The organism is Frankia alni ACN14a (assembly GCF_000058485.1).
GTDB classification, from domain to species: Bacteria; Actinomycetota; Actinomycetes; order Frankiales; family Frankiaceae; genus Frankia; species Frankia alni.
Window position 1 is genome coordinate 57672 of the sequence record NC_008278.1, and the last position, 57050, is coordinate 114721.

The 57050-nt window shown below is 72.4% G+C and carries 50 protein-coding genes (2 of these 50 cut by a window edge); 17 read left to right on the plus strand and 33 right to left on the minus strand.

Going from position 1 to position 57050, the window contains the following annotated elements:
• From FRAAL_RS00280 to FRAAL_RS00295, 4 genes are all read right to left on the minus strand, one after another.
• Positions 1-1263 carry the 5' portion of an ATP-binding protein gene (locus tag FRAAL_RS00280; RefSeq protein WP_041938600.1) on the minus strand. Its footprint begins 1944 nt before the window's first position, so the window shows 1263 of its 3207 coding nt (coding positions 1-1263); the start codon lies at positions 1261-1263; its stop codon lies off the left edge, out of view.
• Between the two features lie 179 nt (positions 1264-1442).
• Positions 1443-2156 carry an ABC transporter permease gene (locus FRAAL_RS00285; protein ID WP_041938601.1) on the minus strand — a complete coding sequence of 238 codons (714 nt, stop codon included), beginning with the start codon at positions 2154-2156 and terminating at the stop codon, positions 1443-1445.
• A 1-nt stretch (position 2157) separates the two neighbouring features.
• Positions 2158-3033: an ATP-binding cassette domain-containing protein gene (locus FRAAL_RS00290; RefSeq protein WP_011601328.1), complete on the minus strand. Its 876-nt coding sequence runs from the start codon at positions 3031-3033 to the stop codon at positions 2158-2160.
• A 121-nt stretch (positions 3034-3154) separates the two neighbouring features.
• The gene (locus FRAAL_RS00295) at positions 3155-3625 is read right to left on the minus strand and encodes a MarR family winged helix-turn-helix transcriptional regulator (protein WP_011601329.1); all 471 of its coding nucleotides are present in this window, start codon (positions 3623-3625) and stop codon (positions 3155-3157) included.
• A 90-nt stretch (positions 3626-3715) separates the two neighbouring features.
• Here FRAAL_RS00295 and FRAAL_RS00300 point away from each other — a divergent pair, with 90 nt between their 5' ends.
• The 3 genes from FRAAL_RS00300 to FRAAL_RS00310 all read left to right on the plus strand — a co-directional run bounded on the left by FRAAL_RS00300 (position 3716) and on the right by FRAAL_RS00310 (position 6798).
• Entirely contained in the window at positions 3716-4378 is a 663-nt protein-coding gene (locus FRAAL_RS00300; RefSeq protein ID WP_011601330.1) for a nitroreductase family protein, read from the plus strand.
• A complete protein-coding gene (locus tag FRAAL_RS00305) occupies positions 4379-5866 on the plus strand; it encodes a DHA2 family efflux MFS transporter permease subunit (RefSeq protein ID WP_011601331.1) in 1488 nt (495 codons plus the stop codon).
• Positions 5867-5943: 77 nt separating this feature from the next.
• Positions 5944-6798, plus strand: a complete 855-nt coding sequence (locus FRAAL_RS00310) for a hypothetical protein (RefSeq protein WP_157891935.1) — start codon at positions 5944-5946, stop codon at positions 6796-6798.
• 127 nt (positions 6799-6925) lie between these two features.
• Here the strand turns inward: FRAAL_RS00310 and FRAAL_RS00315 are convergent, their stop codons facing one another.
• On the minus strand, positions 6926-10834 hold the full coding sequence (locus tag FRAAL_RS00315; RefSeq protein ID WP_011601334.1) for a patatin-like protein: 3909 nt from the start codon (positions 10832-10834) through the stop codon (positions 6926-6928).
• A gap of 167 nt (positions 10835-11001) precedes the next feature.
• On the opposite strand from FRAAL_RS00315, the gene FRAAL_RS00320 reads away from it, so the two are divergent.
• Entirely contained in the window at positions 11002-12852 is a 1851-nt protein-coding gene (locus FRAAL_RS00320) for an acyl-CoA dehydrogenase (protein WP_041938602.1), read from the plus strand.
• Positions 12853-12979: 127 nt separating this feature from the next.
• Entirely contained in the window at positions 12980-13372 is a 393-nt protein-coding gene (locus tag FRAAL_RS00325) for a DUF6458 family protein (RefSeq protein ID WP_041938603.1), read from the plus strand.
• A 126-nt stretch (positions 13373-13498) separates the two neighbouring features.
• Here the strand turns inward: FRAAL_RS00325 and FRAAL_RS00330 are convergent, their stop codons facing one another.
• The 4 genes from FRAAL_RS00330 to pdhA all read right to left on the minus strand — a co-directional run bounded on the left by FRAAL_RS00330 (position 13499) and on the right by pdhA (position 17967).
• Positions 13499-13735, minus strand: a complete 237-nt coding sequence (locus tag FRAAL_RS00330; RefSeq protein ID WP_009741405.1) for a hypothetical protein — start codon at positions 13733-13735, stop codon at positions 13499-13501.
• A 120-nt stretch (positions 13736-13855) separates the two neighbouring features.
• Positions 13856-15469 (minus strand): dihydrolipoamide acetyltransferase family protein, encoded by a 1614-nt coding sequence (locus FRAAL_RS00335; RefSeq protein ID WP_011601337.1) that lies wholly within the window; start codon positions 15467-15469, stop codon positions 13856-13858.
• A 31-nt stretch (positions 15470-15500) separates the two neighbouring features.
• Entirely contained in the window at positions 15501-16574 is a 1074-nt protein-coding gene (locus tag FRAAL_RS00340; RefSeq protein WP_011601338.1) for an alpha-ketoacid dehydrogenase subunit beta, read from the minus strand.
• A gap of 118 nt (positions 16575-16692) precedes the next feature.
• A complete protein-coding gene (gene pdhA / locus FRAAL_RS00345) occupies positions 16693-17967 on the minus strand; it encodes a pyruvate dehydrogenase (acetyl-transferring) E1 component subunit alpha (protein WP_041940013.1) in 1275 nt (424 codons plus the stop codon).
• A 126-nt stretch (positions 17968-18093) separates the two neighbouring features.
• Here pdhA and FRAAL_RS00350 point away from each other — a divergent pair, with 126 nt between their 5' ends.
• Both FRAAL_RS00350 and FRAAL_RS00355 read left to right on the plus strand, forming a co-directional pair.
• Positions 18094-19023, plus strand: a complete 930-nt coding sequence (locus FRAAL_RS00350; RefSeq protein ID WP_011601340.1) for an LLM class F420-dependent oxidoreductase — start codon at positions 18094-18096, stop codon at positions 19021-19023.
• Positions 19024-19201: 178 nt separating this feature from the next.
• Positions 19202-20419: a CapA family protein gene (locus FRAAL_RS00355; protein ID WP_011601341.1), complete on the plus strand. Its 1218-nt coding sequence runs from the start codon at positions 19202-19204 to the stop codon at positions 20417-20419.
• A 109-nt stretch (positions 20420-20528) separates the two neighbouring features.
• On the opposite strand, the gene FRAAL_RS00360 is transcribed toward FRAAL_RS00355, so the two are convergent.
• Positions 20529-21050 (minus strand): Fur family transcriptional regulator, encoded by a 522-nt coding sequence (locus FRAAL_RS00360; RefSeq protein ID WP_505474300.1) that lies wholly within the window; start codon positions 21048-21050, stop codon positions 20529-20531.
• 353 nt (positions 21051-21403) lie between these two features.
• Between FRAAL_RS00360 and FRAAL_RS00365 the strand changes: the two genes are divergently transcribed.
• Complete coding sequence (locus tag FRAAL_RS00365; RefSeq protein ID WP_041938605.1) at positions 21404-21805, plus strand: SCO5389 family protein; 402 nt, start codon at positions 21404-21406, stop codon at positions 21803-21805.
• An 89-nt stretch (positions 21806-21894) separates the two neighbouring features.
• Positions 21895-22551 (plus strand): hypothetical protein, encoded by a 657-nt coding sequence (locus tag FRAAL_RS00370; RefSeq protein ID WP_041938606.1) that lies wholly within the window; start codon positions 21895-21897, stop codon positions 22549-22551.
• On the opposite strand, the gene FRAAL_RS00375 is transcribed toward FRAAL_RS00370, so the two are convergent.
• The 8 genes from FRAAL_RS00375 to FRAAL_RS00410 all read right to left on the minus strand — a co-directional run bounded on the left by FRAAL_RS00375 (position 22508) and on the right by FRAAL_RS00410 (position 29877).
• Positions 22508-24127 carry a hypothetical protein gene (locus tag FRAAL_RS00375; RefSeq protein ID WP_231861769.1) on the minus strand — a complete coding sequence of 540 codons (1620 nt, stop codon included), beginning with the start codon at positions 24125-24127 and terminating at the stop codon, positions 22508-22510. The two genes, FRAAL_RS00370 and FRAAL_RS00375, sit on opposite strands and share 44 nt — an antisense overlap.
• A gap of 67 nt (positions 24128-24194) precedes the next feature.
• Entirely contained in the window at positions 24195-25409 is a 1215-nt protein-coding gene (locus FRAAL_RS00380; RefSeq protein ID WP_011601346.1) for a pyridoxal phosphate-dependent aminotransferase, read from the minus strand.
• Entirely contained in the window at positions 25410-26294 is an 885-nt protein-coding gene (locus tag FRAAL_RS00385) for a metal ABC transporter permease (RefSeq protein ID WP_011601347.1), read from the minus strand.
• Positions 26291-27142: a metal ABC transporter permease gene (locus FRAAL_RS00390; protein WP_041938607.1), complete on the minus strand. Its 852-nt coding sequence runs from the start codon at positions 27140-27142 to the stop codon at positions 26291-26293. The genes FRAAL_RS00385 and FRAAL_RS00390 overlap by 4 nt, the downstream gene beginning before the upstream one ends.
• On the minus strand, positions 27139-27897 hold the full coding sequence (locus tag FRAAL_RS00395; protein ID WP_011601349.1) for a metal ABC transporter ATP-binding protein: 759 nt from the start codon (positions 27895-27897) through the stop codon (positions 27139-27141). Before FRAAL_RS00395 ends, FRAAL_RS00390 begins: the two co-directional genes overlap by 4 nt.
• Positions 27898-27940: 43 nt before the next feature.
• Positions 27941-28486, minus strand: a complete 546-nt coding sequence (locus tag FRAAL_RS00400) for an OmpA family protein (protein ID WP_157734314.1) — start codon at positions 28484-28486, stop codon at positions 27941-27943.
• A gap of 32 nt (positions 28487-28518) precedes the next feature.
• A complete protein-coding gene (locus FRAAL_RS00405; RefSeq protein ID WP_231861439.1) occupies positions 28519-29046 on the minus strand; it encodes a hypothetical protein in 528 nt (175 codons plus the stop codon).
• Between the two features lie 84 nt (positions 29047-29130).
• Positions 29131-29877, minus strand: a complete 747-nt coding sequence (locus FRAAL_RS00410) for a DUF2470 domain-containing protein (RefSeq protein ID WP_173402670.1) — start codon at positions 29875-29877, stop codon at positions 29131-29133.
• Positions 29878-30115: 238 nt separating this feature from the next.
• Between FRAAL_RS00410 and FRAAL_RS00415 the strand changes: the two genes are divergently transcribed.
• Positions 30116-30451: a type II toxin-antitoxin system VapB family antitoxin gene (locus FRAAL_RS00415; RefSeq protein WP_009741388.1), complete on the plus strand. Its 336-nt coding sequence runs from the start codon at positions 30116-30118 to the stop codon at positions 30449-30451.
• Here FRAAL_RS00415 and FRAAL_RS00420 read toward each other — a convergent pair.
• The 3 genes from FRAAL_RS00420 to FRAAL_RS00430 form a co-directional block, all read right to left on the minus strand.
• Positions 30430-30786 carry a hypothetical protein gene (locus tag FRAAL_RS00420; protein ID WP_041938609.1) on the minus strand — a complete coding sequence of 119 codons (357 nt, stop codon included), beginning with the start codon at positions 30784-30786 and terminating at the stop codon, positions 30430-30432. The genes FRAAL_RS00415 and FRAAL_RS00420 overlap by 22 nt on opposite strands.
• A gap of 138 nt (positions 30787-30924) precedes the next feature.
• Positions 30925-32250 (minus strand): HNH endonuclease, encoded by a 1326-nt coding sequence (locus FRAAL_RS00425; RefSeq protein WP_063822583.1) that lies wholly within the window; start codon positions 32248-32250, stop codon positions 30925-30927.
• A 314-nt stretch (positions 32251-32564) separates the two neighbouring features.
• Positions 32565-33209, minus strand: a complete 645-nt coding sequence (locus FRAAL_RS00430; protein ID WP_011601356.1) for a response regulator — start codon at positions 33207-33209, stop codon at positions 32565-32567.
• A 956-nt stretch (positions 33210-34165) separates the two neighbouring features.
• Here FRAAL_RS00430 and FRAAL_RS00435 point away from each other — a divergent pair.
• Positions 34166-34822: a YcnI family copper-binding membrane protein gene (locus FRAAL_RS00435; RefSeq protein WP_011601358.1), complete on the plus strand. Its 657-nt coding sequence runs from the start codon at positions 34166-34168 to the stop codon at positions 34820-34822.
• Between the two features lie 28 nt (positions 34823-34850).
• A complete protein-coding gene (locus tag FRAAL_RS00440; protein ID WP_083866966.1) occupies positions 34851-36536 on the plus strand; it encodes a copper resistance CopC/CopD family protein in 1686 nt (561 codons plus the stop codon).
• Positions 36537-36546: 10 nt separating this feature from the next.
• On the opposite strand, the gene FRAAL_RS00445 is transcribed toward FRAAL_RS00440, so the two are convergent.
• The 3 genes from FRAAL_RS00445 to mscL form a co-directional block, all read right to left on the minus strand.
• Positions 36547-38004, minus strand: coding sequence for a hypothetical protein (locus FRAAL_RS00445; protein ID WP_011601360.1), 1458 nt, complete (start codon positions 38002-38004; stop codon positions 36547-36549).
• Between the two features lie 480 nt (positions 38005-38484).
• Complete coding sequence (locus FRAAL_RS30085; protein ID WP_050996951.1) at positions 38485-40239, minus strand: S1C family serine protease; 1755 nt, start codon at positions 40237-40239, stop codon at positions 38485-38487.
• A 107-nt stretch (positions 40240-40346) separates the two neighbouring features.
• Positions 40347-40742 carry a large conductance mechanosensitive channel protein MscL gene (mscL, locus tag FRAAL_RS00460; protein ID WP_011601362.1) on the minus strand — a complete coding sequence of 132 codons (396 nt, stop codon included), beginning with the start codon at positions 40740-40742 and terminating at the stop codon, positions 40347-40349.
• Positions 40743-42181: 1439 nt separating this feature from the next.
• Here mscL and FRAAL_RS32280 point away from each other — a divergent pair.
• Entirely contained in the window at positions 42182-42961 is a 780-nt protein-coding gene (locus tag FRAAL_RS32280; RefSeq protein WP_231861440.1) for an LpqN/LpqT family lipoprotein, read from the plus strand.
• Positions 42962-42974: 13 nt separating this feature from the next.
• Here the strand turns inward: FRAAL_RS32280 and FRAAL_RS00475 are convergent, their stop codons facing one another.
• The 3 genes from FRAAL_RS00475 to FRAAL_RS00485 all read right to left on the minus strand — a co-directional run bounded on the left by FRAAL_RS00475 (position 42975) and on the right by FRAAL_RS00485 (position 46007).
• Positions 42975-44120 (minus strand): CE1 family esterase, encoded by a 1146-nt coding sequence (locus tag FRAAL_RS00475; RefSeq protein ID WP_041938612.1) that lies wholly within the window; start codon positions 44118-44120, stop codon positions 42975-42977.
• A 27-nt stretch (positions 44121-44147) separates the two neighbouring features.
• Positions 44148-44477 carry a hypothetical protein gene (locus tag FRAAL_RS00480; protein ID WP_231861441.1) on the minus strand — a complete coding sequence of 110 codons (330 nt, stop codon included), beginning with the start codon at positions 44475-44477 and terminating at the stop codon, positions 44148-44150.
• Between the two features lie 303 nt (positions 44478-44780).
• Positions 44781-46007, minus strand: a complete 1227-nt coding sequence (locus FRAAL_RS00485) for a mechanosensitive ion channel family protein (RefSeq protein WP_157891936.1) — start codon at positions 46005-46007, stop codon at positions 44781-44783.
• Positions 46008-46127: 120 nt separating this feature from the next.
• Here FRAAL_RS00485 and FRAAL_RS00490 point away from each other — a divergent pair, with 120 nt between their 5' ends.
• Both FRAAL_RS00490 and FRAAL_RS00495 read left to right on the plus strand, forming a co-directional pair.
• A complete protein-coding gene (locus tag FRAAL_RS00490) occupies positions 46128-47483 on the plus strand; it encodes a cryptochrome/photolyase family protein (protein ID WP_011601367.1) in 1356 nt (451 codons plus the stop codon).
• 389 nt (positions 47484-47872) lie between these two features.
• Positions 47873-48529, plus strand: coding sequence for a UdgX family uracil-DNA binding protein (locus FRAAL_RS00495; RefSeq protein WP_041940016.1), 657 nt, complete (start codon positions 47873-47875; stop codon positions 48527-48529).
• 60 nt (positions 48530-48589) lie between these two features.
• Here FRAAL_RS00495 and FRAAL_RS00500 read toward each other — a convergent pair whose 3' ends face one another.
• The 4 genes from FRAAL_RS00500 to FRAAL_RS00515 form a co-directional block, all read right to left on the minus strand.
• On the minus strand, positions 48590-49357 hold the full coding sequence (locus FRAAL_RS00500) for a L,D-transpeptidase (protein ID WP_011601369.1): 768 nt from the start codon (positions 49355-49357) through the stop codon (positions 48590-48592).
• Positions 49354-50151 carry a hypothetical protein gene (locus tag FRAAL_RS00505; RefSeq protein WP_041938613.1) on the minus strand — a complete coding sequence of 266 codons (798 nt, stop codon included), beginning with the start codon at positions 50149-50151 and terminating at the stop codon, positions 49354-49356. The genes FRAAL_RS00500 and FRAAL_RS00505 overlap by 4 nt, the downstream gene beginning before the upstream one ends.
• An 869-nt stretch (positions 50152-51020) precedes the next feature.
• Entirely contained in the window at positions 51021-51746 is a 726-nt protein-coding gene (pdxH, locus tag FRAAL_RS00510; RefSeq protein ID WP_011601372.1) for a pyridoxamine 5'-phosphate oxidase, read from the minus strand.
• 30 nt (positions 51747-51776) lie between these two features.
• A complete protein-coding gene (locus FRAAL_RS00515) occupies positions 51777-52163 on the minus strand; it encodes a toll/interleukin-1 receptor domain-containing protein (RefSeq protein WP_011601373.1) in 387 nt (128 codons plus the stop codon).
• Positions 52164-52605: 442 nt separating this feature from the next.
• Here FRAAL_RS00515 and FRAAL_RS00520 point away from each other — a divergent pair, with 442 nt between their 5' ends.
• Positions 52606-53715: a citrate synthase 2 gene (locus FRAAL_RS00520; RefSeq protein ID WP_011601374.1), complete on the plus strand. Its 1110-nt coding sequence runs from the start codon at positions 52606-52608 to the stop codon at positions 53713-53715.
• Positions 53708-54832 carry a phosphoserine transaminase gene (serC, locus tag FRAAL_RS00525; protein WP_011601375.1) on the plus strand — a complete coding sequence of 375 codons (1125 nt, stop codon included), beginning with the start codon at positions 53708-53710 and terminating at the stop codon, positions 54830-54832. The genes FRAAL_RS00520 and serC overlap by 8 nt, the downstream gene beginning before the upstream one ends.
• 119 nt (positions 54833-54951) lie before the next feature.
• Here the strand turns inward: serC and FRAAL_RS00530 are convergent, their stop codons facing one another.
• A complete protein-coding gene (locus tag FRAAL_RS00530; RefSeq protein ID WP_011601376.1) occupies positions 54952-56319 on the minus strand; it encodes a citrate synthase in 1368 nt (455 codons plus the stop codon).
• 271 nt (positions 56320-56590) lie between these two features.
• Positions 56591-57050, minus strand: the 3' portion of a protein-coding gene (locus FRAAL_RS00535) for a response regulator transcription factor (protein WP_011601378.1). The gene runs 311 nt beyond the window's last position; 460 of the gene's 771 nt are visible here — the last part of the coding sequence; the start codon falls outside the window, past its right edge; the stop codon is at positions 56591-56593.

The following is a 57050-nucleotide window of genomic DNA, read 5'->3' on the forward strand; positions in this document are numbered from 1 at the left end:
GCCGCCGCCCCAGTCGCGGCGGTCCTCCAGCAGCTCCTGGCGGGCCAGGCAGAGCAGCATGATCGGTGCGTCGCGGGACCAGTCGGCGATGTTCTCGATCAGGTCGAGCAGCGTCGGCTCGGCCCAGTGGACGTCGTCGAACCACAGGATCAGCGGCCGGCGCGCCGCCAGGGCCTGGAAGAACGAGCGGACCGCCCAGAAGCTCTCCTGCGGGCCCAGCTCGGCGCCGCCGAGCCCCACCAGCGGGGCGAGCGCCTCGACGATCTCGGCGGCCTGCCCGACGCCGTCGAGCAGCTCGCGCAGCCGGCGGCGGCCGTCCGGGGCGGACTCGTCGGCGGTCAGCCCGGTGGCCTGGCGCACCATCTCCATCAGGGGCCAGTAGGCGATGCCCTCGCCGTAGGACAGGCAGCGGCCGGTGAGGACGGTGGCCCGGGTGGCCATGGACGTGCAGAACTCGCCGACCATCCGGGACTTGCCGATGCCCGCCGAGCCGAGCACGGTGAACAGGTGGCAGGCGCGTTCCTCGACGACCGCCTCGAACGCGTCCTGCAGGCGGCGGCGCTCCCGGTTGCGGCCGATCACCGGCGCGGTGAAGCCGTGGATCTGCGCCCGGCTGCCGGGGCCCGCCGTCGGGTCGACCAGGCCGGTGAGCCGGTGCACCCGCAGGGGGTCCCGCTTGCCCTGCACGACCAGCGGTCCGAGCGGGGTCACCGTGACGCTGTGGCGGATGAACCGGTGGGTGGTGTCGCCGATGAGGATCTCGTCCGGTGGCGCGGCGCTCTCCAGCCGGGCGGCGACGTTGACCGCGTCCCCGGTGACGCCGCCACCGGCGACGGTGACCTCGCCGGTGTTGATCCCGATCCGCACCCGCAGCCGCAGGCCCCACTTCTCCTGCAGATCGGCGTTGAGCGCCTCCATGGCGGCCCGGATGTCCAGCGCCGAGCGCACGGCGCGCAGCGCGTCGTCCTCGTGCAGCACCGGGATGCCGAAGACGGCGAAGACGGCGTCGCCGATGAACTTCTCGACCGAGCCGCCGTGGTTGTAGATCACCTCGCGCACGGTGGTGAAGAACCGCCACATCACCTGCTGCAGCGGTTCCGAGTCGATCTTCTCGCCGATGTCCGTCGACCGGGCGATGTCCACGAACATGATCGTTACAGTCTTGCGCGCCCCGCTTCCGGCGGTGGGCAGGGGGTTCCCACACCCGGAACAGAAGCGCGCCCGCTCGGGGTTGTCCTCCGCGCATGTCGGGCACGGCACCATGTGCCGGATGGTAGGCCGATCTCGGGCCGGCGCGGTGGGGGATGCGCCTACCCGACGCGTCGGAGGTGATCCGTCCCACACCGGTGCCACACTTCCGTCCCGTCCGTGCGGTGGGACCGTGGGGCGCGGCGACCGGTCCGGACCGCGGGGGCCGCCGGCCGCCGGGCGCGATGCCTCGATCATGAGGACAGGTCCCGTCCCACCGCGAACAGCCCCGCGGCCAGGGCAAGGATCCCCCAGCCGACGGCACTCACCAGGGCGGCGGTCTCGAGTTCGGAGGTCGGCCAGGCCAGCACGCCCAGCGGGGCGGTGACCGGCCCGCGGAAGCGGGTGGCGTCCAGCAGCGGTTCGAACGCGCCGCAGCCGCCCAGGGCGAGCAGCGCGCCCGTCGACCCGCGCAGCAGGGTGCCGACGCCCACGCCGACGGCGCCCGCCGCGCACACGGTGACGGCGACGACCCCGTAGGCCGCGGCGACGTCGGCCGGCCGGTCGAGATGCATGCCGGGCCCGCCGTGGCGGACGGCGCCGACGACGAGCCAGCCGGCGAACAGCGCCGCGCTCAGGACCAGGCCGACCGCGGCGACGGTGAGGTACTGGGCGATCGTGATCCGGCGGCGCCCCGGAACGGCGAGGAACGCCAGGGCCGCCGTCCGGTGGCGGTACTCCTGCGCGACGATGAGGACACCGAACGCCATCACCGTGTAGGCGGTGAACAGCCCCGAGCGCGACCGCAGCCCGTTCCAGGCCGCCTGCGCGTTCTGGCCGGCCCACAGCATCGGCGGCACGTGCAGGATCACCATCGCCGTCAGGGCGACCGGCTGCCAGCGGCTGCTCGCGACCTTGAACAGCTCGGTACGCACCAGCAGGCCCACCCCGGCCTGTCGTCCGGGCATCTCAGCGGGCACCCTGCGGTGACACCGCCGGGCCGGGTCCCGCCGACCCGGCGGCGTCGCCGGGGTGGGTCAGCGCGAAGTAGATCTCCTCCAGGTCTTGGCCGTGCGTGTGCAGTTCGACGAGCGCGATCCCGTGCCGGGCGGCGATCCGGCCGACCTGCTCGGCCGTCCCGGCAGGCAGCCGCAGCTCGTCGCGCTCGACGCCGCTGGGGACCAGACCCTGCTCCGCGAGCAGGCCGGCCAGGCGCGCCGCCTCGGGGGTGCGCACCTCGACGTGCCCGCCGCCCAGCCGGTCCACGGGCGCGTCGAGCACGACGCGACCCCGGCTGATGATCACGATGTGGTCGACGGTCTGGCTGACCTCGGCGAGGACGTGGCTGGACAGCAGCGCGGTGCGCCCCTGCGCCGCCCACGACCGCAGGAACCCCCGTAACCACCGGACGCCCTGCGGGTCCAGGCCGCCGGTCGGCTCGTCGAGGATGAGCAGCGCGGGATCGCCGAGCAGGGCCGCGGCGAGCGCCAGGCGGCCCCGCATACCGAGGGAGAACCCGCCGGTCGGACGGTCCGCGGCGGCGTCCAGGCCGACCGTCGCCAGGACCTCGTCCACCCGGCGCCGGCCGACGCGCAGCGGCATCGCCAGGGCGCGCAGGTGGTCACGGGCGCTGCGGCCGGGATGCGACGCGTTGTCCAGCACCGCGCCGACCCTGCGAGCGGGATGATCGAGGTCACGGTAGGCGCGACCGAACACCAGGGCCGCACCGGAGGTCGGGGCCACCAGGCCCAGCAGGGCGCGCAGCGTCGTCGTCTTCCCGGAGCCGTTCGGGCCGAGGAAGCCGGTGACGTCGCCCTCGCGAACCGCGAAGCTGATCGTCCGCACGGCGTGGTGCGACCCGTATCGCTTGGTCAGGCGGTCTACCTGGACGACGGCGGTGACGGGAGCCTCCCGGCGGATCGTCCGATCGCGGCGGTCTCTACGGTAACCGCTCGCTGCCCCTGCCCTACCGTTGGGCTGCCCCGGAACGGGTGGATCCGGGCGGGGCGGGTACGTGCCGCGGGATGGACGCCAGCAGCTCGACGAGCTGGTTCCGCTGCGCCGCGGTGAGATGCCGGGTGAAGCCGGCCACCGTCTCCGCCCGCCGCCGGCGGCCGACGGCGAGCGCCTCCCGGCCCGCCGGGGTGAGCGCCAGCAGCACCGCCCGCCGGTCGGTGGGATGCGAGCGGCGCGCCACCAGACCGTCCGACTCCAGACCGTCCACCGTCTCGGTCATCGTCCGGGGCGCCACCGCGACCGCGTCCGCGAGGTCGCGCAGCCGGCACGGACCGGTGTCCGCAAGCAGCTGCAGGACCTTGAACCGGCGCAGGGTCAGCCCGACGCTCGCCCGCAACGCCTCGTCGACCGCGTGCCGCACCTGGTGGCCGGCGGCCAGCAACAGGTTCACGACCTCGTCGCCGGTGTCCGGTGGCGGCATCCGGGCGTCCTCCTCGTCTACGGTGGCGGTGGCGTTATCTTAGGCTGGTACTCCTCATAGTGAGGGTACCTCGTCAATGAAGGAGTCCCCGTGGATGCCCTCGCCTGCCTCATGACGCGTCGCACCGCGACCCGACTCGTCGAACCCGGGCCGACGACCGAGCAGCTCGCCGTCCTGCTCAGCGCCGCCACCACGGCGCCCGACCACAAGATGCTGCGGCCGTGGCGGTTCGTCGTCGTGCGCGGCGACGCGCGCTCCACCCTCGCCGGCGCCATCGCCGCGGCGGCGCAGGCCGTCGGCACCCTGCCCGAACCGGTCGTGCGCAAGGCCGCCGGCAAGGCCACCCGCTCCCCGGCGCTCATCGCCGTCGTCGCGGCCCGCGTCGAGTCGAAGGTGCCCGTCGCCGAGCAGGACGCCTCCGCCGCCGCCGCGGCGCAGAACATCTGCCTGGCCGCCCACGCCCTGGGCCTCGCCTCGGCCTGGAAGTCGGTCCCGCTGCCGGACAGTGCGCAGGTCCGGGCGGCCTTCGGGCTGGCCGAGGGCGAGGAGCTGGTCGGCTGGGTCGAGCTCGGCACGCAGGCCGAGGCCGTGCCGCTGCCTCCCCGGCCCGCGGTCCCGCTCGACCAGGTCGCCGCCGAGCTGGCCGTGGACGGGGCCCTGCGGCCCGTCGTCGCGGCCGTCCCCGACCAGGCCGCGGCGACTGCCGGGGCGGCGCGGCCGATCGGTTCGGCGAGCCCTGGCCCGGTCGGGTAGATGGCCGCGATCCGCGTGCCGCGCCCCGCCGACCAGCGGACGGTCGTCGCCGTCGTCTTCGTGGCGACGATGTTTCTCGCGATCATGGACGCGACGATCGTCAACGTGGCGCTGCCGTCGATCGCCACCGATCTGGGAACCGGCACCGACTCCATCGACACGGTCGTGACCAGCTACCTGGTCAGCCTCGCGGTGGTCATCCCAGCGTCGGGCTGGCTCGCGGACCGTTTCGGCGCCCGGCGGGTCTTCCTCGCCGCCCTGACCGTGTTCACCGTTGCGTCCGCGCTGTGCGCCACCGCGGGCGACGTCGGGCAGCTCGTCGGCTGGCGGATCCTGCAGGGCGTCGGCGGCGGCCTGCTCACCCCGGTGGGCACGACGATGCTCTACCGGGTCTACCCGCCGCAGCAGCGCGCCCGCGCGGCCCGCGTCATGATGATCCCGACCGCGGTCGCCCCGGCGCTCGGCCCGGTGCTCGGCGGCCTGCTCACCGACGGCCTGTCGTGGCACTGGGTGTTCCTCGTCAACGTGCCGCTCGGGCTGGCCACGCTGCTGTACGGGCTGGTGTTCCTCGCCGACGTCCCCGCGACGGCGGCGCGCGGGTTCGACCTCGTCGGCTTCCTGCTCGCCGCGGGTGGGCTGGCCGGCATCCTGTACGCCGTGTCGACCGGCCCGTCCCACGGATGGGGATCGCCCGCGGTGCTCCTCACCGGCGCCGCCGGCCTGGTGGCGACCGCCGCGATGATCTACTGGGAGACGCGGGTGCCGCACCCCGTCCTCGCCCTGGAGATCATGAAGAACCGGATCTTCCGGATGAGCAACCTCGTCATGACCTTCGGCGTGATGGCCTTCATGGCCCTGCTCTACCTGGTGCCGCTGCTCGCCCAGGCGATCGAGGGCGCCAGCTCCACCAGGGCCGGGCTCCTGGTCTTTCCCGAGGCCGTCGGCGTCATGATCGGTTCGCAGGTCGCCGGCTCGCTCTACCCTCGGATCGGGCCACGGCGACTGCTCGCCGGCGGTCTGGCCGCGGCCGCCGTGACCATCGGGCTGTTCGCCGCGGTGACCATCTCGGCGTCGCCGTGGACGCTGCGCACGCTGATGTTCCTCGCCGGTTTCGCCATGTCGTTCGTCTTCCTGTCGACCCAGACGGCAGCCTTCGCGACCATCACCCCGATGCGCACCGGCGACGCCTCGGCGCTGTTCAACGCCCAGCGGCAGCTCGCCTCCGCGTTCGGCGTCGCGCTCGTGGCCACCGTTCTGGCGCTGCCCGACGCGGGCTCCGCCGCAGCCGGCGCGTTCGCGCGACGTTGGGTCTTCCTCGTCCCCGCGACGCTCGCGTTGGTGGGTGCGGTGCTTGCGTTGTTCATCCGTGACGCGGATGCCTCCGCGACGATGCGCAGCGTTGCCCAACGGGTTCCCACCTCGCCGGGAACGGGCCCGGACGGCCCAGTTCCCGCCAAGTTGCCCCGGCGGGAGCGGGAGGCTACCTAAGCTGGACCGGGGGCCTTGGTCGGCCGGGCCCGAAACCGGGTATGACTCGGCTCCCGACCTGCGACGGGAGGTTCGCCGTGAGTGGTGCGCAAGCACCGGGACGGCACGGGTCCGCCCGCCCGCGTCCGGGGTACGGCCGTCGGCCGCCACCCCGTTCGAGCTCGGGTCGGCTCGGTCTGGCCGTGATGGGCGGCCTGCTGCTCGCGGTTGTGGTCGGCTGCTCGGAGTCCTCCGGCTCGACGGGTGAGGGCGTCGCAGCCCGGTCGGACACCTCGGTCACGGCCAGCCCCTTCCCACCGGACCGGGGCACGTCGGCCGCGTCCACCGCGACCCCGGCGGCTGCCGGGGGCGCCACCGAGACGGCGAGCGCCGCGCCCGACGGCGTCACGTCCGGCGGTGGTTCGTCCGGCGCGTCCGGGGCTGCGGGCTCGGCTGGGGCCGGGGGCGCGGCTGGTTCTGGAGGTTCGGCTGGTTCTGGGGGCGCGGGTTCGGCCGGTGCGGGTGCGGGTGCGGCGCCGGCGGCGCCCGGGGCGAGCCCCGCCCCCGGCGCGGCCGGCGGGGGCGGCGGTGCTGCCGCGGCGACGATGGTCCCGACTCCGCAGCCGTCGGCGGTGTTCCTCGGTGAGGCGTGCGCGCCCGGCCGCAACAAGGCCCCGGCGACGGCCGTCAACGGTCTGGTGCTCTACTGCGTCCCGGATGATGGTGCAGGGTCCTCCGCCGGTGGTGCAGGGACCTCCGCCGGTGGTGCCGGGTCCTCCGCCGGTGGCCGGTGGTCCACCGAGCCGCCGACGTCGTCGGTCCAGCCGCCGCCGGAGGAGGGCGGGTCGTGCCAGCAGGCGGACGTCGGCCGGGTCCTGCGAGACTCCGCCGGGCGGCCCGTGTCCTGCCTGCGGGACCCGAACGGCCTACTGAGCTGGTCGGACGTCTCCTGAGCGGCTGGGCTTCGTGAGCGGCTGGGCTTCCTGAGCGGCTGAGGCCTTCTGAGCGGCCGGGGCCTCCTGGGCGGCTGAGCTGGTCGGACGTCTCCTGCGACCGCGGCGGGGCCGGGTCGGCTCGCGCTCAGCGCCGGTGGCGGGCCCGGCGGGTGGTGAGGGCCTCCGCCAGCGACCAGGCGCCGGGCAGCACGAGCGCGGCGAACACGGTCGCCCACGCCCAGGGATGGTCGGCGAGGTAGGGAACCGCGTCGTCCTCCAGCCAGTCGAACAGCCGGTCGTGCAGCACCGGGAACACCCCCGCCGCCGCGATCACCGCGATCAGTCCGGCGGCGAGCACGGCCAGCCCGCCGGGCACCCGTCGCCAGCTCGTCAGTCCGACCATCAGCAGCCCGAGCAGGGCGATGAGGAGGCCCAGTCCCCCGACCGCGCCGGAACTGACCAGACCACCGGCGACCCCCAGGAGCACCAGCGCCGCCCCCAGCCCGATCACCACCCGCCGCCGACCGTGGGAGACGTCCCGGACCAGCTCGTAGGCCAGCCGCGCCGCCGTGCGCACCACGAACGCCGCCGGTCGCAGGGGCCGCGGCAGGATCCGCATCGTGGCAGTCCAGGCGGCGATCACGGCGATGATCTGGACCAGGGCGGTGACGAGGATCGGGCCCTGTGCCCGGTCGGTGATGCGTTCCGCCGGGACCTGGCAGGCCCGTAGAACGCCGTCCACCTCTCGCGGCGCGAGCATTCCCGGTGCCACCGGCACCCCGCTGAGGCCCGGCGGCCGTGGCGGGGCTGACGGCCGCTGCGGGGGCGACGGCCCTGAGGCGGCGGGCATGGCGGGTGGCGGCTCCTGCGTGGTTGCCGGCGCCGCCATGGCCCGCCGCCCTGTTGGAGACTGTTTCTCTGCCGTGGCCCGCTGTTCTGCCGTGGCCGTCTCTGCCGTGGCCGTCTCTGGTGTGGCCTGCTCTGCGGTGGTCCGCTGCGAGGCCGCGACCCGGGCGGCTGCGGCCGCCGCCAGCGAGATCACCTCCGCTCCGGTGGAGGCACCCGCCCTCGTTCCGTCGGTGCTTCCGGCCGGGGAGGGGCTGGTCGGTGGGGGGCTGGCGGGTGGGGGGCTGGCCGGTTCGGGGGCGAGAGCGAGGTCGACGGCGGCGAGGAAGTCGGCGGTGGGTCGCGGATCGAGGCCGGAGTCGTTGTCCTGGCGGACGGCCCGGGCAAGGCCGACGAGCTCCTTGGCCGCGATGTCCCGCTGGAGGCCGGCGGCCACCCAGGTGGCCGTGACCGGCAGGCTGGGCGGAACCGGCGCGTCCGGATCGGTGAGGAAGGCCAGTTCGTCGAGCGCGTCCTGGGGGACGGGGGTGCCCGCGACCTCGGCGAGGTCGTCGACGAGCGCGACCAGCCAGCCCCGCCGGGCGAGCGTCGCGGTGCCGGCGAGCCGCCCCTCGCCGGCACCGCCGCCCGGGTCGGCCGGGGGCCCGGGGGGGACGGCGAGGTCCCGGCGCAGCACGAGGCGGCGCGGGTCGAGCAGGATGCGCACGAGCCAGCCGGCGCCGTCGAGCCGACCCCACATCCAGTCGTTGGCCCGCCACGAAGATTTCGCGAAGGCGCCGAAGTTGCCCAGTTGCAGGCCCGTGACCTTGTCTTCGGCGAGGCGGCGGGTGGGATCGAGGGCGGTCGGAAGGTCGGCGCTGATCTGGACGAGCTCGACCGGCTGGTCCAGCACGACGCCGGTCGTGGCGCGTTCGACCAGGTGCAGATCGAGCAGGGCGATCAGTGCGTCCGCACCGGTCGTCGGCAGGTAGTGGACGAAGTCGGTGAGCGTGCGGGCGGCGAGCGCCCGGCGCTGCCCGACGCTGAGCCCCGCCGGCTGGATCCTGGACCCCGCGGGGGGTGGCGTGTGCGGGGTCCAGCGACGGACGAGGGCGGCGATCTCGCCACGCAGCTCGGCGACGACCGGAGCGAGGGACGCCCACCCGGACCCCGGCTGGGCCGAGCCGCCGGGATCCGCTGGACCGCCGTGACCCGCCGGACCGCCGTGACCCGCCGGACCGCTCGGACCTGCTGCCTCTGCTGCATCGGCCGTTCCTGCGGGATCGGAGCGCAGCCACCGGCGGGTCGCCTCCTCGAGGACGTCGAGCAGCGGGGCCCCGGGCATCGCGGCGAGGGTCTCGCTGACCGTCGTGAACACCCCCGGGCGCGGCGATGAGGTGTAGAGCGATGCGGGCCCGCGCGCGTCCGCGATTCTCGACGCGGCCGCGCCCCCCTCTCCGCGGCCGGGTCCGGTGGGACTCGGCGGGCTGCCGCCGGACGCGGCCAGGGCGGCGTCGTGGACGGCGGCGGCGAGCTGGGCGAGGCGGGCCCGCTCGACCGGCTCGGGGCACAGCACGTACCCCTCGTTGATCATGGAGACGAGAATGCCCCGGACACCGTCGAGCGCGGGCTGGCCGAGCCGCCACAGCTCGTCGAGGTCCCCGACGCCCGGTAGCCGGCCGGGCAACGTCGTCAGGACGGCGCCGACGGCGGCGTTGGTCATCTGGGCCCGGCCCGCGGCGTCGGTGCGCAGCGCATCGGCGTCCGGCGGGCGCGGGAGGTCCGAGCGGTCGGTGAGCACGCGCAGCAGCGCCTCGATGACCGGCACCGCGATCTGTTCGGCCACCGCGCGCCGGTAGGCGTCGTAGACGCTGTCGTCGGCCAGCCGGGCCGAGCCCGCCGGAGCCAGCCGCAGCAGGCGCCGGCGGCCGGCCCGAGCTCCGCGGACGGCCTCGTTGTGCTCGCGCAGTGCGGCGAGGTCCGTGCCGATCGACTGGTTCAGGGCCGCGCCGAGCGCCCCCAGCAGGGTGCCGCTCACGGACGGCAGCGGCGGCGCCGGCGGGGCGTCGCTCGCCCGCTCCAGCTCGTGCCGTGTTCCGCGGAACAGTCGTGCTCCGCGGGCCGGTCGCGTCCCGCGGGCCGGTCGTGTTCCGCGGGCCGGTCGTGTTCCGCGGAACAGTCCAGGTCTGCGTGTCTCGTGCGTTCCGGGAGGCTGGTGCGTTCCGGGGAGCTGGTGCGTTCCGGGATGCTGGTGCGCCCCGGCTGTCTGGTGCACCGCGGTGAGCTGGCCCGTTCCGGGGGCGTGCCGACCGCCGGGGTGAGCGTCGGGCGTCGACGAGGTCGGGCGGGGGGACGGCACGACGTAGGTCAGCACCCGGCGGACCTGGCGTTCGGCGGGGCGGTCGAAGACGGCCGCCAGCGCCGGGCCGATCGGCCGGTTCACGAGGATCCCGCCGTCGGAGGCGTGGAAGGAGCGGGCGGCGTTGACGAAGCGCGCCATGTCGGGGTGGGCGTCGTCGACGGCGTGACCGACCGGCACGTAGGCCGGCTCGAACGCGCCCGGGAACGCGGAACTGGCCCGGGCGGAGAGCGCCAGGCGGGGGATCGCCGCGGGATCGGTGAGGTCCGGGGTGCCGAACACGAACAGGCCCCGGTAGTCGACGTCGTACATCGTGCCGCCGAGGGAGTCGGTGTGTTCGGCGACCTCGCCCCGAAGGATCGTCGTCGTCACGAACACCGAGGTCGGCCGGGCGGCGGCGGACTGCTGCGGCGCGGCCGTCCCGGCCACGGCGGCGAGGGCGGTGTGCAGGGCGGGCAGCACGGCGGCGTCCCCCCGCAGCAGCGACGGGTACGCCTTCTCGTTCGGGGTGCGCATGAGCGTGTCCAGCGAGCCCAGCGACAGCCACAGCTCGCGCAGTGGGGAGAGGTCGCCGTCACGGGCGTTCGCGAAGCCGAGCATGGTCGCGTTGATCCCACCGGCGGAGGCGCCGGCGAGCACGTCCACGCTGAGCTCGACATCCAGAATGGCCGCGAGCCGTGCGTACCGGGCGGCGACCGCGGCGTCGGCATCGTCGGCGCGGCTGCGCCCGGGGCTGGTGGCCAGGTTGATCTCGGTGGCGACTCCACCCATCCACACGGCGAGGCTGGCACCACCGGTCATGACGACCGCAAGCCGCACTTCCTGGGTCGCCTCGTCACGCATGGTGGCAAGGGTAGACGTGCCGGACATCGCCCGATCCGTGCTTGTCGCGGTCGGTGCGAATTGGTGGGGCCGTCTACCGCGTCGCCCTACTTGTCAACGGGTTACTCGCGGGTAGCATGGGAACACCGTACTCACGAGTAGCAAGCCGGTCCCGGCCGTGCGCGCCGCCCGGCGCTCCCGGAAAGGAGCCGTTCATGGGCCACTACCGGAGCAACCTGCGGGATCTCGAGTTCAACCTTTTCGAGGTGTTCGGCGTCGATCGCACGCTCGGCACCGCTCCGTTCGAGGAGATGGACGCCGAGACCGCGCACGAGGTGCTCGCCGAGCTGGAGCACCTGGCCACCGGCCCGGTCGCGGAGTCGTTCGCCGACGCGGACCGTCATCCGCCGACGCTCGACCCGGCCACCGGCACGGTCACCCTGCCCGAGTCCTTCAAACGTTCCTACCTGACGGTCCAGGACGGCGAGTGGTGGCGGCTGTTCGTCCCGACGGACCTCGGCGGGCTCGGCGCCTCGCCGACGGTCGCGTGGGCCGCCGCGGAGCTGCTGCTCGGGGCGAACCCGGCCGTGTTCATGTACATGGCCGGCCCGACCTTCGCGGCGATCCTGCACCGGCTGGGCAACGAGTGGCAGCGCACGCTCGCCGGTTACGCCATCGAGCGGCACTGGGGCGCGACGATGGTGCTCACCGAGCCGGACGCCGGGTCCGACGTCGGCGCCGGCCGGACCCGGGCGGTCGAGCAGCCCGACGGGACCTGGCACATCGAGGGCGTCAAGCGCTTCATCACCAGCGGCGACTGGGATGTTCCGGAGAACATCATCCACCTCGTGCTCGCCCGGCCGGAGGGGCACGGCCCGGGCACCAAGGGCCTGTCGATGTTCGTCGTGCCGAAGTTCATGCCGGATCCGGCGACCGGAGAGCCCGGTGAGCGCAACGGCGTGTACGTCACCAACATCGAGAAGAAGATGGGCCTGAAGGTCTCCGCGACCTGCGAGCTGAGCTTCGGCGAGCGGACCCCGGCGGTCGGCTGGCTGGTCGGCGACGTGCACGAGGGCATCGCGCAGATGTTCCAGGTCATCGAGTACGCCCGGATGATGGTCGGCACGAAGGCCATCGCCACGCTGTCGTCGGGCTACCTCAACGCGCTCGACTTCGCCCGGACCCGGGTACAGGGCGCCGATCTCACCCGGTCCACCGACAAGACCGCACCCCGCGTGGAGATCATCAACCATCCCGACGTCCGCCGGATGCTCATGCTGCAGAAGGCCTACGCCGAGGGCATGCGTTCGCTGGTGCTGTACACGGCGACGTTCCAGGACCGGGTGGCCCAGGCGGCGGCGCGCGGCGGGAACGACGAGCTCGCGGTCCGGATCAACGACCTGCTGTTGCCGATCGTCAAGGGCGTCGGCTCCGAGCGGTCCTACGAGCTGCTCTCGACCTCGTTGCAGATCTTCGGGGGCTCCGGCTACCTGCAGGACTACCCGATCGAGCAGTACATCCGGGACGCCAAGATCGACACTCTCTACGAGGGCACCACCTCGATCCAGGGTCAGGACCTGTTCTTCCGGAAGATCGTCCGGGATCGCGGACAGGCGCTGACCGCCGTGCTGGGGGAGATCCAGACCTTCGTGAAGGCGGAGGCCGGCAACGGCGCGCTGCAGTACGAGCGGGAGGTGCTCGGGGCGGCGCTGGACGACGTCCAGGCGATGGTGGGTTCGATGGTCGGCTACCTCACCGCCGCCGCCGACGACGCCCGGCAGGTCTACAAGGTGGGCCTGAACTCCACCCGCCTGCTGCTCAGCATCGGCGACGTGCTCATCGGCTGGCTGCTGCTGCGGGGTGCCGAGGCGGCGCTGCGCGCTCTCGACGAGGCGGGCACCGGCCAGGGCCCGGCCGGCGGCCACCAGGGCACGGCCTTCTACCAGGGCAAGGTTGCTGCCGGTCGGTGGTTCGCGGCGAACGTGCTGCCCGAGCTCAAGGCGCGCCGGGCCGTGGCCGAGTCGACGGGGCTCGGGCTCATGGATCTCCCGGCGGAGGCGTTCTGATCCCCGGTCCTCCACCGGGCCCGGTCATCTGGGGGTTGCCACGGATCGCGGAAGGTCTCACGCGATCCGTGGCAATTGCTGTCTCGGCGAGGTTGTATTGGGCGGATCCGCGGGTAGATGGGGCGGCATGGGAATCCCGTTGAGCCTCGCCTTCTTCGCCCTCGGCGCCATCCTCGCCTTCGCCGTCCGCTCCGATCCCTCCGGCCTCGACCTCGACATGGTCGGCCTCATCATGATGCTCGTCAGCGCAGTCGGTCTCGGTATCACGCTGTACCAGAGCCAGTGGCGCCGCAAGATCGTCGAGGAGTCGGTGGAGAGCGGCGTGCCGACGCCGATCTCGGTCGACGACACGGTCCTGGTCGACCCGGTCACCCCGGTCGAGGCGCCGCGCCGGCGTGAGCCGGGCCTGACGCTCGAGGAGGACCGCAAGCTGAACTCCGCGCGCCACCCGGAGGCGGACCCCGAGCCGCAGCCTGTCGTGCACGTGGGCACCGAGGAGCGTTCCGCGTCGCGGCGGTGAGCTCCCACCCTCTGCCGGCCCGTCTGCCTGGCCGGCCGTCCGGCCGCCCGACCCGCCTCCCCGAACGACCCGTGAACCCGGGTTCGGGGAACCGGGCTCCGGGCGGCCTGGTCGTCCGGGTCTGCGTCAGGACGTGCGCAGCGGGGGGAAGGCCTGATCCAGCTCGTTGCGCATGTCCCGCTTCAGCAGGTCGTCGGTGTCCGAGGAGGACTGCCCCTCCAGGAGGAACCGGGCCACCCGGAGCGTGAGGTCGACCCGTTCGGCCAGGTTCAGCGTGCCGGTGAACCGGCCGCTGGAGTTGGCGGAGGTCAGAACCTTGGCGACGAACTCGTCCGCGGCCTGAAGTGCCTCCACTCGCGTCATGGTTCCACCTCTTTGTGCCGGAAGCCGGTCAGAGGCGCAACCGTACCAGGGGGCCGACTGTGCGCCGTTGTGCGCCCCTCTCGCGTGCTTTGTGGCGAGCTGGTGGATCCGATGAGTCGATCACGACCAGGCGAGGGCGAGCGTGGGATCCGTCAGCACCGCGCCGACATCCGACAGCACCGCCGCACCCAGTTCCCCGTCGACGATGCGGTGATCGAAGGACAGGGCGAGCTGCACCACCGTACGGACCGTGAGCTGACCGTCGTGGACCCAGGGCGTGGGACGGATCGAACCCAGAGCAAGGATGGCGGCCTCCGGCGGGTTCAGGATCGGTGTTCCGACGTCGACGCCGAGCACCCCCACGTTGGTGATGGTGATGGTCCCGCCGCGAAGATCCGCCGGGTCGAGCCGGTCCGCCCGCGCCGAGCCGGTGAGCCCCGCCAGCGCCCGCGCGAGGCCGACGAGATCGAGTCGGCCGGCGTCGGGGATGTTCGGCACGACGAGCCCGCGCGGCCCCGCCACGGCGATGCCCAGGTTCACCCGGTCTGGGACCTGGATCTCCGCCCGACCCGCGCCGCCGTCCTCGACCCAGCGGGAATTGATCATCGGATGCCGACGCACGGCGACGAGCAGGGCCTTGGCGACGAACAGCAGCGGGGTGACCTTGATGCCGTCGAACTCCGGCAGCGCCGCCACGCGCTCGCGGGCGGCCATGGTGGCGGTCACGTCGACGCTGAGGAACTCGGTGACGTGCGGCGCGGCGGTGACGCTGGCCACCATGGCCTGCGCCATCGAGCGCCGCACCCCGACGACGGGCACGTGCCAGGCGCCGGTCGCGGGGGAGAAGGCCGCGTCGGCCGGGACCGCGCCGATCCGCCGGTGGCCGGGCGGCGCCGCCTTCGGCCCGGCGGGCAGGTCCGAGACGGTGCGCCAGTCCGGCGCGGTGGGCAGTCCCGGTGCGGTGGGCGCGTTCGGTGCGGTCGGCGACGCCGGGGTCGCCGTGGGTGCCCCTTGGGCGGTGGTGCGCACGGCGGCCTGGACGTCGTCCCGGCTGATCGTGCCGTCGGGGCCGGTGCCGGCGATCCCGGCGAGGTCGACACCGAGGTCGCGAGCCAGCTTGCGGACGGGTGGCTTGGCGAGCACCGAGGGCTTGGCGAGCGCGGCGGGCGTGGCGAGTGCCGCGGGCACGCCGGGCGTGGTGGGCGCAGCGGGCGTGGTGGGCGTGGCGAGAGCCGGGGGGGTGGTGAGCACCGCGTCGTCCACCCGTGGTGGTCCGCCTGCGCGGGCGGGTCCCGGGGCGGCCTGGCGGCGGGGGCTGCGGCGACGTTGCTGACCCTGGCGCGGCCCGTAGCCGACGAGCACCGGCATGCGTTCGCCGGCACCGCCGTCGCGGGAGGCCGGCAGCCGTCCACCGCCCGCCGCGCCGCCGGTGGATCCGGAGGCGGCCGCCGCCGGTTCGGGGGCCGCGTCCACGGGCTCGGGCTGCCCGCTATCGGCCGTCCGGACCGTCAGCAGCGGTGCGCCGACGGCCAGGGTGCTGCCCGCCTCGCCGTGGATCTCCACCAGGATCCCGGCAAACGGACTCGGGATCTCGACGACCGCCTTGGCGGTCTCGACCTCCACGAGCGGCTGGTTCACCGTGACGGAGTCGCCGACCTGGACGAGCCAGCGGACGATGTCCGCGTCGGTCAGACCCTCGCCCAGGTCAGGGAGCCGGAACTGTCGCTGCGCCACGAGGAACCCCAGTTCGGATAGTGCGGGCGGGTCAGTAGCCGAAGGATCGGTCCACCGCGTCGAGGATGCGGTCGACGTCGGGCAGGTAGTGGTCCTCGAGGCGGGCGGGCGGGTAGGGGGTGTCGAACCCGGTGACCCGCAGCACCGGCGCCTCCAGCGAGTAGAACGCCTGCTCGGTGACGCGGGCGGCGACCTCCGCGGAGACCGAGACGTTCGACGGCGCCTCGTGCACCACGACCAGCCGCCCGGTCCGCCGCACGGAGGCGAGCACCGGCTCGAGGTCGAGGGGGGACAACGAGCGCAGGTCGACGACCTCCAGCGACCGGCCGTCGTCGGCCGCGCTGACCTCGGCGGCATCCAGGCAGGTCCGCACCGTCGGGCCGTAGCCGACCAGGGTCGCGTCGGTGCCCGCGCGCACCACCACGCTGCTGTGCAGGCCGAGGGTCCCGTCCGGGGACACCTCGCCCGGTGGACGGGGGTCCACCACCGCCTTCTCCCAGTACCGTCGCTTCGGCTCCAGGAAGATGACCGGGTCGTCGGAGCGGATCGCCTGCTGGATCATCTGGTGGGCGTCGACCGGGTTCGAGCAGGCGACGACCTTCAGCCCCGCGGTGTGGCAGAAGTACGCCTCCGGAGACTCGCTGTGGTGTTCGACGGCGCCGATGCCGCCGCCGAACGGGATGCGGATCGTCACCGGCAGCCTGATCCGCCCGCCGGAGCGATAGTGCAGCTTCGCGAGCTGGCTGACGATCTGGTCGAACGCGGGATAGACGAAGCCGTCGAACTGGATCTCGCAGACGGGCCGGTAGCCGCGCATGGCCAGCCCGATCGCGGTCCCGACGATCGCCGACTCGGCCAGCGGCGTGTCGATGACCCGGGCCTCGCCGAACTCCTTCTGCAGGCCGTCGGTCACCCGGAAGACGCCGCCGAGGGTGCCCACGTCCTCGCCCATCACGACCACCTTGGGGTCCGCCGCCATCGCCGAGCGCAGGCCCAGGTTCAACGCCCTCGCGAGCGTGATCGGCGCGGGGGCGGCGGGCTCGTCGGTCCGCTCCCCCCCGACCTCGGCGGGCTGCTCGCCGGTGATGACAGCCCCGCTGGTCACCACGCCTCCCCGGACATGTGCGTTCCCTCTGGTGCGTGCGTTCCCTCTGGTCCGTGCGTATCGCCCGCCACGAGTCCACCCTTCATGTCGAGCCCATCCCTCACTCCGAGCCCATCCCTCACTCCGAGCCCATCCCGCGTGCGAGCCCTTCCCGCGTGCCGAGCCCGTCCCGCGTGCCGAGCCGATCCTGCCGGTCGGGCCGGTCGTCCGTCCCTCCGTCACTCGGATCGAGCGTCGCGGCGAACGCCGAACGCTGCTGCGCCACCAGCCCATTCTCGGTGACCTGCACATGGTCGAACAGGCTGGTCGGATCCGGGTCGAGCATCGCCGTGCAGCGGTTGCGCAGCTCATGGGCGAAGGCGTCGGCCTCGAGGGCCAGATGTCGGTCACGCTCCTCACCGAGCAGGCCACAGGCCGCGAGATGGGCCCGCATCCGGTCCAGGGGATCACGCCGACTCCACGCCTCGAGCTCGACCGGCGACCTGTAACGGGTGGGGTCGTCGGCGGTCGTGTGCGCGCCCATCCGGTACGTCACCGCCTCGACGAGCACCGGCCCGCGGCCGGCCCGCGCGGTCGCCAGCGCCCACCGGGACACGGCGAGGCACGCCAGCACGTCGTTGCCGTCGACGCGCACGCTGGGGAAGCCGAATCCCGCCGCCCGGTGGAAGATCTCGGTCCGGGTCTGCCGGCGGGTCGGCTCCGAGATGGCCCACTGGTTGTTCTGGCAGAAGAACACCAGCGGGGCGCGGTACACGCTCGCCCAGCCGAACGCCTCGTTGACGTCGCCCTCGCTGGACGCACCGTCGCCGAAGTAGGCGATCGCGGCGCCGGCCGAGCGGTCCCAGGCCATCCCCATCGCGTAGCCGGTGGCGTGCAGCGTCTGTGAACCGACGACGATCGAGTAGAGGGCGAAGCCATGCGTGGCCGGATCCCAGCCACCGAGGTTGACGCCGCGGAAGATGGCCAGGACCGCCGCCGGGTCGACGCCGCGGCACCAGGCCACCCCGTGCTCGCGGTAGGACGGGAAGGCCATGTCGTCGGGTCCGAGCGCCCGCCCGGACCCGACCTGCGCGGCTTCCTGGCCGCGCAGGCTCGCCCACAACCCGAGCTCGCCCTGGCGCTGCAGGCTGGTTGCCTCCTCGTCCATGCGCCGGACCAGCACCATGTCCCGGTACAGGCCGAACAGCTCGTCGTCGGTGAGGTCGGCGACGTACGCGGGCAGGTCGATGTCGACGGCGGTGAGCTCCCCGTCAAGCGACCCGGCTTCCGGGCCCGCTGCCGACGGTGCGTCTGCCAGCCGGTCGAGCGCCGCGGCGGGCGGCGCGTCCGGTTCGGGAGTCCTGGCCCGGGACGCGACGGTGATCCGATGACCGGTCGGAGTGAGTAGCTGCATGAGCTCCGTCACACTCGGCAACGATAGACCTCAGACGGAGGCCGGCAACCCGATCTGCGAGTCCGCCGCGCGGATGGTCCGGCCGCCCCGCTCAGTGCCGGGGTTCCGGGTCGGTACGGTGTCGCGGTGACGAGTGCGCAGGACGTGCCCCGCCCGCCGGCCCGCCGCGACATCGGGAAGGTCGGCGTCTGGAGCGGGCAGTTCGACTTCTCTCCGGCCGGCGTCGTCCGGGAGGCCATCGCCGAGCTGGACGAGCTCGGCTACCCCACCCTGTGGACGGGTGAGGTCAAGGGCCGGGAGGTCCTGGTCACCGCGAGCCTCGCCCTCGCAGCCACCTCGCGGATCACGATCGCGACCGGGATCGCGCAGATCCTCGCCCGCAATCCGCTGACGATGACCGCCGCCCAGCTCGCCCTCGCGGAGGCGTTCCCCGGCCGCTTCCTGCTCGGGCTGGGCGTCTCCCACGCCGAGCTGATGCACATCCGAGGCGCCCCCTACACCCGCCCGCTCGCGCAGATGGCGGCCTACCTCGACGAGATGGACCTGATGGCCGCCGAGCAGTACCGGGCGGTGGCGCCGGTCGAGCCCCCGCCGCGGGTCCTCGCCGCGCTGGGGCCGAAGATGCTGGGTCTCGCCCGCGATCGCGCCGACGGCGCGCACACCTACTTCGTCCCGCCGGAGCACACCGCGGCGGCTCGCGAGATCCTCGGCCCGGACAAGCTGCTCGTCCCCGAGCAGGCGTTCGTCCTGCACGACGACCCCGAACAGGCCCGGGAGCTGGCACGCCGGCACACCGGGTCCTACCTGCGGCTGCCGAACTACACCTCGAACCTGCGCCGGTTCGGGTTCGACGACGACGATCTCGCCGGCGCGGGCTCCGACCGCCTGGTCGACACGATCGTCCCCTGGGGCGACGCCGACGTCCTGCTCGGCCGGATCTCCGAGCATCTCGACGCCGGGGCCGACCAGGTCGCCGTGCAGGTCCTGGACTTCGACCGGCGCGGGCTACCCCGTCGGCAGTGGCGCGAGCTGGCCCCGGCGCTGTCGACCCTGTGACTGCTGCCAGCCTCCGACTACCACCAGCCTCCGACCGCTGCCGGTGGTGTGACCGCCGTCAGCTCCCGGTCTCGGCTGGTTACCCTGTCCCGGCTGTCGGTCCGGTGACGTCCGCTGGCCCGGCGCGGCGAGGTCGGCGAGGCTTGCCGGACGGGGTCGTCGGACGGAGGAACGCGGCATGGGCGGGCGTGGGGCGTTCGCGCGGCGGTTGACCGGGCACCGGTCGGGAGCCGCGGGGCTGGCCCTCGGCACGGCCGGAGTCCTGCTGGTCGGGCTCGTCGCCTGCTCGATGCCCTACGGCCACGACGCGGATCGGACTCCCGCGCCGAGCGGGGCGACGGCCGCGGCCGCCCGTCCGGGTGGGAGCGGTTCTCCGGCGGCCTCGGGGGCGACGGCCGGGGGCAGCGGTTCGGCCGGCGGCTCCGGCCCGGTCGGCAACGGCCCGCGCCGGCCGACGGGGCAGCCCATCACGATCGCGTTCGGCGGTGACATCCACTTCGCCGGCACGCCCGGCCAGCGTCTCGCGGCCGATCCGGCCACGGCGATCGGGCCGATCTCGGCGACGCTGTCCGCCGCGGACCTCGCCGTCGCGAACCTGGAAACCGCGGTGACCGACGGCGGCACCCCGGCGCCGAAGGAGTTCACCTTCCGTGCCCCGCCCACCGCGTTCGACGCGGTGCGCGCCGCCGGCATCGACGTCGTGACCATGGCGAACAACCACGGCATGGACTACGGCCTGGCCGGGCTGCAGGACTCGCTGCGCAACGCCCGTAACGCCCATTTCCCGGTCATCGGCATCGGCGAGGACGACACAAGCGCCTTCACCCCGTACACGACGACGGTGAAGGGGCAGCGTATCGCCGTCATCGGGGCGACCCAGGTACTCGACGACCAGCTCGTCCCCGCCTGGACCGCCGGGCCGCACAAGCCCGGCCTCGCCTCGGCGAAGGAGGTCGACAAACTGGTCGCCGCCGTGCGGGCGGCGCGGGCGCGGGCCGACACGGTCGTCGTGTTCCTGCACTGGGGGGTCGAACAGCAGCAGTGCCCGAGCGACGCGCAGCGATCCCTGGTCCCCCGGCTCACCGCGGCCGGGGCGGACGTCGTCGTCGGCAGCCACGCCCACGTCCTGCTCGGGGCGGGGTGGACCAGCGACGGCGTCTACGTCGACTACGGCCTGGGAAACTTCGTCTTCTACTCCTCCGGGACCGGCCGCAACACCGAGTCCGGGGTGCTGCGCCTGACCGTGGCCGGCCGGGCGGTCACCGACGCAACCTGGGTGCCCGCCCGGATCGTGGGGGGCGCGCCGCGGCCGCTGAGCGGCGGCGCCGGCAGTCAGGCACTCGCCGCCTGGAACGCCCTGCGCGCCTGCACCGGCCTCGCGGCCACCGCCCCCTGAGGCTTCGCCCCTCGTCGGCTCGCCCGTCAATGGCTCGCCGATCGATGGCTCGCCGATCGATGGCCCGACCCGAGCTGGATCGAGTCCTGCCAGTTCGGTCCGTGCTGGTTCAGGAAGCGGCCGAGGCTGCGGCACAGCCGGCGCACGTGCCGTAGATCTCGACGGTGTGCTCGACGTCGACAAAGCCCTCGGCGTCGGCGATGGCGGCGGTCCACGCCTCGATCTCCGGACCGGCGATCTCCACGGTCCGCCCGCAGAGCCGGCAGACGAGGTGGTGGTGGTGCGCCTCGGTGGCGCAGCGCCGGTAGACCGTCTCGCCATCGTCGCGGCGGATCATGTCGACCTCACCGCGGTCCACCAGCACCTGGAGATGGCGGTACACGGTGGTCAACCCGACCCCGGCGCCCCGTGAGCGCAGTAGGGCATGCAGCTCCTGAGCGCTGGTGAAGGCGTCGGTCTCGGTGAGGGCGGCGCACACCGCGTCGCCCTGCCGGGTGGCGCGCACCGCCGTGCCGCGGCCGGGTGCGCCGCGCGCCGCCGCGCCGCCACGGCCGGTCACGGGTGCCGCCGGATCCCGCCGCGAGGACGGGTCCGCGTCAGCCGAGCTGGACTCGTCCCTCGTGATGTTCACCGCCACTCCCTTCGCCACGTCCGTGCTCTGGTCCGGGACGCCCTTGAGGTCCCGGACGCCCTTGAGATCCGAGACGCTCCGAGGTCCGAGACGCCTCCGAGGTCCGGGAGGTCCCGAGGCCCAAGGCGTTCCGAGGTTGAGGCGCCGTCAACCCCGGCCGAGCCGCGACGTTCCTCGCGGCTCGGGTCGAGGGTCGAGGGACTCACCGTCTCATTTTCTCACCTTCGCGCGCTGTCAGGGCCGTCCGGCCGACCCTGATGGCACTCCGATGGCAATATTATTGACAATGAAATCCGTTTCCGAAAGAGTGGATCACGGCGGGAACAGGCTCGCCACCACCCATGGAGGTTTCAATGTCACTGACGGTCACTCCACAGCTCGTCGAGGCAGCCAGCGCCGGCGAACTGACCGACGAGGCGTTCCTGGACTGCGTCCGCACCTCGCTGCCGTTCGCCTACGAGCTGGTCGAGCGGCTCGCGGCCGAGCTCGGGCCGGCCCGCGCCGCAGGGTCGGACTTCACCGCCTTCGACGGCACGCCCCCCACCGACTCGGCGGGCGGCCAACTACTGCGGGCGATGGCCAGCACCTCCATCCGCTCGGCGTTGGAGCGGCATTTCGGCGTGGCCCTGGTGTTCCAGAACTGCCACCGGGTCGGGATGTTCGGCCTCGACGCGGTCGGTGGGGAGCAGTACCGGCAGTTCGTCTCCCGCGAGGCGCAGGTTCTCCATCAGAAGCCCGAGCTGGTCAACTGCTGAGCTCCCCCGGCGCCTGCCGGCCACTGTCCGCGGCATAACCTTTGCGCTGCGTCGGGGTGTCAGGGCCGGATGGGCGGAGGAGGATCGGCATGGCGCGGCAGGGCGGCCGGCCGGGTTGGCTGCGCGAGCCAGACCCGTTGCAGAATCCGGTCGGGAGCCGGCTTGCCATCCTGGGCGTGATCGCGCTGATCATCGGTGGCACGGTGGCCATCGCGAGCGGAGACGAGCAGCCCGCGTCCGGTCTGCCCGCCGGGGGCCCGCACGCGAGTACCACCGCTGCCGTCCCGTCGGCTCCGGTCCTGTCCGCGCCGGTCCCGTCGGCCTCCGTCTCCGCCGTCCCGGTGTCCACCGAGAACGACGCCGCGGAGCTGGCGTCCTGGTACCACGGGAGTGAGGGCCTACGGATCCGGGTGGCCACCGACGTGGCCACCGTCCGTTCCCAGCTCGCCGCGCAGAACGGCGCCGCCCTGAAACCCGCGTGTGCCACGCTCGGGACCGACATCGCGGCGGCGATCACCGCCCCGGTACCACCCACCACTGCGGCGCGGGCCCGCTATGACGCAGGAGGCCGCGGCTATACCGCGGCAGCGGCCTCCTGCGCCCAGCTGTTCGACGGCACCCGCATCGAGGTCGGCATCCTGCAGCAGCGCATCGTCACCTCGCTGGCCGACGGTGACCGCGAGTGGGCGGCGCTGGCGGCGATCATCGGCCAGCCGATGGCGACGGCGGCCCCCGCCGCTCCGTGACCGGGCAGCGGTCGAGCTCGTGCAGCGTCCCGGTCAGCGGGAACGAGCGGACGCCGCGGTTGCACCACCCGCCGCCGCGCAGGGTGGCGAGCTCCGCCGCCGTACCCCGGCGGTCGTAGGCGAGGACGAACAGCAGGACGCGCTGCGGGGGATGCTGGCGGGTCCGCACGGCTCGCTCCGCCCCGCCGCGACCGATCCCGGTCAGGAACGTCGTCGCCGAGCGCGGTACCCGTGCGCCTGGCCGCCGCGGGCCGTCGGCGCTGAGCTCCATCCCGTACAGCCAGCCCGCCCGGGCGAGGCGGCCGCCGACGATGACGGCGTCACCCGGCCGGTACTGCTCCCGCACGGCCAGCGTGGCATCCACCATGCCCTCGATCGGGCGCACCTCGTGACGCTCCCGCCACAGGGTGCCGATCCCGGCGGCCGCGCAGACCGGCGTCGCCGCGATGCCCGCGAGGCAGAGCACGCTGGCCGCGCTGATGACGTGACCGCGCCTGCCCCTGCCGCCGCCATCTCCACCGACGCGGTGCCGACGGGCCGCGGCTGCCAGCTCGCCCGCGCCGACCGCCGCGACGATGGTCAGCAGCGGGACCAGGAACAGGTTCGGCCGGCATGCCCCGAAGGGCCAGTAACGCCCGCCGCTCGCCGCGAGCTGGAGAAGCTCGGCGCCGATCAGGCTCCACAGCAGCGTCGCGCCGTCGGCCCGGCGGCGCAGCGTCCGGGCGCCCGCGAGCATGGCGACGGCCGTCGCGGTCCCCACGGCGATCGTGGCGAGTCGGTGACCCTCGAGCAGGGAGTGCACCAGATTGGGGTCGTAGCGATCGATGCCGGGTGGCGCGCCGCCCAGCACCGCGATCACCTGGTCGGCGGTGAAGCGCAGCCCGCCGAGAACGCCTCGCCCGGCGAGGAACTGATCGTCCCAGAAATGGCTCGCGCGCTGGCTGGACTGGTGGGAGACGAACAGCAGCGTGTGCCCGGCGGCCAGCAGCAGCGCCGGCGCGGCGCGCCAGCTGGTCCGGCGGTCGCGGACGAGGTCGCCCACGGCCAGCGGCACCAGCAGGAACACGGCGGGCAGCGAGACCGCGGCCAGGGCGCCGGCGACGGTCCGTTTCCGCAGCGGCGCGCCGGGCGACGTCCACAGGGCGAAGATCGCGAGGGAGACGACCGCCTCGAGGACGTAGGGCTTGAGCTGGGTGCCGGAGTCGACGACGGTGCCGCTCAGCGCCACCGCGACCGCGCCGCCCGCCGCCGGCAGGACGCCGGTGAAGCGCCGCGCGGACAGGAACGTAGCCACCGCCAGCACCGGCAGCCAGACTCCGGCCGTCACGGTGCGCAGCGCCCAGGCGTGCCAGCCCAGCACGTCGCCGGTCACCCGGGTCAGCGCGATCGACCCCAGCGACGACGGCGCGTTCGCCGACCTGAGCTCCGACCAGAACGTTGGCCACGGCTCGCCCGCGAAGTGCGGGCGCCACAGCTCGTCGTACCAGAGCGGCCGCCCGATCCGAGCGTGCAGCGCGATCTCCACCGCGACGGCGGCGACGGCGAGCAGGAGTGCGACCCGCAGGTCGCGGCGCATGTTATCCACAGGTTGTCCACAAGACCCCGCCTGCCTGTGGACAACCTCGTCGATGGTGTCGATAGGACTAGTTCTGCTTGTACCGGGCCAGGAACCGGTCGATCCGCCCGACGGCGTCGGTGAGATCGTCCACCGAGGGCAGCGTGACGATCCGGACGTGGTCGGGATGCGGCCAGTTGAAGCCCGTGCCCTGAACGAGAAGTATCTTCTCGGCTGCCAGCAGGTCGAAGACGAACCGCTCGTCGTCCACGATCGGGTAGACCTCGGGATCGAGCCTCGGGAACGCGTACAGCGCGCCTCGCGGTGGCACGCAGGACACCCCAGGGATGTCGTTGAGCAGCTTCACGACCGTGTCCCGCTGTTCCCGCAGCCGGCCGCCGGGCAGGACGAGATCGCCCGCACCGCCGTCCTCGGCGAGGGCGGCGAGCGTCGCGAACTGCCCGGGCACGTTCGCGCACAGCCGCATGTTCGCGAGGATGTTCAGCCCCTCGATGTAGGACGAGGCGTGTCCGCGCGGGCCCGACAGGACCATCCAGCCGGAGCGGAACCCCGCCAGCCGGTAGGCCTTCGACAGGCCGTTGAAGGTCATACAGACCAGGTCCGGGGCCAGCGACGCGGTCGCGACGTGCTCGGCGTCGTCGTAGAGGATCCGGTCGTAGATCTCGTCGGACAGCAGCATCAGATGATGGCGCCGCGCGACCTCGACGATGTCCTCCAGCACCCGCCGCTCGTAGACGGCGCCGGTGGGGTTGTTCGGGTTGATGATGACGATCGCCCTGGTCCGCGGAGTGACCTTGCGGGCGATGTCCGCCACGTCCGGCGCCCACCCGGCGGTCTCGTCACAGAGGTAGTGCACCGGCCGCCCGCCGCAGAGGCTCACCACGGCCGTCCACAGCGGGTAGTCGGGCGCCGGTAGCAGCACCTCGTCGCCGTTGTTGAGCAGCGCCTGCAACGACATCATGATCATCTCGGAGACGCCGTTGCCCAGATACACGCTCTCGGGCGTGATTCCGGCGATGCCCTTGCGGTTGTGGTAGCCAACGACCGCCTCGCGCGCGGCGCGCAGTCCCTTGGAGTCGCTGTACCCCTGTGCGCCCGCCAGGTTTGCCACGACGGCCTCAAGTACCTCCGGCGGTGCGGAGAAGCCGAACGGCGCCGGGTTGCCGATGTTCAGCTTGAGGATGCGCGCGCCCGCGGCTTCCAGCCGGGTCGCTTCGTCGAGGACAGGCCCACGGACGTCGTAACAGACGTCGGCGAGCTTGTCGGACTGGGTGAACTCCATCTACCCAGAGTAGGTGGGGCGTCCAGCGGATTTCCGGCGGCCCGCGGCCGCGACGGCCAGTTCACCCCACGGGAGTGACCGCAACACCAGCGAGACCATGAAGAACGCGGCGACGGACAGGACGATCGCGCCGCCGGCCGCGACGTTCCACTGCTCGCTGACAGCAAGTCCGATCACCCCGGAGGCGACGCCGAGACCCATGGCCACGGCGGTCATCGTGGAGGTCCGCGAGCACCAGAGCCGGGCCGTCGCTGCCGGACCCACGATCAGAGCGACCGCCATGATCGTGCCGACCGCGGGCAGGGAGGTCACCACCGTCGCCTCGAGCGCCAGCAGCAGGACAAGATCAAGCCGGCGGGCCGGATAGCCCGCGGCGGCGAGGGCGTCCGGATCGAAGGCGGCGAGGTGCAGCTCCTTGCGCAGCGCCGCCAGCCCCCCCAGCACGACCGCTGTCGTCGCCGCGCTGACGACCAGATCGCTCGACTGGACGGTGAGCACCGAACCGACCAGGAAGGCGGTGAGGTCCCGGCTGAAGCCCTCCTGCGTCGACATCAGCGCCATTCCCAGGGCGAAGCCGCCGGAGAGCACTACGGCGGTGACGCTGGTGGTCTCCCGCCCGTGCTCGGCGCCGCGCGGGCCCGTCAGCGCCGCCACGACACCCACGAGAAGCACGCCGAAGACCCCCGCGCCGAGGACGAGACCCAGGCCGAGCAGCGTCGCGATCACCACCCCGGGGAAGGTCGCGTGGGTCAACGCCATGGTCAGGAAGCTCAGCCGGCGCAGCACGACATGGACGCCGACCGCCCCGCAGAGCACCCCGACGATCACGACCTCCAGCAGCGCGCGCCGCACGTAGCCGTCGCCGAGGGAGGAGAACAGGATCATCGCCGCACCAGCCGCCGGGTGGCCTGGCCGAGCGCCGCCAGGGCGTAGAACGCGACGAGGACGAGCACGATGGTGGCCCCGGCGGCGAGCCGCAGGTCATGACCAACCGACGCCTCGTAGCTGGTGGCGAGCCCCAGCCAGGCGCCGATCATGCCGAGGAGCACCGCCACGGCGACGATGACGCCGAGCCGCGCGGACAGCAGCCGCGCCGCCGCGGCCGGCACGACGAGCATCGCGATCACGAGCACGGTGCCGACAGCCTGGACCGAGGCGACCACGACCAGCGCGATCATCATGTTGCTGACCAGGTCGAGCGCGGTGATCCGGTAGCCCGCCGCCCGGGCCCACTCGGGGTCGAAGGCCCGCAGCAGCAGCTCCTTGCCCAGCCCGAGCAGGACCAGGCCGGCCAGCGCGGTCACCACCGCGGTGAACACGATGTCCGTGATGTCGATGGTCAGCACGTGGCCGAACAGGAAGGCGGTGAGATCGGCGGTGTACGAGTGCTGCCGCGAGATGAGGATCACCCCCACCGCGAAGAAGGCCGTCAGCAGCACGGCCAGGGTCGCGTCCTCGTTTACCCGCCGGGTCGCCGCGATCGCCGTGAACAGGGCGGCGGCGGCCACCGCGCAGACGAGCGCACCCGGCACGATGCCGGACCGGCCCGAGACCAGAAACCCGACGACGACCCCGGGAAAGACGGTGTGGGTGACGGCGTCGGTCAGGAACGCCAGTCGTCGTAGCAGCACATACACGCCGACCGCGCCGCAGAGTGCACCGAGGAGCAGCGCCTCGATGAGAGCCCGGGTCATGTACGGCCGGTCAAACGGGGTGATCAGAATGTCGATCATGAGCGGGCGACGATCAGCCCGCGATCGCCCAGCTCCAGTGCCGCCCCGCCATAGGCGGCGCGCAGCAGATCGGGGGTGAGCACGTCCCCCGGCGGCCCGAAGCCGAACTGATGCCGGTTGAGCAGGCAAATGCCGTCGCAGGTCAACTGTGCAAGGCCCAGGTCGTGGGTGGACACGACGACCGCGGCGCCGCCGGCGGCGAGAGTCTTGATCGTGGCCAGCAGAGCCTCCTGGGAGACCGCGTCGACCCCGTTGAAGGGCTCGTCGAGCAGCAGCGCCTGTGGTTGTGCCGCGATCGCCCGCGCGAGCAGCACCCGCTGGCGCTGCCCCCCGGACAGCGTGCCGAACCGGTCCGCCGCCCGGTGCGCGAGGCCCACCGCCGCCAGCGCCTCGGCGGCCGCGTCCCGATCAGCCCGCCCGGGCGGCCGCAGCCAGCCGATCCGCCGGTAGCGGCCCATCAGGACGACCTGCGCCACCGAGACCGGGAAGTCCGGGTCGAGCGTGTCCGCCTGCGGCACGTAGGCGACCAGCCGGCGCGCCTGCGCGGGTGGCAGGCCGAGGACGGTGATCGAACCCGACGCGACCGGCACCAGGCCGAGCAGCGCCTTGATCAGGGTCGACTTGCCGGCACCGTTCGGCCCGACGAGCGCGACGATCTCCCCTTGGCGCACCGTGCCGTGGACCTGCTCCAACGCAGGCACCCGCCCATAGGCGATGCTCGCCTGGTCGAAGACGATCGCGGCGGGTCGGGACATGACCTAATTGGAAACGATTGTCGATGCCGATGTCAAATTGGACTCACTGGCCGCCGTACGTGATTGTCACTCGGCGGTTGATCGCTCGTCCGGCCGGGTCGTCCGAGCCGTCGGGCAGGGTGTCATGGGCGATCGGATCGGCGGATCCATGGCCCCTGGCGGAGACGAGAAACCCGGCCGGCGCCGCGGGACGCAGGAGATCGGCGACGGCGCTGGCGCGCCGTTGGGACAGGATCACGTTGTAGGCCGGAGTGCCGAAGCTGTCGGTGTATCCGTCCACCCGGATCGGCGCGGCGGACCCGGCGAGCCGACCCGCCACGTCGGCGATCTGGCGACGCGCGGTCGCGGTGAGCTCGGCCGAGTCGAAGGCGAACAACACGTCTGCGCTCAGGACGAGCGTGGTCTCGGCGCCGCGATGTTCCTCGGTGCGAAGCTCGACGACGCTCCTGTCGAGGTCGATCGGGCGGACCGCGTCGTCGGTCCGCAGCGTGTGCACCGCGGCGCGCACCTCGTCGTCCGGCACAGGGGCCGCGGCGACGAGCGCCAGCACGGCGACCAGCGCCACCATCGCTCGGGGCCCACCGCTCACGAGGCGAGGGCTACTCGCGAGGCGAGGGCTACTCACGAAGCGATGTCCGCACCGTCGAAGACGATCTGATCGTCCAGATAGACATCGATCTTCTTGACCTCCGCCGGTGGCGCGGCGAACGTGAAGGTCAGGTTGAGCGGGCGATCGTTGGCGGTGCGGACGACGCCCGGGATCGGACCGAGCGGCTCATTGTGGCTGTCGCGGACGACCAGGTAGCGGCGCAGGTTCTCCGTGTCGACCAGGCTCACGCTGCCGCCTCGACCACCCGCCATGTCCAGCAGGGAGATGCCGCCGGGGCGGTCGGTGCGCAGGTGCGGTGTGAAGGTCAGCCGCAGGATGGCGAGTCTGCCGCTGATCCGCAGGTCGACGAGCCCGATCTCGACCGGGCCGTTCTCGCCGGCGGTGAGCCGAGCGGTGCGGGCGACCTCCGGGCTCTCGCTCCTCGGCGACGCCGGACCCGCCGGCCGCGCGGACTCGGCGGCCGGACCGGGTCTGTCGATGCTGTCCGATCCGCCGGAACAGGATGCGGCGGTCAGTGCCGCGAGCGTGGCCAGTGCCATGACGACACAACTCAGTCGGTGACGCGATCGCGGCATCTGAGCCTCCGGGCGCGGGGCAGAAACGTCCGGAGCCGATTATGGGCGTCATTCGGAGGTGTTGGCCGACTGGTCGAGCAATCGGCGAAGTTCGCGGCCGAGGGAGCGCGGCTCGACGAGGGGCTGCCGGAATGCGACCCGCACCTGCTCGGCTCCGGCGCTGTCCACCCGCCACAGATCCAAGCCGTACCGATCCAGGCCACTGACCTGGACGCCGGCGATGTCGCCCTCGGTCTCCGCCGGCCGAGCGTGTCGGGCGAGCTGGCGCATCTGGTCAGCATGTCCCACGTTGAGATGCTCGATGAGCTCCGGCGCGTAGGCGCTGATCAGATCCGGCTCGGCAAACGCATAGGACGTCAGGTCGATGCGCCGGTCCACCGTGGCGGAGGGCCATCGGCGTGGACGACCGTCCATGATCACTGTGGGTAGGCAGAGCACCACGTCGTCGACTGAGAGCGCCAGCACGGAAAGGCCATCGGTGACGCCGTCCTCCGTGCTGACGGTGCGACCCAGATCGGCGAGCCGGCTCAGGATCTGCTCCGTGGTGCCCGGCACCAAGCGCAGGGGACCAGTCAGGATCAGACGCTCGCCGGCGTGTCCCGGCACCTCGACCCAGCTCCGCCTCCCGCTCCTGGCGGCGCTGGCCAGTCGACCGTCAGCGCTCGCCATCAGTACCGGCTCACCTCCGTCGTCGATCACTCCCACCCAGCCCCGTGCCTGCTCACAGGGGAGAGTCAGTAGTGCCGTGCGGCCACCGGCGAGGACCGTCCTCGCCCGTCGAGCCATCGCGATCATGTCGTGAGTGTGGGCTGGTGACGACACTGGACCTCCATGTATTCAGGTTAGGCTTACTTAAGCCAGGCCGGGCGTGGAGGTCAAGAGATACTCAGGCCCGATGTGGGGATCCGCCACGCGGCCGTGGTCCTGATGTCCACCCGGTTCCCGCTCCGGGCCGACCGGGGTCTTATAGACGGGGCGGGGATTCTAGGCTGTCGTAGTCGACGGAAGTCTCGCCCTCGAGGAGGAGGTGCCGGTGATCTTCAAGTTGGTCGGAGACGGTCGCCCGTACCCCGAGCACGGCCTTGGCCAGCGGGACTGGGCGGCCATTCCCCCTCGCCAGGTCCGGCTCGATCAGCTCGTCACGACGAAGCGGGTGCTGGCGCTCGATGTGCTGCTCGATGAGGACTCGACCTTCTATGGAGACCTCTTCCCGCATGTGATCGAGTGGGGTGGCGCTCTCTACCTCGAGGATGGGTTGCATCGGGCGGTCCGCGCGGCGCTGCAGCAGCGCACATCGATACACGCTCGGGTGTACGTGCTCACTGGACCGGCGTTGAGTGACTCCGCTCAGTCTTCGGTGGCGCGGTAGGTCACGTAGACGTCCTTGCCAACCTTGGCGAACAGATACTGCGGGCAGGTCGAGGACGGACGGTAGGCGGTGATCGGCCGAAAGACCGGTGACCGCATCACTGGCTTGAGGTTTCCGCCGGCGGTCCTCCTGGCCTGTCGGCCAGTGACGTCTGGCGCGTCGGCGCGCTCGTACCATCCGCCGCAGTAGCGGATGTCATGCGGCCGCGACGTCCAGGCCGGAGTGTGGAAGAACCACAGGAGGTAGGCCGTCCGCATCATCAGAACGAGCAGAAGAATGATCAAGACAGATCGGAGAAAGTTCCCAGCTCGTCCGGACGCGAGGATGGGGCTCACAAGACCGGGAGCCTACGGGCATCGCCTCACGTAGCCAGGCAACCGACCGCGTGTCACACCAGACTAGGTCAGGAGACTGGAGGTCTGGTCGGGTGCGACGTGTGCTGATCGACCGGAACTCGGCCAGCGGGGAGGCGCTCACGCCGCCTGTCCGGCCGAGGACCCGTGGCCTGGCCCAGGGGACGCGGGGGAGTGGAAGAAGCGCACCGGGTCAGGCTCGATGCTGACCGGTGGCGCCTCCTGCATGACCGTTCCGTCCGGATGGAAGACCAGCAGCTCGCCGGTCGGTCGCCGCTTGAGAGTCAGGCTCCTGTCGTGCACCAGCCGGTGATGGAGTGAACAGAGCAGAACCAGATTCGCGGGGTCCGTCAACCCGTTCTCGACTCCCCATTCCTGCAAGTGATGGATCTGCAACCATTGGGTGTGTCGGCAGCCGGGGTAACGGCAGACGCCCTTATCCCGCGCGTAGACTGCCCTCCGCAGCTTGGTGGACGGGCTCCGCCGGGTGCGGCCGAGTGCGAGCGGATTTCCCTTCGGGTCGGTCAGAAACGCGCGGAGAAGACTGTTGCAGGACAGCCGGCGAACGACGCTTGGCGGGAGCGTGCCACCGCCCTCGATCTCGCAGGTCCGACCGCTCAACTCATCCTTCTCTGCTCTCGGGGCACGGTCGTCTTGACGATCTTGGTCCCCGCCGATCAGAGTGTCGACATCGACATGCACGTTGACGGTGAAGGAATTCGGATCGGTCAGCCCCGGCGCGCCGTGGGTAAGGAAGGATTCCGCGACTCCCGCGAGCGCGTCGACTCGCAGGGCCCGTGACACCGCCTTCTCCTGGCCGCCGTCCGGGAAATCGGTCGTACTCCTTCCGTCGTCACGGGGTCTGGCCGACTGGTCGAGAGTCGACGCGGCCATCGCGAGGGCCTTGGCGACCACCGCGCCACGCTCCGCATCGAGATGAGCGATCAGGAAGAAAGTGCCATCCTCGTTCCAGTGCCAGGAACAGCGCACGGAGTCCTTTTTGTCGCCGCTTTTCTCACGGTCGTTCCGGCTGTCCGCCTTGATCTTCAATTGGAGGGAGACGAGTCGCTCGAGTTCGCGGGCTGAGCATCGCGCCGCGTCGTGAGCCCACCCGCCCTCCGTCTCCGGGGTTGCGACGCGTGTGATGGCTCGAACCTTGGAGTAGGAGATTTCGCCTCGGGCGAAGGTTGCACTGATCTGTGGGAGCGTCTGGAGTGCGCGAGCGACGCGCAGATACTCGTAGCTTGCGCGCAGGCCGATCCCGCAGCGCCAGGCCAGCCAGTGCGCACAGGTCGGCAGCCCGGTTGCGGACCAGCCCTTCCGGCGGTCGAAGGCGGCGAGCAAGGTCAGCCAGCGGCAGGTTGCGGCCGAGATGCGACCAGCCCAGCCGCAGACTTCCACCTCAAGGTCAGGGAGGGGGACGACGTCGGGGTCTCGATCGAACATGGGTTCGATTGTGCGTCGAGTCGGCGCCCTCGTCAAGCGGCACTGACGCCATTCTCGCCGAGGAGACCGTCTGTCATGGCAGTCGGTCGCGGTGGCCCCTTCTGGGGCTGCGGCGGCCACCGTCCATGCCTCTCTGCTCCGCGGTGCGTATTTGCCTTGTGGTCGCCGGCGCGTCCACAACAGCGCCCTGGGCGGCCAGGCGGTTGTGGGCTGATCTGCTGGTGGGTGCCGGGTCTTGACGGAGGTGTGCCGGTGCTGCATAATCGATCATATGTTCGAATCCAGAAAGGGGGGTGAGTCGGCGACCAGGCCGGTCAGCTCCGCAGATAGGCGAGGACGGCCAGGACCCGGCGATGGTCCTTCGTGGTCGGCTCTAGTCCGAGTTTCGAGAAGACGTTTGATATGTGTTTCTCGACGGCGCCACTGCTCACGACCAGGTGGGAGGCGATTGCGGTGTTCGACCGGCCTTCCGCCATCAGAGTGAGGACCTCTCGTTCCCGAGGTGTCAACGCGGACATGGGGTCGTTGCGACGATTTCGAACGAGGAGCTGTGCCACCACTTCCGGATCCATGACGGTGCCGCCTGCAGCGACCCGACGTACTGCGTCAACGAATTCACGCACATCGGCGACGCGGTCCTTCAATAGATAGCCGACGGCACCGGCACCGTCAGCGAGAAGCTCCGCCGCGTACTGTTTTTCGACGTACTGGCTCAGGACGAGAATCGGTGATCCGGTGACTTCGGAACGGGCCCTGATCGCCGCTCGCAGTCCTTCGTCGCGGTGGGACGGAGGCATCCGGACGTCCACGACGGAGACGTCGGGCTGGTGCGTCACCACCGCATCGACCAGGCCGGGCCCGTCTCCGACCGTGGCGACCACCTCGCAACCGGCGTCGGTGAGAAGGCGGCGCAACCCTTCACGGAGCAGTACCGAATCCTCGGCGATGACCACCCGCACGATGCATCAGCCCTTCTTCGGGGTCCTGGTTCCGGCGTCGGAGTACGCCGACGCTACCCGTGGACAGGTGTTGACCGTCCGAGGTTGACGGATGTCGGCGGCGGTGCCGGCAGCACAACTGACGGCTTGACGACGCTGCGGGAGGGGGTGTGGCGGTGAGCGGGCCCGACATGGCAGTCTTGGTCCCTGTGAGCACAGGGTGGTCGGCGAGTGGAGGGACGGCTCGCCTTGGACGAGCTGCCACCTTCGCGTCGTCCTCTGTGTGTCTGGCGTGGGCGGCGCACGTGGCCGGTGGTGCCCAGCGGTCGCCGGCCACAACGATGATCATCGCCTTTCTTCTTCTCACCAGGATCGCCTACGGCCTCGGCGGCCGGGAGCGACGCCTTCCGATGCTCGTGGCAGGCATCGCGGGGACCCAGGTTCTGCTCCACATCACCTTCGCTCTCGCGCACCCGCACGCCCACCGAGCGGGCGGCTACCCGATCGAGATGCGGATGGTGTTCGCGCACGGTCTGGCGGCGGTGTGTGTCGCCGTGCTGCTGCGCCGCGCGGAGCGTGTGCTGTGGTCGGCATCCGGGCTCCGTCCCCACGCGGTCCTGTTCCGCCTCTTCCGGCCAGTGGCAGATCGGGCCGTGCCCTCGATTCCGCCAGTACCACGCGTCGATGTCCGACGACGGGCTCCCCGCCCCCACACCCGGCCGCTCGGTCCATCTGCCCGCAGACGTGGTCCACCGCCGGGACAGCCGGAGTTCGGTCGGACGGGACGGTGTGCTGTGGACTGCTCACCGCCGCTTTTTGCCATGGCCTGACGAACGACACTCCGGCGCCCGAGAGACACGGATTCTCTGTGTTCCCGCTGCGCTGTGGGACCGTTCGGAAGGATTTTTATGACTTGCCTCTTCAGGCGTGCGGGCATACTCGGCGTGATTGCCGGCGCGGCCGTACTCGCCATGACCATGCCGGCCTCCGCGCACGTCACCCTGCAGCCGTCCACGGCGTCCGCAGGGAGTTACGCCACGCTCTCGTTCAAGGTGCCGACCGAAGAGGACAACGCGTCCACCACCGGTATCGATGTTCAGTTCCCCGTGGACACACCGCTCGCGTCGGTGTCGGTGCAGCCCAAGGCCGGCTGGAGCTACAAGGTCGAGAAGGCGGCGCCGGCGAAGCCCCTGACTACCGACGACGGCAAGGTGAGCGAGGTGGTCACCCGCATCACCTGGACTGCGGACGGGAGCCAGGGGATCAAGCCCGGGGAGTTCGACACGTTCACCGTCTCCGCCGGTCCGTTGCCGGACAAGGTCGGACAGCTCACGTTCAAGACGCTGCAGACCTATTCCAACGGGGACGTGGTGCGGTGGGTCGATGTCGCGGAGCCCGGAGCCGGCGAACCGGAGAAGCCGGCGCCATCGCTGACGGTAACGGCAGCCGGGGCGGCTGCGGACTCATCCACCGGTGCCCACGACGCGGCGTCGACGCAGAACGCCGCCGCGTCCTCGCAGTCGGATGGCAGTGACGGGACCGCCCGCTGGCTCGGGACAGTCGGGGTGGTCCTGGGCGCAATCGGTCTACTGACCGGCGCCTTTGCACTGGTGACCGCCCGGCGGCGGGCGTAGCTTCGTGCGAAGAGTGATGGTGGTGACCATGGCCCTTCTGGCCATGGTCACCACCTCGATCGGGCTTGGGCTCGGCGTAGCGCCGGCGTCTGCTCACGCCCTGCTGACGGGTACCAGTCCGGCGGACGGCGCGGCGCTCGCCGCGGCGCCAACTCGCATTGTGATCAGCTACAGCGAGTCGGTTCGAGTCTCACGGGATTCCATTCGCGTGCTTGATTCGGCCGGTGCCCGGGTCGACGACGGACAGGCGCGCTCGGGGCAGAAAGCCTCCCAGGCGATGGTCGCGCTGCGACCCAATCTGCCCAGGGGCACCTATGTGGCCAGCTGGCGGGTCATCTCTGCGGACAGTCACCCGATCTCCGGTGCCTTCGCCTTCGGCGTGGGCGGACCGCCGGAGGCCGGGGCTGCCAGTGCGGAGGCGGACACCTCCGGTTCGCGGGCGGTCGGATTCCTGTTCGGTGTCGCGCGGTTCGCTGGTTACGCCGGAACCGGCGTTCTGCTGGGGGCCTGCTTCTTTCTGCTGATGCTGTGGCCGCAGGGGCTGCGGACGGGCGGTGCAGGCCCACTCGTGGCGGGGGCATGGGGACTGTCGGCGCTCGCGGGGCTGGGGCAGCTACTCCTCCAGGGGCCGTACGCCGCCGGACTCGGGCTGAGCGGGCTTGGCCGGTGGTCGGTGCTGTCGACGACCCTGGAGGAGCGGTTCGGCCACCTGTTGCTGATCCGACTGCTGGCGCTCTGCCTTGCGGTTCCGCTGCTGCGCCGGATGTTCCGTGTCGGCTCGCTGGACGTGTGGCGCACCTGCGAGCTGGCGGCTCTCGGGCTCGTGGTGGCGGTGACCCTGGCGGCGATCGGCCACGGCAGCGCGGGGGATCTGGTGTGGCTCGCGACGGCCAGCCTGACGGTGCATGTGCTCGGCATGTCCGTGTGGATCGGCGGGCTGGTCGTCATCGCGTTCTTCCTGGTCCGCCGGGCGGCAGCGGTGGAGCTGGCGGAGGTGCTTCCGCGTTGGTCGCGGGTGGCAGCCGTGGCCGTCGCCGTGATCGTGATCAGTGGCCTGTTCCAGAGCTGGCGGGAGATCGGAACGCTCCGGGCGGTTATTGACACGGGCTACGGGCGATTGCTGCTTTACAAGGTGTGGTTTGTCCTCGGCATGATCGCTCTCGGCGCTCTCGCGCAGCGATGGGTGCGCCGCCACTATGCAGGTGTTCGTGCCGATGCCCGCTCTGGTTCGGGTGGGACGGGGACGGGAACTGGGACTTGGACTCCACCCAGCGTCGCCGCGTTGACCGGGTTGCGGCGTGGTGTCGCTTCGGAGCTGGTCGTCGGGGCGGTGGTACTGGGGCTCACCGCGACCCTCGTGAACATGGTTCCGGCGCGTACCAGCTATGCACCGCCGTTCACCGGCACGGCGTTTGCCGGCCCGATGACGGTGAAGGTGCGGGTCGCCCCGACCAGGATCGGAGCCGAGTCGCTCGACGTGTACACGTGGGCGCCGAGCGGCAAGCCGCAGAAGCTGGTTCAGGCGAGCGCGGCGCTGTCCCTGCCGACCGCGGATCTTGGGCCGTTCGAGGTGCCGCTCGACCTGGCTGAGCAGGGGCACGCACGCAGTGACCGGGTCCAGGCACCTCTGGCGGGTAAGTGGCAGCTCCGGCTGACCCTGCGGATCAACGACTTCGATCAGTACGTGACGACGCTGTTCTACACCGTCCGCTGACAGAAGTCGGTTAGACGGAGACCGGTACCGGCGCGGTGACGGGGCCGACGATGCGGTCGTCGGACTCCGACGGGCCGGCGCCGGTCGGGCTGCTGGTGCTTTCGGTAGCGGCGGTACCGCCAGGACTGGTGGTACCGCCGCTACCGCCGGTGCCCTCGGTACTGCGGGTGCCTCCAGTACTGCCGGTGCTCTTGCCCGCCGACGGCCGAGCGGACCGTTGTTGCGGGCTGGAGCTGGACGGGTCGGCCGGCGCGGACGGGGCTTTTCCGCCCGGCGGCGTCGAGGGGGGTGCCGTGGCACTGCCTGGTGGCACGCTCACCGATGGCGGGATGGTGGCTGTCGGCTGTGGCGCCCGTGCCTTCGGCGGGGTGGTCGATGCAGAGCTCCCGGAGCTCCCGGAGCTCCCGGGGGTCACCGGGGGCGCAGCCGTCGTGGACGCCGCGGTGCTGGTCGGGAGCTTCGGCGGAGTGGTGCGCGGCGCCGTGGTCGAGGGCGCCGCCGAGGTCGCGTGGGGGCGGTTGGTGCTTGGCGTGGCAGTTGGCTCGGACCTGTGCACGTCTCGAGCGATCGGCTCCACGAGGCGTGGCCGCACTTCCCTTGGCGCCGCGGCGCGGCTGGTGAAGGCGCCGGCCACCGTCGGGACGACGGTGGGGGCGACCGCGGTGCCTCCGCTGGGCGCGGCGGGCGCGGTGGCGGGGCGAACCACGTCGAGGGATGGTGGCGGACTCACCACCGCGACACCGTTCTCCGACATCAGGCGGGGATCGGACGACGGCCAGTTCATCGCCGCGGTGAGACCGACCACGGCGACGACGACCGCTGCCGCGGCGGCCATCGCCGGCCGGCTGCGCCAGTCCACGGTCCCCCGGCCGGGTGCCGCAGCGGCGGCGGTGGGTTCGACCTCGGCGTCCATCCGCATCAGCGGCAACGCGCGCGCGGTGGCGGGGGCGATCAACGTCTCGGCGGCGTCCGCGGCGGGGGCGGCCGCGGGCCCGGTCGGCGTCTTGACGAGGTTGATCTCTCGGGGCGCGGGGGCGGCGGGTGGGGCGACTCGGCGGCTGGCGGCGGCAGCCTCCGCGACGGCGGCGGCGCGGTCGAAGGTACGGGCGAGACCCACCCGCAGGCTGGCGGGCGCCGGCACCACGGAGCCGACCAGGAGTTCCTCTGGCGGCACACCGTGGGGCACGGGGATGCTGCGGGCCTGCGGAGACCCCGACCAGGCCAGGGCGCTGCCGCGGGCGAGTTCCAACAGCCAGGATCGCAGCCGGGCCGGGTCGCTCAGCGGGTTGAGGCGGGTGCGGGCGACCAGGGCGAACGCCGTACCGGCGGCCGCCCGGGCCACCGTGGGATCACCCAGGATCAGCAGACACATGGAGAAGACATCGTCCGCGTAGAGATCGTAGAGGTCGTCGAACGCCTGCCGATCACCGCGTCGGACACGGGCCGCCAGGTCCGCGTCGTCGTCCATACTTTAGCTTCTCCCCGGTCGACTAACCGCGAGCCCGGAACGCATGACGGAGCCAATGCTAGGAGGCGGGCCTCCCTAACGGGTGAACGTTGTGCGGATTTTGTTGTCGTCGATTCGACAGCCCGAATCACTTGACCCGCACGCCGGTAGCGCTTTGATAGCTTTTGCCTACCTGTAGTTACTATTTTGGGTGTCGACGCGCGGCCGAGGTTGCCATGTCCCGCCGGCGGACTAGTCAGAAAGACGTGCGGACGAATAGTCCGCCGGCGGCCTTGCCTCGAATTCCACAACCGATTGGACCCAGCGGGGACCTTCCACGCCGGCTCGGCCATTCGCGACCGTCCGCCGGATTGCCCCACGATTACTGCGTGATCGGTATGTCGGCTCCGAAGCGGCATGACGGCGACGATCAGGGCGTTCCACGGGCCGCGACCAGAGCCGCGACCAGAGTTGTGATCACGGTTGTGATCACGGCTGTGATCAGGAGGTCGGTGGCTGCTGGGCGAGCCGGGTCTTCACGGTGCCGGTCTGGCCGTTGCGGGTGTACGTCACCTCGACCTCGTCCCCGATGGCGTGCGAGCGCACCGCCGCGATCAGAGAGTCGACGTCGCTGACGGCTCGGTTGCCGACCTTGGTGATCACATCGCCGGTGCGCAGACCGGCGCCTGCCGCGGGGCCGCCGGAGACCATCGACCGGATCTGCGCACCGGTTCCGCTGGACGCCGTCGACCGGGTGTTCTCCGCTGCGGTCGACGCGGTGACGCCCAGGTAGGGATGTTGCGCGCGCCCGGTGGTGATGAGCTGAGTGGCCACCGATTCGGCGTAGTTGCCGGGGATCGCGAATCCGACGCCGATGTTGCCGGACTGCTGGCTACCACCGAAGGGGCTGCCTCCGCCGCCCCCGACGGTCGCGATCGCGCTGTTCACCCCGATGATCTCACCGCGACTGTTGACCAGTGGGCCGCCGGAGTTACCCGGGTTGATCGGCGCGTCGGTCTGGATCGCGTCGAGGACGGTGTTCTGCTGGTCCTGCACGGTCGAGTCGCCGGTGCGGACCGGACGGTGCACGGCGCTGACGATGCCGGAGGTCACCGTGCCGTTCAGGCCGAGCGGGCTGCCGACCGCCACCACCAGCTCGCCGATGCTCAACGAGTCGGAGTTGCCGAAGGTCGCTGCGGTCAGCCCCGAAGCGTTGATCTTGATGATGGCGAGATCGGAACTGGGGTCCGTGCCCACGACCTGCGCGTCGAAGGTGCGGCCGTCCTGCAGGGTCACCGTGAGCGTGCCGCCGTCGGAGGCCCCCGACACGACGTGGTTGTTCGTCAGGATGTGGCCATCCGAGCGGATGATCGTCCCCGAGCCGGTGCCCGCCTCGCTGCTCGACTCCTCGGAGATCGTCACCACACTGGGGAGGATCTTCTGCGCCGCCGCGGCGACGGTGCCGGAGGCCGCCGGGGATGTCCCGCCGGAGCTGTCGCTGCTGCGTTCGAGCCCGGCGTTGGTCACGACCGTGTTCCCACTGTCGTTGTCGGCGACCAGGGCGCCGACGCCACCTCCGATGCCGGCGGCGACGAGGGCGATGGCGAGCCCCGCGGCCACCAGTCGGCGTCGCCGCCAGGGTGGCGGGGAGGCCGTCGCCGTGGCGAGCTGGTTGCCGTGGATGTCATACGTGGTAGGGGGAATGCCCCCGCCGGGAGCGCCCCACTGGCCGCCCCACGGCTGCCCCCCCGGCGGTGGGCCGGGCGGCAGGCCAGAACCGTCCTGCCCACCCGGCCCACCGACCCCCGGGGCACCCGGAGTGCCCGGGCCATACGGACCGCTCAACCCGCCCGGCCCGGCGTTCGCCCTGACCACGCCCTGCCCCGGACCGCCCTGCCCCGGACCGCCCTGCCCTGGACCGCCCTGCCCTGGACCCGGGCTGGGCTGGCCCCAGGGCCCGGACGCGAGCCCGCCCGTGTTGAACGGTGCCGTCTGAGCGGGGCCGGTGGCTGGGTGGAACGGCACGGGAGCGCCGTAGGGCGCCCCGGGCGGGCCGGGGGGCGAGGACGTCACAGGACGGTCGGGCGCGGAGCCGACGGGGCCGGCCGGGTGGGGCTGTTCTGCCCGGGACCCGAATGCGCCATCGGCGGGTGGGGCCCAGGGGGACGGCGAGTCGTGCCCGGCGCCGGACTCCTCCCGGCCGCTGTCCGCCTGAGCGTCCTCGGCGCCGCTGCTGAAGGGGAGACGCGGTGTCATGGTAGGCACTTTCCCTTGCGAGCCTGAGCGATTCCTGAATGCCGACCAACGTTCGGGTAAGCGATCGACAGGATGGTTCGGTGTGGAGTCCCTCCCGGTCGACCGGGTCAGGAGGTGGGGCGACGTTCCGCCAGTAGATCACGAATCTCGGTGAGCAGACGTGCCTCATCGGTCAGCACCGGGTCCTCCTCGGGCGGGATCTGGCCCCGGGCGCGCCGGTCGTTGATGGTCTTCAGGGGGAGCACCACGACGAAGTAGATCACAACCGCCACGGAGAGGAAGGCGATGACACTGTTGATGAACTCTCCGTAGCGAAACACGCTGCCGTTTAGCGTGAACGTGAGGGCGGAGAAGTCCGGTTTGCCGAAGATCGCCGCGATCAACGGGGTGAAGATGGTCTTCACCAGGGACGTGACGACCGCGGTGAAGGCGGTACCGACCACCACGGCGACCGCAAGGTCGACCACGTTCCCCCGCATCAGGAACTGCTTGAAGCCCTTCAACGACGATCCCCCCATCGGGCGCCCGGTGCGCCCTGGGAGGATATCGCCCCAGGTCGGTGGCAACCGGCCCGGCCCCTATGCCCCCGGCGGCCTGTTGTCAACTAGGCGCGCGCTGCCTGTCGGCAACTCCGTGGTACACCGGTGGGACGAACGAATGCGTGCGGGGGCTCGGGATCGGAGGTCGTCTGGTGACGGACGGTGCGCGACGGGCCCAGTGGGACGACGATCGCCAGCCCGCCCACCGTCGGCCCGGGGAAGACCTCCCGCCGCGTGGGCCCTATCCCCCGGCCGAGCCAGCACCTCGCCCGACCACGGCCGCGGGATATGGCGGGCACCCTCCCCGCGGTGATCACGGTGGTGCGCCCGCCACCGGCGGCTATGGCAGTCGGCCCGCCGCCGGTGGCCATGGCGGCCCGCCTGTTTCCGACGGCTACGGCGATCGGCCCGCTCCCGGTGGTTACGGGGGCCCGCCCGGCGGCGGTGGCCATGGCGGTCCGCCCACCTCCGGCGGTTATGGTCATCAGCCGTCGGTCGCCGGCTACGGGACGAGCACCGGCTCCTACGACCTGGGCGGTCCGCCGACCGGTTCCTACCTCCCCGGGGGCGCTGGCGGCGAACTCGGGCCCGTGGACGGCGCGCGAGAGGATCCGAACGTTCGAGGCCGCCGTCCGCAGGGCCGCGCCGACGGCCCGGGCTCGGCCGGCGCCGGAACCTCCATGCGCAGGGCGCTCGTCCCACCGGTCGGCGGCCGGCGCGTGGCGGGCGAGCCCGGGGGCCCGACGGCGCGGTCGGGTACCTCCACCGGGACGACGGGCCGACACGCGGTCGTGCGGGCGCGGCCGGTCCCCACGCCCGGAGCGGACGATCCGGCCACCGACGTGGAATCGGCCGGGCGGCCCGGTCGCTCGAAACACGCCGGCCGGCGGGATCGGACGATCCCGCCGGGGTTCGGGCCCGACGGCGGCCCGACCCACGATGCCTCAGGCCGCGACGCCTCAGGCCGCGACGCCTCAGCTCGCGACGCCTCAGCGCACCGCGCCTCAGCCCCCGGCGCTTCGCCGCCTGAGGCTGGTAGGCGCGCGGGTCGACCCGGGACCGGGGGCAGGCCCGGCGGCGCCGACGCGCGGGCACGCTTCGCGGCACCCGAGGGCGTCGAGGACACCCGCCTCGACCGGACGGGCTCCCGCCGGCCGGCGCCGGGCTTCGGCGACCACACCGATCCTGGACGCTCCGACCGGCCCGCGGGCGCGGCACGACCGTCCCGGTCGCAGCGCTCTGGCGGCCCAGGACGAGCCGGCGCCGCCGGCCCCACCGCCGGTCGGGACCTCGAGCGGCCGGACTCGCCGCCCACCATGATCAGGAACCGCACGGGGCCGCATCGTGCTGGTGGCGATCGGACGGCCGGGCAGCGCCGCTCGGGTGGTCCCCGCACGGCGGCGATGGAGCGCGACTTCCCCGAGGCCGACGACGTCAACGACCTCGACGAGGCCGACGAACTCGACGATCGCCGCGACGGTGGCGGTGGCGACTCCATGTCCTTCCTGCACCGCCTCGGCGTCGCGCTGGTGGTGCTGGCGGTCGCGCTCGGGGTGGGGGTCGGTGCCGGCGTCGTGTGGGAGAAGGTGCGCCCCAGCGGCCGCACCGCCACGGACGCGCCCCTGGCGCCATCTCCGTCAGCCTCCGCCGCCGCCAGCGGACCGGCGGCGACCGGGCCGGGTGCGTCCGCCGCGGCGAGCACCGGCGGCCCACCGGCCGCGGGGCAGATCGCCGTGCCGGCGGACTGGGCCCCCTACACGGACCCGCTGCAGAAGGCGACCTTCTCCCACCCGCCGGTGTGGAAGCAGCGTCGCGACAACACCGGGATCTTCTACGGTGAGCCCGGCACCGTCTCGGACTACGGCCCGCAGATGATCGGGGTCGCCCGGATCGCCGGCACCGACCCGACGGCGGCGCTCACGCGCGTCCAGGCGGGCGAGTTCGACGCCGTCTCGGGGCTGACGAAGGAGCGGTCCGGCCCGACGACGGACACCAGCGGCCAACCGACCCAGGAGCTGGCCGGTTCCTACGACCGCGAGGGCCAGCGGGTGTCCTACCTGATGCGGACGGTCGCCGCGGACGGCGCCGTCTACGTGCTCATCGCGAGGGTCTCGACCAGCGCGGCCGCCACGCTGAACACGCTGATGGGTGCCTTGCGGGCGTCGTTCTCCCCGGTGGCCTGACCGGCGTCCGCCGTCACATCCGGGGCCCGGGGTGGGCCGACCGGGCCGGCGCCAGCAGGTTCCAGATCACCCCGGTCGTGGCGAAGGAGTTCGGTCCGGTGGCAGGCGGCCAGCCGTGAGCCATCGAGGGCAACAGGTACTGGACGACCCGGGCCGAGGACGCGCACCGGGTTTCGCGGCGGACGGCCACCGGCCCCGTCGTCGTCGGCACGGCCGGGGGACCGGCGGTGGCGGCCAGACCGTCGGGCAGCGGTGTTGGCGCCCCGGCGGGCGGTGTCGGCGCCGCGGGCGAGCCGGTGGCCACCCCGGGCTGCTGCCCGGCGGACAGGGCGAGGGGCGATTCCGGGGCGTGCCAGGGCACCCCGGTGGAGTCGGTGAGGATCGTGTCGCCGGGCTGGCTGGGCAGCGGGCACTGGTCCACCGCGCGGAACGGCGCCATGCTCTCCTCGACCGGCGTGATCGCCGTCAGCAACACCGGTGACCACTGCGAGCCGAGGTAGGGGACGTGACCGTCTGCTCCGCCGTGCACGACGACGACGGTCAGCGGAGCCGCCGGCTGGCACTGCGCCACCTGCCGGCTCGCCGCCACCACGGCGATGCCGGCGAGCTCGTCGCCGTGCTCGCAGGCGTACCGGTAGGCGAGCATCCCGCCGTTGGACAGGCCGATCAGGCTGACCCGCGTGCGGTCGATCGGATAGTTCTCACTCAGGTGGGCGATCAGGGCACGCAGCCAGCCGACGTCGTCCGTATTGTTGATCTTTGCGGTGTCGCAGCAGGTCCCGGCGTTCCAGGCCTTGCCGATGCCGTCCGGGTAGACGACGGCGAGGCCCGCGGTCCGGGCGAGGCCGTCGAGATCCCAGTGAGCCTTGGGGTCGGTGCCGTCGTAGTGCAGGCTGTGCAGCGCCACTATCAGCGGGTAGGGCCGGGGGGTGCCGGGTGGCGGCAGTGTGATGCGGATCGGCGTGCCGCGGCCGGACCGTTCGAACGCGTCCGGCCCGGTGGTCGGCGTCGCGCTCGGAGTGGCCCCGGGGACCACACCGCCGCGGCGGGTCCCGCTCAACCCGCTACAGCCAGTTACGACCAGTAGCACGGGGAGCAGGAAGGTGAGGAGCCAGACCGCGGTGACGCGGCGGCGACGAACGGCCGGCACGGTGGCCATTCTGACCCGCCGCACGCGGGCTGGGCGTCACCGGTGCCGGTGATTACTCTTCGTGTTGGAACTACTACGAGCGAGGTCGCCCTCCGGGGCGCGGACCACATTGAGGCGGGGGCGCTCCGCCGCGGCCGGAGGTGACCACCGGCCGGTGGGGCGCGGCGGGGGAGCCGGGGTGTTCTCCGCGGCGGTGCGATAGCGGTCGAACGCCTCCTGGGCGCGACTCTCCAGGTCGTCGACGAGCGCCAGCGACTCGCGCACCCGACGTTCTCCCGCGGGACCGGCGGCGAGCAGGTCCGACAGACAGTTGTCCACCGCGCGCCGCGCCGCCAGCCAGCCGAGGAGCAGTCGGGAACGCTCCATGTCCGAAAGCTCCTCCACCGAGATGTCCCTCCGCTCGCCACTCGTGACGTTGATGAGGTTCCTGCCGCGAAGATCGGTCGTGGGGAGATCGATCGGCGGGTCTCCTGGCTGGGTCAGGTGTCCGGGTCAGGTGTCGAGATCAGGTGTCCGGGTCCGGGCGGAATGGGGGGTTCAGGTCCGCGACCGGCGCTGACATCCCGTCCTCTCCCAGAGTGCCCCACCCAGGGGCCGAACGCGCCGTAGTTCGCCTAACGCACATCCACTGGTCCCTGCGTGACGGTAGAGGCGGGAGCGTGCCACAGGCTACGGGGGTCCCTCCGCTCGGGGCCGGTCGGCGGGCCGCGACGGGGCGTTCGACCGTGGCGGCGAGGCGGAGGCCGAGGTCCGGTCGGGCCCGGCGGGGTCGAAGGGCACCTGTTCGCCCGGCGGTGGGATCGACGGGCGGGGCGCGGTGGCGGCGGCCGCTCCTGAGGCCGGGGCCGGGATCGACGGCGCCACCGGGCCGGCGGCCGGATCGGGTTCGACCGGCACGTCCGGGTCGTTGGACAGCTCCCCGGGCCTCGGTCCGCCGCCTCCCGGCTCGCCGCCTTTCGGTCCGCCGCCTCCCGGCCCGGGGGCATCGGCATCGGCATCGGCGTCGGTCAGGTCTGGGCCGACGCGGTCGGTACTGCCAGGGTCGGCGGCACCGGGGCCGGCGGTGCGGGCGTTGGGGTCGGTCGAGCTGGGATCGGCTGTGTCGGGGTCGCCGGTGCCGGGGCTCGCGACGCTGGGGCTGGCGGTGCTGGAGCTGGCGGTGCTGGGGTCCAGGTCGGCGCCATCGGGGTCGGGGTGGCGTGCGCGCCAGGTCAGCCGAGCCTGGGCGGCGGTGTCCTCGGCATGTTCGAGGATCTCCTCCCAGCGAAGCTGCATGGGACGGACGAGGCCCCCGCCGACGCCGACCACGATCACCCCGGTCAGGGCGGCGAGGACGGCCCAGAGCACGGGGGTCGTGACCGAGGTCGCGAGGCCCACCTCGTCGAGCCCGGCCTTGCCGAACGCGATCACGAGGACGGCGGCCACCGTGTTGCCGGCCGCGCGTGCGTAGCTGAGTTCCCGCAGCGCCTCGCGCACGAAGGTCCGAGCGAGGCGGGCGAGGCTGACCCCAATCGCGATGATCACGGTGGCGAGCATGGTGTGCAGCAGCAGCGCGAGCAGCTCGGTGACGGTGTCCTCGGCGGCGCTCGGGCCGAAGACCCCCACGGCGACGCGCAGCACCGCGAGCAGGCCGAGGCCGGTGAGCACCCGCACCGCGCCCGCGCGAACGTCCGCGGCCGGCCGACGCAGCAGGGCCGGCAGGCCGCACCGGTCGAGGACCCCGTCGAATTCCAGCCGGGCCGCCAGGGCGGTCAGCAGCCGTGCCCCGGCCCGGACCAGCAGGCCGCCGAGCAGGCAGATCGCGAGGAAGACCCCGATCTTCGGCCCGGTTTCCGCGATGCGGGACCAGGCGTCCGAGAAGCCGCGATCCCACGCGATGGCGACGGTCTCCTGCACCGGCCGATTGTACACTCACAGTAGTTTTTCGATGACGCACAGCTATAGATCGGCGGGTCCTCCGGGCGTCGTCCCGCGCTGCCACGGCGCGGGCCGGGCGTCGGTCTAACGTCCGGTCGCATGACGGTGTCGGTCTGCTGGCTGCGGCGGGATCTGCGACTGAGCGACAGTCCGGCGCTGTGCGCGGCGGTGGACGGGGCCGACGATGTGCTGGTGCTGTTCGTCCTCGACGACGCGCTGCGCCGCCCGGCCGGGCCGGTTCGGCTCGCGTTCCTGTACCGCTGCCTGCGCGAGCTGGACGACCGGCTGGGCGGCCGGCTGTGCGTGCGCCGCGGCGACCCGGTGGACGTCGTACCCGAGGTCGCGCGGGCCGTCGACGCGCGCCGGGTGCACATATCCGCGGACTACGGGCCCTACGGGCGGCGTCGCGACGGCGAGGTCGAGCAGGCGCTGCGCGCCGGCGGCCGGGAGCTCGTCCGGACCGGGTCGCCGTACGCGGTCGCGCCGGGCCGGCTGGCCACGGCGGGCGGCACGCCGTTCCGCGTCTTCACGCCGTTCTACCGGGCGTGGAAGGAGCATGGCTGGCGCCGCCCGGTCGCCGAGCCGGTCGGCGCGCGCTGGGCGCTGCTGGCCTCGGACGGTATCCCGGCCGATCCGGACCTCGGGGGTACCCGGCTGCCCGCGGCGGGCGAACGGGCCGCGCGCGAGCGGCTGGCCGAGTTCCTGGCCGGGTCGCTGACCGGCTACGCCGAGCGGCGTGACGTGCCCGGCCAGGACACCACCTCGCGGCTGTCGCCCTACCTGAAGTACGGCTGCATCCATCCGCGGACCGTCCTTGCCGAGCTCGACCGAGCCACCTCTCCCCGTGACGCCGAGAAGTTCCGGTCGGAGCTGGCCTGGCGGGAGTTCTACGCCGAGGTGCTCGCGGCGAATCCGGCGTCGGCCCGGGCGGATCTGACCGGTGCACTGGCCGACATGGCATACGACCCGCCGGAGGGCGGATTCGAGGCCTGGAAGTGGGGACGGACGGGGTTCCCCATCGTCGATGCGGGCATGCGCCAGCTGCTCGCCGAGGGCTGGGTGCCCAACCGGGTGCGCATGATCGAGGCGTCGTTCGTGTGCAAGGACCTGCACGTCCACTGGACGCACGGGGCGCGGTGGTTCCTCGACCATCTCGTCGACGGCGACCTGGCGTCGAACCATCACGGCTGGCAGTGGACGGCCGGCACGGGGACGGACGCCGCACCGTACTTCCGGGTGTTCAACCCGGTGTCGCAGGGCCACCGGTACGACCCGGACGGGACCTACGTGCGCCGCTGGATACCGCAGCTTCGTGACGTACCGGCGGCGAAGGTGCACGAGCCGTGGACGCTGCCCGGCGGTCCGCCCGCGGGGTATCCGGCGCCGGTGGTCGACCATGCCACCGAGCGGCGGGAGTCGCTGGCCCGCTACGAGGCGGCCCGTCGCCGCGGCTGAGCCGGCCCGAGCAGCTCCGAACTCGGGAGACGGAGCGACACGGAGCGACACGGAGAGGTACGGAGAGGTACGAAGAGGTACGAAACCGGGCATCGGCGGGGATCGTCTAGCGGATCGATGGCTTGCTCGCAAGCGTGACACGTGTCGCGCATCCGACACGCGGGTTGTGCGGTCCGCTGGGTACGGCGGGCGGGGATTGGCCACCCTTGTTCCAGGGCAGGGAGTGTGTGGGCAGGGATCTCCCGCTCGAAGCCCGGTGGAGAAGTGACGGGCTCCGCCGGAGGTGGTCGCGCCCGCGTGGGGTGTGGAGGGCAACCCACGTGCGGCGCGCCACGCCCACCCCGGCGGGGTCGCGGGCCGGCGCGTCCGCTTGAATCGTCAGGGTGAACATGCAGCCTGTCGTGGTGCCCCCCGGCGCGGACCTGCCGGCGCTGGCAGCGGCGGCGGCGAGCTGTCGGGGCTGTGACCTTGCCGAACTGCCCGGCACCCGGACCGTCTTCGGCGCGGGCCCCGGGCGCGCATGGCTGGTGGTGGTCGGCGAGCAGCCCGGAGACGTCGAGGACCGTCGTGGTCAGCCCTTCGTCGGACCCGCCGGCAAGCTGCTCGACCGGGCGCTCGGCGAGGCGGGGCTGGATCGGGCCGAGGTGTACGCGACGAACGCCGTGAAGCACTTCGGCTACCGCACGGGCAACGGACCCCGGCGCATCCACCAGACGCCGCAGGCGCGGCACGTCACCGCCTGCCGTCCCTGGCTCGCCGCCGAGCTGAACGTCATTCGGCCGTCGTTGGTCGTCGTGCTGGGCGCGACGGCGGGTGCGTCCCTGCTCGGGCCGTCGTTCCGGGTGACCCGGATGCGCGGGCGGCTGCTGCCCGGGCCGCCCGGGTCGAACGCCCAGCTGCTTGCCACGCTGCACCCCAGCGCCGTGCTGCGGGCCGATCCGGCGAGCCGGGACGAGGTGTACGGCGGGTTCGTCGCCGACCTGCGGATCGCCGCCGCGGCCCGCCCGGCCCCGGTCGGCGGCGAGCAGGGTTTCCCGCCGGCCTGACCGGCGGGTCGGTGCCTGCGGGTCGGTGCCTGCGGCTCGGCGGGCGCCTGCGAGTCGGCGTCAGGCGACGATGTCGACCGGAGTGCCGAGCGGGACGGTCTGGGCGAGGCGGGTGATCGCGTCGTTGCTCAGCCGGATGCAGCCATGGCTGACATCCTTGCCGATCATCTTCGGTTCGTTGGTGCCATGCAGACCGATCACCGGCTTGCGGCCGTCGAACGAGCTCAGCGAGGTGGAGAAGCCGTTCAGGCCGAAGGCGTACGGGCCGTACGGGCCGTTCGGGTTGCGCGGCCGAAGCAGCTCCATCAGGTAGAAGCGGCCACCCGGGGTCGGGGTGTCGGTGGTGCCGATGGCCACCGGTTCCTGCGCGATCTGCTTGCCGTCGCTGAACACCTGCAGCAGGTGGTGACCGCGGGACACGACCAGCCGGAAGGGCGTCTCCGACGCGCTGACCTGGTCGGCCTTGACCCAGCCGGTGCTGCCGTTGGGCTGGACGGGCAGCATCACCTGCCACCAGCCGGGCATCTTGGCCTGGACCAGGAAGACCCGCTTGACGCCGTTCTCGTTCGGGCTCGCGAGCGTGGACGACGGCTGGGTGTCCGTGGGGGCGCTGTAGATGTCCACGCTGGTGCCGACGGCGGTGACCACCGTGCTCTTGTTCTGCCCGAGGCCCGCGATCGCGGCGAGCTGGTTACGGACCTGCGGCGAGAGGTTGGTGGCGGCGTCGTGGCTGCCGTCGCCGCCGCCGCACCCGGTGAGCACCACGCCGCCGAGGACGGCCGCGAGGATTCCCGTGGCCGTCCGGGAACCGAGTCGGCTGATGGTCATCCGGTGTAGTACGGCTCGGCCGTGACGGAGCTGCCGGCGGCGGGCGCGGCGATCGGCAGCGCCGCGGGCACGGGGATCGCCGGCGGTGCGCTCGTCGCGCCGCCGCAGTTCGACACCCCGACGGTGGGCACGGTCACGAGCAGGAGCTTCGTCTCGGCGTCCCAGGGGGAGCCGACGACGGCGAGGGCCTTCGACGGGAGGTCGACGGTCTGCGTCGGACCGATGTCGAGGATGCCGCCGCCCAGGTTGGTGTCGAACCAGCCGAAGCCGAAGCTCTTGTCGCTGGTGTTCTTCAGCTTCCAGGCGGGCTCGCCGCCGTTGCAGGTGAAGGTGAGGACGAGGGGGTTGACGTCGATGTCCTCGATGCCGTTGATCTCCCTGTCCAGCGGCACCTTGAACGGCAGCAGGTCGAGGAACCCGTCGAGGGTCGGGTCACCGGTGCCGCCGGTCGAGGCCGCCGCGCCGGCCGGAGTGGCCGACGCCGAGGCCGAGGCGCTCGGGTCGGCGCTCGCCGTGGCGCCGGCCACCGGGCTCGGCGTGGCGCTCGGGTCGACGCTCGGGGTCGCGCTCGGGTCGGCGGACGGGCTGGTCGCGGCGAGCGCGGCGGCGGTCGGGCTCGGCGACGCGCTGGCAGACGCGCCGGCCGCCGCGGGAGCCGTCGGAGTCGGTGTGCTGACGGCGGCGGTCTCGGTAGGTGTGGGTGACGGCGTTGTGGCGGACGCCGGCGAGGCCAGCGCGATCGCCGCCACGCCGAGAACGCCGGCCACCACGACCCGCATTCGCGTGCTGCGCATGAATCCGTCTCCCTCGACATCTGCCGGGTCAGGAAACCTCGACGGGAAGCTTTGATCGGGAAGAAGGTAGCAACGCGGCGGACGTCCCGCTACGTCCGGGTCGGTCGTAGCGGGACCGTTGGGTGAACTTCGCGATGATTCGTGGTCATCCCGTGCTGTTCGCCGCAACCAAGTGGCGTCCGGATGAACGCCGACGCTGAACGACACCGAACCGCGAACAGCGATCGGTCCGGATGCGCGATCGGTTCGATGCGGCGATCGGTCCGATGCGGCGATCGGTCCGATGCAGTGAGCGGTCCGGATGAACGGGTGACCGCGCCGCCGCGGCAATGGTGCCGCCGGCGGCGCGGTTGCTGACGGCCTCGTCCCCCTCTCGGCCGCCCCCGTCCGAGTCGCCCCTGTCCGCGCCGTCCCGCCTGGGCTCGCCCGTTTCGGCCGTCCGCCCTACCCCGTCGGTACGGGTTGGCGCGCTGTCGGCCGGCGCGGGTTGGGGCGCCGGCCCGGCCCGTCGCCGCCGCGGATACCGAAGCGCGTGTTTCGTGGCGGGAGCCCGACTGAATCCGCCGGGCTGTACCTGTTTTCCTTTCGCCGGCCTCGCCGTGGGCGCCCGGTCGGATTTCTCCTGTGCCGCCGGTGGCAATGGAGGCAGGTCCGCCGCCATCACGCGCAGCACGTGGTCGGCGGGTTGTCCGGGCGGGTTGTCCGGCGGGCGTGCGCCGCGAGAATGCGAGCGGGGACCGGCGGTATCGAACGGTGTCGTCCGGACGACCGGGTCCGGCGGACGGACCGGGTTCGGCGAGGCGATTCCTGTGCGGTGTGTGAGGTGTGAGGTGAGCATCCGCTGCCGGTACCCGGGCGAGGGCCGGGTGTCACGGGGAGAGCCGCTCGACGGCCCAGCGGTCCGCGGTGCAGACGCGGCGGTAGCGCAGCCGGTCGTGCAGCCGGTTCGTCCGCCCCTGCCAGAACTCGACGGTGTCGGGCACGAGGCGCAGCCCGCCCCAGAACGGCGGGGTGGGCACCGGGGTTCCCGCGGGCCAGCGGGCCGCGAGCTCGGCAGCTCGGGCGTCCAGGACGTCTCGGGACTCGATGATCTGCGACTGGTGGCTGGCCCAGGCACCGAGCTGGGACCCGCGGGGCCGGGAGGCGAAGTACTGCTCGGTCTCGGTCCTGCTGACGCGCTCCACCGCGCCGATGGCCACCACCTGCCGTTCCAGGGTGTACCAGGGGAAGACCAGCGAGCCGAAGGGATTCTCGGCGCTCTCTCGACCCTTGCGGGAGGTGTAGTTCGTGTAGATCACGAAGCCGCGGTGGTCGAAGCCCTTGAGCAGTACCGTCCGCGCGCTCGGTCGGCCGTCCGCGGACGCGGTGGCGAAGACGGCCGCGTTGGCTTCGGGGACGCCCGCGCCCGCGGTGCTCGCGTCGGCGAACCAGCGGGCGAACTGTTCGACCCAGGTCGTCGCAAGCTGCTCCGGTTCCAACCGACCGGCGTGGTAGCTCTGCCGCTGCCCGGCCGGATCGGGACCGTCCGGGCGGTCTGCACCGGGGGAGACGGCTGTGCGTCGGGGGGATGCGGCGGACGGCGGGTTGGAGGCCATCGGAGGATGGTGCCAGTCGCGCCCCGGCGCTCAGCCGAGCTCGCGCAGGACCGTGGCCACGCCGCGATCCCAGTGGGTGGTCAGGTCGAGGCAGGGCCGCCCGCCGAGCCGGCTGGGGGCCTCGGTGCCGGAGAGGATCACGGGCAGCATGACGATCCCGCGGGACGACAGGTCCGCGGCGAGCGCCGGCAGAAATTCCTGCGCCACCCACGGCGCGTGAATTCCCAGGGTGGAGTGGCCCAGCACGAGAAAATCCGCGGTGGCGAGCGTGTCATTCATGAACATGGGCACGGTGTCGCCGATGCGCACCTCCCAACGGTCCAGGTGCACCGCGTGACCCACCGCGTTGACCGCCCGCCCCAGCCGTTCGGCGCTGGCGATGTCCGCCGCGCGATGACTGATGAAGACGAACGCCATGATCTCCCGAGCTCCCGATCCGGTTTCCGCGCAGCGTGACCGCCGGTCAGGCGGGCCATTTCCTCCTGCCGACCGTAGCGCGGCGCGATCTCCGCTGGTCGGCCGTCCCTGGCGTCCCTTCCGGCAGCTTGTTGCAAATAGCCGCACAAACGGACAAAGCGCCTGTGAGGGATCTCATAAATTGTCGGATGAGTGTGGCAGGGTTGGCGATGTGTGAGGCCGCTGCGTCCGTCGGCGGGCCGGATCGAACGGCGCGAAGTGGCGGCGCTCTGGCGCGTCCGGATGTCGCGGGGCAGGATCGGATGGAGCAGGACCGACGAGGCAGGCACGACGGGCCGCCGGTCGACGTGCGCGCGGGGGCGCGACAGAGCGCCGGTCGAACCACCCCCGGTCGAACCAGTCGCCGGTCGAACCAACAGACAGAAGCGGAGATCCGGACTCGATGGCCGAGAAGACAAGCGATTTCAAGCCAGGTCTGGAGGGCGTGATCGCCTTTGAGACGGAGATCGCCGAGCCGGACAAGGAGGGCAGCGCGCTGCGCTACCGCGGGGTCGACATCGAGGACCTCGTCGGCAAGGTGGACTACGGCCACGTCTGGGGGCTGCTGGTCGACGGAGCGTTCGAGCCCGGGCTGCCGCCGGCCGAGCCGTTCCCGGTGCCGGTGCACTCCGGTGACATAAGAGTGGACGTGCAGAGCGCCCTGGCGATGCTCGCCCCCTACTGGGGCCTGGGCCAGCTCATCGACATCGCCCCCGAGCAGGCCCGCGACGACCTCGCCCGCGCGTCGGTGGTGGCGCTGTCCTTCGTCGCCCAGTCGGCCCGGGGCCTGGGGCAGCCCGCGGTCCCGCAGAAGGAGGTCGACCGCGCCCGCACGATAACGGAACGGTTCATGATCCGCTGGCGGGGCGAGCCGGACCCGAAGCACGTCCAGGCCGTCGACGCCTACTGGGTGTCGGCCGCCGAGCACGGCATGAACGCCTCGACGTTCACCGCCCGGGTGGTCGCCTCGACCGGCGCCGACGCCTCGGCCGCGCTGTCCGCCGCCGTCGGCGCGCTGTCCGGACCGCTGCACGGCGGTGCACCCTCCCGCGTGCTCGCGATGCTCGACGAGGTCGAGCGCACCGGCGACCCGCTCGGCTACGTCCGGCGCGCCCTGGACCGCAAGGAGCGGCTGATGGGCTTCGGGCACCGGGTGTACCGCGCGGAGGACCCGCGCGCCCGAGTGCTGCGCCGCACGGCGCGCGACCTCGGCTCCGACCGCTACGAGGTGGCCGAGGCGCTCGAGGCGGCCGCGATCGAGGAGCTGACCAACCGCTTCCCCGACCGCCCGCTGCGCACGAACGTGGAGTTCTGGTCGGCCGTGGTGCTGGACTTCGCCCAGGTGCCCGCCCATATGTTCACGTCCATGTTCACCTGCGCCCGCACCGCGGGCTGGAGCGCTCACATCCTCGAGCAGCAGCGCACCGGCCGGCTGATCCGCCCGTCCGCCCGCTACGTCGGCCCGGACCCGCGTCCGCTCGGCGACGTCTCGCCGGGGGTGCCCCGTGGCTGACGCCGCCGCGATCCACCTGCCCGACAGCCTGCGCCCGGCCGACGGCCGCTTCGGCTGCGGCCCGTCGAAGATCCGCCCGGACGCCGTCGCGGCCCTGGCCGCCAGCGGCGTGACCTACCTCGGCACCTCGCACCGCCAGAAGCCGGTCAAGGGCCTGGTCGGCCGGGTGCGCGCGGGGCTCGCGGAGCTGTTCTCGCTGCCCGCCGGCTACGAGGTCGTGCTCGGCATCGGCGGGGCCACCGCGTTCTGGGACGCCGCCGCGTTCAACCTGGTCCGCACCCGGTCGCAGCACCTCGTCTTCGGCGAGTTCGGCGGAAAGTTCGCGGACACGACGAAGGGAGCGCCGTTCCTGGCGGAGCCTTCCGTGGTGTCCTCGGCGCCGGGAACGCACCCGGACTGGGCGCCCGAGGCCGGCATCGACGTCTACGCCACCCCGCACAACGAGACCTCCACCGGCGTCGCGCGCCCGGTGCGCCGCCCGGTCGGCGCCGACGCCGACGCCCTGCACCTCGTCGACGCCACCTCCGGCGCCGGTGGCCTGCCCGTCGACGTCTCCGAGGCCGACGTCTACTACTTCGCGCCGCAGAAGAACTTCGCCTCCGACGGGGGCCTGTGGACGGCGCTGTTCTCCCCGGCGGCGATCGATCGGCTCGCCGAGATCGCCGCGACCGACCGGTGGATCCCGCCGTTCCTCGACCTCACCACGGCCCGCGACAACAGCTCCAAGGACCAGACGTACAACACTCCCGCGGTGTCGACGCTGTTCCTGTTCGCCGACCAGATCGAGTGGATGCTCGCCCAGGGCGGGCTGGACTGGTGCGTGCGCCGCACCGCCGAGTCGTCGTCGATCCTCTACACCTGGGCCGAGAAGACGGCGTACACGACGCCGTTCGTCGCCGACCCGGCGCAGCGCTCCCAGGTCGTCGTGACGATCGACTTCGACGGGGTCGACGCGGCCGCGGTGGCGAAGGTGCTGCGCGCCAACGGCGTGGTCGACGTCGAGCCGTACCGCAAGCTCGGCCGCAACCAGCTCCGCGTCGCCACCTTCCCGGCCATCGAGCCGGCCGACGTCGAGGCCCTCACCGCGAGCATCGACTACGTCGTCGAGCGCCTGTAGCGGGGTCGATCCGCAGCCGGAGACGACGACGGCCCGTGGGGAGGGATACTCCTCGCGGGCCGTCGTCGTCGGCGTCGCAGCCGACGGGGACCGGGTTCGCCGGCGGCGGTGTCCGCCGTTCAGCGCAGGGGGCGCTCCGGGGCGGCCTGGGCGGCCTGGGCGGCGATCGGGTCGGCCTCGGTGTCGGCGGTCGCGCCGCGGTCGTCCATCGGGACGTAGGGGCGCTGGTCGTAGCCGACGTAGAGCTGGCGCGGGCGGGCGATCTTCTGCTCGGGGTCGAGCAGGCCCTCCTCCCACTGGGCCAGCCAGCCGGGCATCCGGCCGATGGCGAACAGCACCGGGAACATCTCCACGGGGAAGCCCATGGCCTGGTAAATGATGCCGGTGTAGAAGTCGACGTTCGGGTAGAGCTTGCGGGCGATGAAGTACTCGTCCTCCAGCGCGATCCGCTCCAGCTCCATGGCCAGGTCCAGCAGCGGGTTCGTGCCGGTGACCTTGAAGACCTCGTCGGCGACCTGGCGGATCACCCGGGCGCGCGGGTCGTAGTTCTTGTAGACCCGGTGGCCGAAGCCCATCAGCTTCTTCTTGCCGTCCTTCACCTGGGCGATGAAGGAGGGGATGTTCTCGACCGAGCCGATCTCGGCGAGCATCCGCAGCACCTGCTCGTTCGCCCCACCGTGCAGCGGGCCGTACAGCGCCGCGATCGCGGCGGCGGCCGCGGAGAACGGGTCCGCCTGCGAGCTGCCGACGGCGCGCATCGCGTTCGCCGAACAGTTCTGCTCGTGGTCGGCGTGCAGGATGAACAGCACGTCGAGGGCGTGCTCCAGGTTCGGGTCCGGCTCGTACTTGAGCTCGGTGGCCTTCCACATCATGTTGAGGAAGTTGCCGGCGTAGGACAGGTCGTTGTCCGGGTAGACGTACGGGAAACCGACCGAGTGCCGGTACGAGTACGCCGCCAGCGTCGTGATCTTGGCGATCAGGCGGACGATCTGGAGGCGGCGCAGGCCGGGGTCGTCGATCGTCTTGGCGTCCGGGTAGAAGGTCGACAGCGCGCCCACGGTGGACACGAGCATGCCCATCGGGTGGGCGTCGTGGTGGAAGCCGTCGATGAACTTCTTGATCGACTCGTGCACCAGGGTGTGGTGCGTGATCTCGTCTTCCCAGGTCGACAGCTCGTCGGTGGAGGGAAGCTCGCCCGCCAGCAACAGGTAGGCGACCTCGAGGAAGCTGCTCTTCTCGGCGAGCTCCTGGATCGGGTAGCCGCGGTAGCGCAGGATGCCGGCGTCACCGTCGATGTAGGTGATGGCGCTGCGGCAGCTCGCGGTGTTCGTGAACGCCGGGTCGTACGCCATCAACCCGAAGTCGTCGTCGCCCGTCTTGATCGAACGCAACGCACTCGCGCGTACCGTGCCGTCCGTGACCGGGATCTCGTACGTCTTACCGGTTCGGTTGTCGGTGACGGTCAGTGTGCTGACCTGCTCGGACACGCCGGGCTCCTCTCGCGGTGGCGATGCCGCTGGTGACGGCTCTGGCCCCAGCCGGGGCGCGCATCCGGGTACGGAGCGCTCACGCCGGTTTGCTGGCTCACATGGTTCTTCCCAAGTCTGGCCGTTCGCGGCTGCACATGCGCGTGATCGGTGAGCCTCATCCCACGTGTGCTGCGCCACCCCTTGGCGGGGAACGCATCCCCTGCCTGCGGTGATGGGGTACGGCACGCTCGGTGAGCATGCGGACGGCCGCCGGGTCGGTGGATTGCACCTACCCGAACGGGGAGAAGCCACTCTGGTGCCCGGAGCCACTCGTCGAGCGGGTTCCCGGTGTGATACCGGAAGAGGGGCCGGCCGGCGCTGCGGCGACGGCACCCGGCTCACCCGGCCCGGCGGCGGCACTGCGCAGCCAGGTGAGCACAGCGAGCACCCGGCGGTTGTCGTCCGCGGACGCCGGCATACCGAGCTTGCTGAAGACCCCGGCGATGTGGTTCTCCACGGTCTTGGGCGCCAGGTGCAGGCGAGCGCCGATGCCCTGGTTGGACCGCCCCTCGGCCATGTGCGCGAGCACCGTGCGCTCCCGCGGGGTGAGCCGGGCCAGCTCGTCGGCGCGCCGCCGGTGGGCCAACAGGCCTGCGACGATCTCCTCGTCGAGCACGAGGCGTCCGTCGATCACCCGCCGCAGCGCGTCCTGCAGCGCGCCGACGTCGTCGACCCGGTCCTTGAGCAGG

Bases quoted from the DNA above. Each gene is read 5' to 3' on its own strand.
- FRAAL_RS00285 (WP_041938601.1), bottom strand. From the start codon at position 2,156: ATGCCCGGACGACAGGCCGGGGTGGGCCTGCTGGTGCGTACCGAGCTG.
- FRAAL_RS00295 (WP_011601329.1), bottom strand. From the start codon at position 3,625: ATGCCGCCACCGGACACCGGCGACGAGGTCGTGAACCTGTTGCTGGCC.
- FRAAL_RS00305 (WP_011601331.1), top strand. From the start codon at position 4,379: ATGGCCGCGATCCGCGTGCCGCGCCCCGCCGACCAGCGGACGGTCGTC.
- FRAAL_RS00315 (WP_011601334.1), bottom strand. From the start codon at position 10,834: ATGTCCGGCACGTCTACCCTTGCCACCATGCGTGACGAGGCGACCCAG.
- FRAAL_RS00320 (WP_041938602.1), top strand. From the start codon at position 11,002: ATGGGCCACTACCGGAGCAACCTGCGGGATCTCGAGTTCAACCTTTTC.
- FRAAL_RS00325 (WP_041938603.1), top strand. From the start codon at position 12,980: ATGGGAATCCCGTTGAGCCTCGCCTTCTTCGCCCTCGGCGCCATCCTC.
- FRAAL_RS00330 (WP_009741405.1), bottom strand. From the start codon at position 13,735: ATGACGCGAGTGGAGGCACTTCAGGCCGCGGACGAGTTCGTCGCCAAG.
- pdhA (WP_041940013.1), bottom strand. From the start codon at position 17,967: ATGCAGCTACTCACTCCGACCGGTCATCGGATCACCGTCGCGTCCCGG.
- FRAAL_RS00355 (WP_011601341.1), top strand. From the start codon at position 19,202: ATGGGCGGGCGTGGGGCGTTCGCGCGGCGGTTGACCGGGCACCGGTCG.
- FRAAL_RS00365 (WP_041938605.1), top strand. From the start codon at position 21,404: ATGTCACTGACGGTCACTCCACAGCTCGTCGAGGCAGCCAGCGCCGGC.
- FRAAL_RS00370 (WP_041938606.1), top strand. From the start codon at position 21,895: ATGGCGCGGCAGGGCGGCCGGCCGGGTTGGCTGCGCGAGCCAGACCCG.
- FRAAL_RS00375 (WP_231861769.1), bottom strand. From the start codon at position 24,127: ATGCGCCGCGACCTGCGGGTCGCACTCCTGCTCGCCGTCGCCGCCGTC.
- FRAAL_RS00380 (WP_011601346.1), bottom strand. From the start codon at position 25,409: ATGGAGTTCACCCAGTCCGACAAGCTCGCCGACGTCTGTTACGACGTC.
- FRAAL_RS00385 (WP_011601347.1), bottom strand. From the start codon at position 26,294: ATGATCCTGTTCTCCTCCCTCGGCGACGGCTACGTGCGGCGCGCGCTG.
- FRAAL_RS00390 (WP_041938607.1), bottom strand. From the start codon at position 27,142: ATGATCGACATTCTGATCACCCCGTTTGACCGGCCGTACATGACCCGG.
- FRAAL_RS00395 (WP_011601349.1), bottom strand. From the start codon at position 27,897: ATGTCCCGACCCGCCGCGATCGTCTTCGACCAGGCGAGCATCGCCTAT.
- FRAAL_RS00405 (WP_231861439.1), bottom strand. From the start codon at position 29,046: ATGGCACTGGCCACGCTCGCGGCACTGACCGCCGCATCCTGTTCCGGC.
- FRAAL_RS00410 (WP_173402670.1), bottom strand. From the start codon at position 29,877: ATGATCGCGATGGCTCGACGGGCGAGGACGGTCCTCGCCGGTGGCCGC.
- FRAAL_RS00425 (WP_063822583.1), bottom strand. From the start codon at position 32,250: ATGTTCGATCGAGACCCCGACGTCGTCCCCCTCCCTGACCTTGAGGTG.
- FRAAL_RS00435 (WP_011601358.1), top strand. From the start codon at position 34,166: ATGCCGGCCTCCGCGCACGTCACCCTGCAGCCGTCCACGGCGTCCGCA.
- FRAAL_RS00440 (WP_083866966.1), top strand. From the start codon at position 34,851: ATGGCCCTTCTGGCCATGGTCACCACCTCGATCGGGCTTGGGCTCGGC.
- FRAAL_RS00445 (WP_011601360.1), bottom strand. From the start codon at position 38,004: ATGGACGACGACGCGGACCTGGCGGCCCGTGTCCGACGCGGTGATCGG.
- FRAAL_RS30085 (WP_050996951.1), bottom strand. From the start codon at position 40,239: ATGACACCGCGTCTCCCCTTCAGCAGCGGCGCCGAGGACGCTCAGGCG.
- FRAAL_RS32280 (WP_231861440.1), top strand. From the start codon at position 42,182: ATGGAGCGCGACTTCCCCGAGGCCGACGACGTCAACGACCTCGACGAG.
- FRAAL_RS00475 (WP_041938612.1), bottom strand. From the start codon at position 44,120: ATGGCCACCGTGCCGGCCGTTCGTCGCCGCCGCGTCACCGCGGTCTGG.
- FRAAL_RS00480 (WP_231861441.1), bottom strand. From the start codon at position 44,477: ATGGAGCGTTCCCGACTGCTCCTCGGCTGGCTGGCGGCGCGGCGCGCG.
- FRAAL_RS00490 (WP_011601367.1), top strand. From the start codon at position 46,128: ATGACGGTGTCGGTCTGCTGGCTGCGGCGGGATCTGCGACTGAGCGAC.
- FRAAL_RS00495 (WP_041940016.1), top strand. From the start codon at position 47,873: ATGCAGCCTGTCGTGGTGCCCCCCGGCGCGGACCTGCCGGCGCTGGCA.
- FRAAL_RS00500 (WP_011601369.1), bottom strand. From the start codon at position 49,357: ATGACCATCAGCCGACTCGGTTCCCGGACGGCCACGGGAATCCTCGCG.
- FRAAL_RS00505 (WP_041938613.1), bottom strand. From the start codon at position 50,151: ATGCGCAGCACGCGAATGCGGGTCGTGGTGGCCGGCGTTCTCGGCGTG.
- pdxH (WP_011601372.1), bottom strand. From the start codon at position 51,746: ATGGCCTCCAACCCGCCGTCCGCCGCATCCCCCCGACGCACAGCCGTC.
- FRAAL_RS00515 (WP_011601373.1), bottom strand. From the start codon at position 52,163: ATGGCGTTCGTCTTCATCAGTCATCGCGCGGCGGACATCGCCAGCGCC.
- FRAAL_RS00520 (WP_011601374.1), top strand. From the start codon at position 52,606: ATGGCCGAGAAGACAAGCGATTTCAAGCCAGGTCTGGAGGGCGTGATC.